At 71.4% G+C, this 40,569-nt stretch carries 41 protein-coding genes (1 of these 41 cut by a window edge); 24 read left to right on the forward strand and 17 right to left on the reverse strand.

Features of this window, described 5'->3' with window-relative positions; all coding sequences use genetic code 11:
• Nucleotides 1-709 carry the 5' portion of an arylamine N-acetyltransferase family protein gene (locus Aut01nite_RS16055; RefSeq protein WP_052164483.1) on the reverse strand. 164 nt of this gene lie to the left of the window's left edge, so 709 of the gene's 873 nt are visible here — the first part of the coding sequence; the start codon lies at nucleotides 707-709; its stop codon lies off the left edge, out of view.
• Between the two features lie 356 nt (nucleotides 710-1,065).
• Here Aut01nite_RS16055 and Aut01nite_RS16060 point away from each other — a divergent pair, with 356 nt between their 5' ends.
• The 3 genes from Aut01nite_RS16060 to Aut01nite_RS16070 are packed head-to-tail and all read left to right on the forward strand — an operon-like array spanning nucleotide 1,066 to nucleotide 3,240.
• Nucleotides 1,066-1,626 carry a suppressor of fused domain protein gene (locus Aut01nite_RS16060; protein ID WP_052164484.1) on the forward strand — a complete coding sequence of 187 codons (561 nt, stop codon included), beginning with the start codon at nucleotides 1,066-1,068 and terminating at the stop codon, nucleotides 1,624-1,626.
• A gap of 9 nt (nucleotides 1,627-1,635) precedes the next feature.
• The gene (locus tag Aut01nite_RS16065) at nucleotides 1,636-2,838 is read left to right on the forward strand and encodes an MFS transporter (RefSeq protein ID WP_236643126.1); all 1,203 of its coding nucleotides are present in this window, start codon (nucleotides 1,636-1,638) and stop codon (nucleotides 2,836-2,838) included.
• A gap of 9 nt (nucleotides 2,839-2,847) precedes the next feature.
• Nucleotides 2,848-3,240: a hypothetical protein gene (locus tag Aut01nite_RS16070; RefSeq protein WP_043532072.1), complete on the forward strand. Its 393-nt coding sequence runs from the start codon at nucleotides 2,848-2,850 to the stop codon at nucleotides 3,238-3,240.
• 249 nt (nucleotides 3,241-3,489) lie between these two features.
• On the opposite strand, the gene Aut01nite_RS16075 is transcribed toward Aut01nite_RS16070, so the two are convergent.
• From Aut01nite_RS16075 to Aut01nite_RS44305, 5 genes are all read right to left on the reverse strand, one after another.
• Nucleotides 3,490-4,587, reverse strand: coding sequence for an FAD-dependent oxidoreductase (locus Aut01nite_RS16075; RefSeq protein WP_043532074.1), 1,098 nt, complete (start codon nucleotides 4,585-4,587; stop codon nucleotides 3,490-3,492).
• A 174-nt stretch (nucleotides 4,588-4,761) separates the two neighbouring features.
• The gene (locus Aut01nite_RS16080; protein WP_043532076.1) at nucleotides 4,762-6,006 is read right to left on the reverse strand and encodes an endonuclease/exonuclease/phosphatase family protein; all 1,245 of its coding nucleotides are present in this window, start codon (nucleotides 6,004-6,006) and stop codon (nucleotides 4,762-4,764) included.
• A gap of 99 nt (nucleotides 6,007-6,105) precedes the next feature.
• Nucleotides 6,106-6,450 (reverse strand): DoxX family protein, encoded by a 345-nt coding sequence (locus tag Aut01nite_RS16085; RefSeq protein WP_043532078.1) that lies wholly within the window; start codon nucleotides 6,448-6,450, stop codon nucleotides 6,106-6,108.
• A 49-nt stretch (nucleotides 6,451-6,499) separates the two neighbouring features.
• Nucleotides 6,500-7,171, reverse strand: coding sequence for a TetR/AcrR family transcriptional regulator (locus Aut01nite_RS16090; RefSeq protein WP_236643127.1), 672 nt, complete (start codon nucleotides 7,169-7,171; stop codon nucleotides 6,500-6,502).
• A gap of 186 nt (nucleotides 7,172-7,357) precedes the next feature.
• Nucleotides 7,358-7,492, reverse strand: coding sequence for a hypothetical protein (locus Aut01nite_RS44305; RefSeq protein ID WP_268871744.1), 135 nt, complete (start codon nucleotides 7,490-7,492; stop codon nucleotides 7,358-7,360).
• 105 nt (nucleotides 7,493-7,597) lie between these two features.
• On the opposite strand from Aut01nite_RS44305, the gene Aut01nite_RS16095 reads away from it, so the two are divergent.
• The 4 genes from Aut01nite_RS16095 (at nucleotide 7,598) to Aut01nite_RS16110 (ending at nucleotide 10,774) form a co-directional block, all read left to right on the forward strand.
• A complete protein-coding gene (locus tag Aut01nite_RS16095) occupies nucleotides 7,598-8,230 on the forward strand; it encodes a hypothetical protein (RefSeq protein ID WP_043532082.1) in 633 nt (210 codons plus the stop codon).
• A gap of 60 nt (nucleotides 8,231-8,290) precedes the next feature.
• Nucleotides 8,291-8,734, forward strand: a complete 444-nt coding sequence (locus Aut01nite_RS16100) for a hypothetical protein (RefSeq protein WP_043532084.1) — start codon at nucleotides 8,291-8,293, stop codon at nucleotides 8,732-8,734.
• Nucleotides 8,731-9,015: a transcriptional regulator gene (locus Aut01nite_RS16105; RefSeq protein ID WP_043532086.1), complete on the forward strand. Its 285-nt coding sequence runs from the start codon at nucleotides 8,731-8,733 to the stop codon at nucleotides 9,013-9,015. Before Aut01nite_RS16100 ends, Aut01nite_RS16105 begins: the two co-directional genes overlap by 4 nt.
• Before the next feature lie 628 nt (nucleotides 9,016-9,643).
• Nucleotides 9,644-10,774 (forward strand): hypothetical protein, encoded by a 1,131-nt coding sequence (locus Aut01nite_RS16110; RefSeq protein WP_043532088.1) that lies wholly within the window; start codon nucleotides 9,644-9,646, stop codon nucleotides 10,772-10,774.
• On the opposite strand, the gene Aut01nite_RS16115 is transcribed toward Aut01nite_RS16110, so the two are convergent.
• Nucleotides 10,757-11,611: a CPBP family intramembrane glutamic endopeptidase gene (locus Aut01nite_RS16115; RefSeq protein ID WP_052164485.1), complete on the reverse strand. Its 855-nt coding sequence runs from the start codon at nucleotides 11,609-11,611 to the stop codon at nucleotides 10,757-10,759. The genes Aut01nite_RS16110 and Aut01nite_RS16115 overlap by 18 nt on opposite strands.
• 258 nt (nucleotides 11,612-11,869) lie before the next feature.
• On the opposite strand from Aut01nite_RS16115, the gene Aut01nite_RS16120 reads away from it, so the two are divergent.
• A complete protein-coding gene (locus tag Aut01nite_RS16120) occupies nucleotides 11,870-13,510 on the forward strand; it encodes a M28 family metallopeptidase (RefSeq protein ID WP_043532090.1) in 1,641 nt (546 codons plus the stop codon).
• A gap of 60 nt (nucleotides 13,511-13,570) precedes the next feature.
• On the opposite strand, the gene Aut01nite_RS16125 is transcribed toward Aut01nite_RS16120, so the two are convergent.
• The 4 genes from Aut01nite_RS16125 to Aut01nite_RS16140 all read right to left on the reverse strand — a co-directional run bounded on the left by Aut01nite_RS16125 (nucleotide 13,571) and on the right by Aut01nite_RS16140 (nucleotide 17,076).
• Nucleotides 13,571-14,275 (reverse strand): DivIVA domain-containing protein, encoded by a 705-nt coding sequence (locus tag Aut01nite_RS16125; protein ID WP_043532092.1) that lies wholly within the window; start codon nucleotides 14,273-14,275, stop codon nucleotides 13,571-13,573.
• Nucleotides 14,276-14,503: 228 nt separating this feature from the next.
• On the reverse strand, nucleotides 14,504-14,851 hold the full coding sequence (locus Aut01nite_RS16130; protein ID WP_043532093.1) for a hypothetical protein: 348 nt from the start codon (nucleotides 14,849-14,851) through the stop codon (nucleotides 14,504-14,506).
• A gap of 21 nt (nucleotides 14,852-14,872) precedes the next feature.
• Nucleotides 14,873-16,036 carry an MFS transporter gene (locus tag Aut01nite_RS16135; protein WP_043532224.1) on the reverse strand — a complete coding sequence of 388 codons (1,164 nt, stop codon included), beginning with the start codon at nucleotides 16,034-16,036 and terminating at the stop codon, nucleotides 14,873-14,875.
• A 158-nt stretch (nucleotides 16,037-16,194) separates the two neighbouring features.
• Nucleotides 16,195-17,076 carry a LysR family transcriptional regulator gene (locus tag Aut01nite_RS16140; RefSeq protein WP_239124602.1) on the reverse strand — a complete coding sequence of 294 codons (882 nt, stop codon included), beginning with the start codon at nucleotides 17,074-17,076 and terminating at the stop codon, nucleotides 16,195-16,197.
• A gap of 34 nt (nucleotides 17,077-17,110) precedes the next feature.
• Here Aut01nite_RS16140 and gabT point away from each other — a divergent pair, with 34 nt between their 5' ends.
• On the forward strand, nucleotides 17,111-18,469 hold the full coding sequence (gene gabT, locus Aut01nite_RS16145; protein WP_043532094.1) for a 4-aminobutyrate--2-oxoglutarate transaminase: 1,359 nt from the start codon (nucleotides 17,111-17,113) through the stop codon (nucleotides 18,467-18,469).
• Nucleotides 18,466-19,845, forward strand: a complete 1,380-nt coding sequence (locus Aut01nite_RS16150) for an NAD-dependent succinate-semialdehyde dehydrogenase (RefSeq protein ID WP_043532095.1) — start codon at nucleotides 18,466-18,468, stop codon at nucleotides 19,843-19,845. Before gabT ends, Aut01nite_RS16150 begins: the two co-directional genes overlap by 4 nt.
• A 5-nt stretch (nucleotides 19,846-19,850) precedes the next feature.
• On the opposite strand, the gene Aut01nite_RS16155 is transcribed toward Aut01nite_RS16150, so the two are convergent.
• A complete protein-coding gene (locus tag Aut01nite_RS16155) occupies nucleotides 19,851-20,111 on the reverse strand; it encodes a hypothetical protein (protein ID WP_043532096.1) in 261 nt (86 codons plus the stop codon).
• Complete coding sequence (locus tag Aut01nite_RS16160) at nucleotides 20,108-20,395, reverse strand: hypothetical protein (RefSeq protein ID WP_043532097.1); 288 nt, start codon at nucleotides 20,393-20,395, stop codon at nucleotides 20,108-20,110. Before Aut01nite_RS16160 ends, Aut01nite_RS16155 begins: the two co-directional genes overlap by 4 nt.
• Before the next feature lie 161 nt (nucleotides 20,396-20,556).
• Between Aut01nite_RS16160 and Aut01nite_RS16165 the strand changes: the two genes are divergently transcribed.
• On the forward strand, nucleotides 20,557-21,306 hold the full coding sequence (locus Aut01nite_RS16165; RefSeq protein WP_043532098.1) for an SGNH/GDSL hydrolase family protein: 750 nt from the start codon (nucleotides 20,557-20,559) through the stop codon (nucleotides 21,304-21,306).
• A 62-nt stretch (nucleotides 21,307-21,368) separates the two neighbouring features.
• Here the strand turns inward: Aut01nite_RS16165 and Aut01nite_RS16170 are convergent, their stop codons facing one another.
• On the reverse strand, nucleotides 21,369-22,757 hold the full coding sequence (locus tag Aut01nite_RS16170; RefSeq protein WP_043532100.1) for a hypothetical protein: 1,389 nt from the start codon (nucleotides 22,755-22,757) through the stop codon (nucleotides 21,369-21,371).
• A gap of 448 nt (nucleotides 22,758-23,205) precedes the next feature.
• Between Aut01nite_RS16170 and Aut01nite_RS16175 the strand changes: the two genes are divergently transcribed.
• The 5 genes from Aut01nite_RS16175 to Aut01nite_RS16195 all read left to right on the forward strand — a co-directional run bounded on the left by Aut01nite_RS16175 (nucleotide 23,206) and on the right by Aut01nite_RS16195 (nucleotide 27,810).
• Nucleotides 23,206-24,648, forward strand: a complete 1,443-nt coding sequence (locus Aut01nite_RS16175) for a glycoside hydrolase family 43 protein (protein WP_043532102.1) — start codon at nucleotides 23,206-23,208, stop codon at nucleotides 24,646-24,648.
• 74 nt (nucleotides 24,649-24,722) lie between these two features.
• Nucleotides 24,723-25,064, forward strand: coding sequence for a PadR family transcriptional regulator (locus Aut01nite_RS16180; protein WP_043532228.1), 342 nt, complete (start codon nucleotides 24,723-24,725; stop codon nucleotides 25,062-25,064).
• Nucleotides 25,061-25,546: an HAAS signaling domain-containing protein gene (locus tag Aut01nite_RS16185; protein WP_152629079.1), complete on the forward strand. Its 486-nt coding sequence runs from the start codon at nucleotides 25,061-25,063 to the stop codon at nucleotides 25,544-25,546. The genes Aut01nite_RS16180 and Aut01nite_RS16185 overlap by 4 nt, the downstream gene beginning before the upstream one ends.
• Nucleotides 25,547-25,671: 125 nt before the next feature.
• A complete protein-coding gene (locus Aut01nite_RS16190) occupies nucleotides 25,672-26,835 on the forward strand; it encodes a monooxygenase (protein ID WP_043532105.1) in 1,164 nt (387 codons plus the stop codon).
• An 18-nt stretch (nucleotides 26,836-26,853) separates the two neighbouring features.
• Nucleotides 26,854-27,810, forward strand: coding sequence for a TIGR03885 family FMN-dependent LLM class oxidoreductase (locus Aut01nite_RS16195; RefSeq protein ID WP_043532107.1), 957 nt, complete (start codon nucleotides 26,854-26,856; stop codon nucleotides 27,808-27,810).
• On the opposite strand, the gene Aut01nite_RS16200 is transcribed toward Aut01nite_RS16195, so the two are convergent.
• Both Aut01nite_RS16200 and Aut01nite_RS16205 read right to left on the reverse strand, forming a co-directional pair.
• Entirely contained in the window at nucleotides 27,697-29,232 is a 1,536-nt protein-coding gene (locus Aut01nite_RS16200; RefSeq protein WP_161790749.1) for a GGDEF domain-containing protein, read from the reverse strand. The two genes, Aut01nite_RS16195 and Aut01nite_RS16200, sit on opposite strands and share 114 nt — an antisense overlap.
• Nucleotides 29,233-29,368: 136 nt before the next feature.
• Nucleotides 29,369-30,022, reverse strand: a complete 654-nt coding sequence (locus Aut01nite_RS16205) for a GntR family transcriptional regulator (RefSeq protein ID WP_043532109.1) — start codon at nucleotides 30,020-30,022, stop codon at nucleotides 29,369-29,371.
• 161 nt (nucleotides 30,023-30,183) lie between these two features.
• Between Aut01nite_RS16205 and Aut01nite_RS16210 the strand changes: the two genes are divergently transcribed.
• The 7 genes from Aut01nite_RS16210 to Aut01nite_RS16240 all read left to right on the forward strand — a co-directional run bounded on the left by Aut01nite_RS16210 (nucleotide 30,184) and on the right by Aut01nite_RS16240 (nucleotide 36,897).
• On the forward strand, nucleotides 30,184-31,161 hold the full coding sequence (locus Aut01nite_RS16210) for an aldo/keto reductase (RefSeq protein ID WP_043532111.1): 978 nt from the start codon (nucleotides 30,184-30,186) through the stop codon (nucleotides 31,159-31,161).
• Nucleotides 31,158-31,979 carry an amidohydrolase family protein gene (locus Aut01nite_RS16215; protein ID WP_043532113.1) on the forward strand — a complete coding sequence of 274 codons (822 nt, stop codon included), beginning with the start codon at nucleotides 31,158-31,160 and terminating at the stop codon, nucleotides 31,977-31,979. The genes Aut01nite_RS16210 and Aut01nite_RS16215 overlap by 4 nt, the downstream gene beginning before the upstream one ends.
• Nucleotides 31,980-32,807: a fumarylacetoacetate hydrolase family protein gene (locus Aut01nite_RS16220; protein ID WP_043532115.1), complete on the forward strand. Its 828-nt coding sequence runs from the start codon at nucleotides 31,980-31,982 to the stop codon at nucleotides 32,805-32,807.
• On the forward strand, nucleotides 32,804-34,099 hold the full coding sequence (locus tag Aut01nite_RS16225) for an enolase C-terminal domain-like protein (RefSeq protein ID WP_204037551.1): 1,296 nt from the start codon (nucleotides 32,804-32,806) through the stop codon (nucleotides 34,097-34,099). Before Aut01nite_RS16220 ends, Aut01nite_RS16225 begins: the two co-directional genes overlap by 4 nt.
• The gene (locus Aut01nite_RS16230; protein ID WP_043521764.1) at nucleotides 34,090-34,821 is read left to right on the forward strand and encodes an SDR family NAD(P)-dependent oxidoreductase; all 732 of its coding nucleotides are present in this window, start codon (nucleotides 34,090-34,092) and stop codon (nucleotides 34,819-34,821) included. The genes Aut01nite_RS16225 and Aut01nite_RS16230 overlap by 10 nt, the downstream gene beginning before the upstream one ends.
• Nucleotides 34,822-35,011: 190 nt before the next feature.
• Nucleotides 35,012-36,226, forward strand: coding sequence for a sensor histidine kinase (locus Aut01nite_RS16235; protein WP_052163107.1), 1,215 nt, complete (start codon nucleotides 35,012-35,014; stop codon nucleotides 36,224-36,226).
• On the forward strand, nucleotides 36,226-36,897 hold the full coding sequence (locus Aut01nite_RS16240) for a response regulator (protein WP_043521763.1): 672 nt from the start codon (nucleotides 36,226-36,228) through the stop codon (nucleotides 36,895-36,897). Before Aut01nite_RS16235 ends, Aut01nite_RS16240 begins: the two co-directional genes overlap by 1 nt.
• A gap of 17 nt (nucleotides 36,898-36,914) precedes the next feature.
• On the opposite strand, the gene Aut01nite_RS16245 is transcribed toward Aut01nite_RS16240, so the two are convergent.
• Entirely contained in the window at nucleotides 36,915-39,353 is a 2,439-nt protein-coding gene (locus Aut01nite_RS16245) for a glycoside hydrolase family 94 protein (RefSeq protein WP_043521762.1), read from the reverse strand.
• Nucleotides 39,354-40,170: 817 nt separating this feature from the next.
• On the opposite strand from Aut01nite_RS16245, the gene Aut01nite_RS16250 reads away from it, so the two are divergent.
• Nucleotides 40,171-40,569: SAM-dependent methyltransferase (locus tag Aut01nite_RS16250; protein ID WP_204037554.1), on the forward strand; the 399-nt coding region annotated here is incomplete at its 3' end.

The raw sequence follows: 40,569 nt of genomic DNA on the forward strand, positions 1-40,569 counted from the left end.
CGGCGCCGACCCGCTTCAGGGTGCTGCCGCGCAGGATGTCGACGCCTGTCGCGTCCCGGCGCAGCACCGCCGGCACCCGCACGAACCCCGACTCCGGCGACGTGGACAGCTCCTCGTGCTTGGCGGCGAACTCCGACATCCGGGCCGGCTCGGACCGGAAGTCCATGCCGTGGAAGGTGCCGGACGGGTCGTGGTCGAACCGCCAGCCGCCCGGCTCCACGTCGGAGGGCCGCAGCGTGTACCGGAACGGCCCCTGCCGGTACTCCCCCGCGACCAGCGGCAACGGCCCGTGCAGCCCGTCGCCCATGCCCAGGTCGACGAGCCACTCCCCGTCGGGCGCCGCCGCCGACGGCAGGCCGGTGACCGTGAGGACGAGGTGGCTGGCGTTCGCCCCGGCCGGGTCCTCGGGCCGCCCCTGCACCCCGCCGACGTGGCGGGTGACGGTGTAACCCAGCGCCCGCAGCAGCGCCGAGAAGGCCCCGTTCAGGTGGAAGCAGTAGCCGCCGCGCCCGGCCACCACCCGCCGCAGCGACTCGGCCGGGCAGACCGTGGTGGGGCGGCCCAGCTGGATCTCCAGACATTCGTACGGCACGCGCTCGGCGTGCGCCCGGTGCAGCCTGTCCAGGGCTTCGGCGCTCGGCCGGTGACCGGCCAGCTCGGGCAGGCCGAGCCGGGTGAGATAACCGGGGACATCGATGGTGTCGGGCATGCCGACACGCTAACGCGGTGTCCACGAACGTTCGCCGGCTCTAGGCTTGCTTTGCGCCTAGCGTCGTCTATAAAGTGGTCGCATGCCTAGGCAGCGGGTGGAGGGTGCCGGTCCGGTGGTGCATCGCACCGCCCGGATCAGCCTGCGCCTCACGCGCGCAGCGGCAGCGATGTTTCGGTCTGCTGCGCTCCGCCGGTGACGTGTGGGCCTGCGTCCTGGAGATCAACGCTTGGCGGCGGCGGCGCGGTGACAAGCCGGTGGCCGGCTACCAGGACTTGTGCCGTCTGCTGTCCGAGTCCAACCCGGTGAACGTAGGTGGACACCGCACTAGCCAACGGGTACGACATGATCATTGGGTGGCGAAACTGATCGAACACCTGGAGTCGTACCTCGGAACCATCCAGGGCGGCTATTCCGGCGACGAGAGAACGCCGGAGGGCGTCGGGGTCGTCTCGTTCGGCCCGGACGTGCCGTTGCCCGGCGTTCTCACCCTGACGACCCTGGGTCTCTCCCGGCACCACCTGAGCCTGCCGGACGGCGGTCACGTACACCAGGAACTGCTGATGCACGTGACCGGCGAGGACGAGGCGTACATTCCCTCGGCGCTGTGGGCCATCGCGAGCCGGATGATCGAGCGCGGCTGGGCGCTGCCGCACGGCCAGGTGATCACGAGCGGTCCGGTGGTGCCGGGGGCGACGGTCACCGGGCTGCTGGCGATCAACCCGATGTTCCTGCCGAGCGGGTTCGCGGTCTGCGAGGGCATCGAGGAGGACACCGCGGCGGTCGTCGTCTGGCTGGCCCCGCTCACCGCCGAGGAGATCGCCTTCGCCAAGGAGCACGGCGGGGAGGCGCTGGTGGAGATCTTCACCGAGCACGAGACGAACCTCTCCGACCTGCGGCGCGACGGTGCCACTTAAGATCCGCGAGTGACGGTCAGTGACATCGCCCGGCGCCGGCCGGTCATCACCCTGCTGGTCGTGTGCCAGAGCAGCATCGGGCTGATCTTCGGCGGGATCGGGCTGTTCCTGCCGGTGATCCGCACCGACCTGGGGATCAGCTTCACCGAGGCGGGCACCCTGGCGGCGGCGAGCAACCTGACGTACGCGCTGATGCAGATCCCGTCGGGATATCTGGCCGACCGGTTCACGCCGCGCCGGCTGTTCCTGATCGGGATGCTGGGCATGAACGTCCTGGCGGCGCTGTTCGCGGTGCTCGACTCGTACCCCCTGTTGTTGATCGATCAGGCCTTGGCCGGGGTGTTCCGCGCCCTGGTGTTCATGCCCGGCATGCTGCTGATGACCGGTTTGTTCCCGCCGGGCCGGCGAGCCACCGCGATGGGCCTGTACGTGGTCGGCGGCTTCTCGTCGAACATCCTGCTCAGCCTGGTCGGCCCGCTGCTGGTCGGCCCGCTCGGCTGGCGCCTGCTGTTCGCGCTGTTCGCCGGGTTCGGCCTGCTCACCCTGGTCCTCTATCGGTTCCTGGCCGGACCCGCGGCGAGAGAGCCCGCACGGAGCCCGGCCCGGTTCAGCGAGCTTCCCGGCCTGCTCCGGCAGCGGATCGTGCAGTTGACCGCGGTCGTCCAGTTCACCCGGCTGGCCGTCGCGCAGGGTTTCACCTTCTGGCTGCCGACCTACCTCGTCGTCGACCGCGGTCAGTCGCTGGCCACCGCCGGTCTGGTCGCGGCGCTGGCCTCGGCGATCAGCGCGCCGGTCAACTACCTGGGCGGATACCTCTCCGACCGGATCGGCCGGCCGCTGCTGATCATCGGCGTCTCGCTGAGCGTGCTGACCGCCGGGCTGGCGCTGCTCACCTACGTGCCCGGCATGCTCGGGGTGCTCGGCGTGGTGGCGCTGATCTCGGTGTCGATCCAGGTGTACTTCGGGCCGCTGTTCGCGCTGCCGCTGCAGGTGCTCGGGGATCGCAACGCCGGCCTGATCAGCGGTCTCGGCAACTTCTGGGCCAATCTCGGCGGCTTCGCGTTCGTGTACGCGCTGGGCGCGGTCAAGGACGTCACCGACTCGTTCCGGGCCGGGTTCGTCAGCCTGGCCGTGCTCTGCGTGGTGGCGCTGGTCGCCGCCCGGCTGACCCGGCCGCTCCTCGCCGGTGCGCATGGGAGCGCTCCCCAGTAAGCTGCGCGGATGGCCCTGCTCCTCGACGCCGCGAACATCATCGGCGGCCTGCTGCTCGCGATCCCGCTGCTGGGACGCTTCCCCGCGATCGGCCGCGCGATCGGGCACATCACCCGGTGGCGCTGGCTGATCGGCATCGTCGCGCTGGTCGCCGGCGGCTACTACCTGATCGTGCACCTGATCTCCGGGCCGCACCTGTTCCACTTCGAGGTGGTCGGCATCGCGGTCGGCGTCATCCTGGCCTGGGAGCGGCTGACCAACAAGCGGCCGCTGGTCCCGGCCGGCGCCCCTGGTGCGCCGCAGCCCGCCCCGGCCGAGATCTCCGGAACCCCGCTGATCATCGCGATCTTCGGCATCATCGCGATCATCGTCGGCCTGCAGGGCCTGCTGACCCCGAACTAGACCGGGCCGACGCCGGCTTACGGCGGTTCGCCCGCTTCCGGTCCGCGGCGGTTCTCTCCCACCACGCTCCGGTACGGGCCACACAACGTCCCGTGCCTCGCGGCGACAACGGCAGGCATCCCCTCCCGGCCGCCCCTCGGGTGCGCGTCATGCATGCCCGTCCGGGTCACCCCCGGCTGGTTGTGGTTGCTGTCTCAGCTGCGCCGAGACAGCAGCCACAACCAGCCGGACAGAACCGGCACCGGCCTGCTACGGCGTGGGGAACGGGTGCCGCAGGGTCGCGTACGTCTCCCGGTAGGTCTTCGGGCCGATCACCGGCAGCACCAGGTCCCGCAGCCACACCGGCAGCGCCGCGGCCCGCGCGAACCGGTCCGTCGCCGCCCGCACGTGCGCCACCCGCTCCCGGCGCAGCCCTTCGTAGGCGGCGCCGACGGTATCCCAGTCCGCACCGGCGAGGAGGTCCGCCAGGACCAGGCCGTCCTCGACGGCGAGCGCCGCGCCCTGCGCCCACACCGGGGCGGTCGCGTGGGCGGCGTCCCCGACGAGCACGCAGCGTCCCGCCGACCAGGTCCCGGTGCGGACCTCTTCGATCGGCGAGTGGTAGAGGTCGGTCAGCCCGTCCAGGACCTCGCGGACCGGCCGTGGATAGGACCGGAACGTGTCGTGCAGCCAGGACACGTCCGAGCTGACCGCGCGGCCGCCGGTCGCGGACGCGTACCCGTACACCTGATCGTCGTCGACCGGGATCAACAGGATCGCGCCGCCCGAGCCGCTCCACACCGTCCAGCAGCCGACTCCCGGGTTCGGCGCCATGAACCGCCAGCTCGCCGCGCTGAGCAGCGACTCCCGGATGCCGTCGCCGCCGATCGCGCCGGTCCGGACCACCGAACGCACCCCGTCGGCGCCGGCCACGAACCCGAAGTGCTGCCGGGTGTCGTCGCCGAAGCTCACCTCGGCCCCACCGGCCACCGGGCGCACCGCGGTGACCTCGACCGGCCGCCGCACCGGCACGTCGAGCCCGTCGGCGAGAAGAGCGAGGAGATCCGAGCGGCGTACGCACCTGGGGCGTGCCTCCGGACCCCAGAACGCGTCCTCGTCGACGGCGAACAGCAGCCGGTCCTTCCTGGTCCGGTACTCCCGCCGGCCGGTCGGCCGCCCCAGCTTCTGCAGCCCGTCCGCGAGCCCGAGCGCCGCGAACGCCGCCACCGCGTTGCCCGGCAGGTTGATCGCCAGCCCGCCGCCGGCGGCGGGACTCCGCTCGGCCACGGTCACCGGCACGTCCCGCCGCCGCAGCGCCCGCGCCAGGGCGAGTCCCGCGATGCCACCGCCGACCACAAGTACGTCCATGACCCACCAGGCTGCCGTCAATCGACCGCTATCGGTGGCTGATGCCAAAAATCAGACAGTGTGGGTACGGATGCACGCCATGCCGGCCTGGCGCCGGCCGAGGTCATGACTCGCTGCCGGCACGGTCGTCCGGGATCCGAGCAGCCGGGCGGTCGGCGCCGCCCGGCCGTTCGATCAGCGGATGCTCAGGTCGGCCCAGACGAGACGGTGGTCGGAGGTGGGGTAACCGCCGACCGCCGACCAGGCCGGGCTGTACACGCCGGACAGCCGGGCCAGCGGGTCGGCCTGCACCGGCCAGAACACGCCCGCGTCCCGGATCCGCAGGTTCCTGCGCGGCAGCACGTAGTCGGCGCGCAGGTTGCCGGGCGCGGTGTCGGCGAAGTCGGCCGTGTCGTTCGCCGGGTCTCCGGTGTGGGTGAGGTTCGCCCCGCCCTGCAGGACCGCCGCCTCCGGCCCGCCCGCGCTGTCCGGGCTGACCCGGGTGTTGATCAGCGGGTGGGCGAGCAGCTGGTTGATCGCGCCGTCGTAGGAGTCGCCGTCGTACGGGTCGGCGTTCTGGTCGCCGGCGATCACGAACGGCTCACCGGCCCGCAGGCCACCGCGGCGACCCCGGTCGTCGTAGATGTACGACGAGGTCTTCCCGGGCGTCACGTAGTCGGCCCAGAAGCGGATCTCGTCGTGGTTGCGGCGCCCGTTGCGGTCCTCGGGCCCGTCGAAGGTGGGCGGGGTCGGGTGCGAGGTGAGGAAGTGGACCGTACGCTTGCCGATCCGGACCGGCACGTCCCAGTGGCTCTTCGACGACAGCCGCAGCACCGCCCGCTCCTGCGCCGAGTAGAAGCCGTCCGGGATCAGGTTGCCCGGCATGTCCTTCCACTTGAACAGCTGGAACGTACGGATCGCCCGGTGGTCGATCGGGTACTTCGAGTAGACGACCATGCCGTACTGGCCGGGGAAGAGACCGTAGCCGTACGCGTCGTCGGCGTACGAGGCGTCGCCCGGGGTGGTGTCGGTGACGCCGTTGCCGTTGAGGTCGAACCCGCTGGCGACGCCGGTGTTGACCGGGGCGGTCCACCGGTACGGGTACCGCTGGGCGCGCGCCCCGTTCTGCGGGACGGCCAGGAAGTTGTCGGCGAACAGCCGCGCCGCCTCCGGGTCGTGGTCGAACTCGTTGATCAGCACCACGTCCGGGGCGGCCCGCTGGATGACCTCGGCCACGTTCCTCGCCTGCCGGCGGTAGACGTCGTCCACGTCCGGGTTGGCCAGGTGTTCCCGCAGCTGCCCTTCGGCCGGCCGATTCAGGGACAGGTTGTATGTCGCGAACCGCACCTCGCGATCGCGATGGCCGCCGCCGGCGAGCGCGGGGGTGCCGCTGCCGATCAGTGCCGCGCCGAGGAGTGCGGTGAAGAGAAGACGCTTCATTCCTCAGGTGGGTACCGGAGTGTCCGGCCCGGGCGCAATGGCGTTCACCAATCGATCATCGAGTGTTCTCGGCCGGCGGTGACCGGACGGCCACGCCTCTCAGCCGGCGGTGGTGAGGTAACCCGCCGTCAGCGCGGCGATCACCAGTGGCAGGGCGACCCGCGCCGGGCCGTCCTGGCACACGTACCGCAGCCCGGCCACGATCACCATCGAGATGATCATTACGACCGAGGCGGCGATCCCGAGCGCCGGGACGACGAGGCCGGCCGCCATCCCGAGGCCACCGAGGATCAGCAGGGCGGAGAACTTGCGGTACTCCGACACCGAGACCCCGAAGTGGTACGCCGCCGCATGCTGCTCCTGATCGCTCGCGGCGAGGCGGGCGATCCCCTGAACACCGAAGAACACGACGACGATGCCGGCCAGCACGGTGTTCACGGTCATCCCCCGTTCAGGGCAAGCTGCACAGACACGTGCAGGCTAATTTTCCTGCTCACCCCTGTGCAACATTCTGTGACACGCTCCGCACCTCGCCATCGCCATCCGGCGGGACGTGGCGCACCTGGGACGCCCGCCGGGTCGCCGCCTCCGCCTCGGCGACCGGCAGACCCGCCGCCACCAGCACCGCGACCGCCGCGCGGGCCCCGCCCTCGGCCCACAGCCCGTCGTTGACCGCCTGCATCATCGCCAGGGTCATCGCCTGGAGGTTCGCGCTCAGCACCGGCAACGGCAGGTGGGTGGCGAACCGGCCACTCTCCCGGGCCCGTGCCAGCAGCGTGGAACTCTGCGCCGCGATCGGATGCAGCAGCTCCCGCAGCCCGGCCGTCCCGAGGTTGCTCTCGGCCAGGGAGATCAGCAGCCGGTACTGCTCGCCGGCCGCCCACACGGTCAGCGCGTAGTCGGCGAGCGCCACCTCCGGTTCGAGTCCATCCCGATCGGTACGCCCCAGCGCCGCGAGAAGGTCCGCCGCGCACCTGTCGGCCAGCCCGGCGAGCAACTCGTCCCGGTTCGGGAAGTGCGCGTACACCGTCCGCCGGACCACCCCGGCGGCCTGCGCCAGATCGTCCATGCTCGCCCCCGGCTGCCGTGCCAGCAGTGTCCGTGCCGCCCGCAGGATCCGGTCCCGGTTCTCCTCCGCGTCCCGCCGCCGCCTGCCGTCACTCACCGCCACCCCTCCCGCCATCTCCCGCCGACAGTCGCCAGACTCCCACCCACGGGTCACCGCCAGGAGCCCCATCCCCGACCCATCACCCGGGCGACTCCCCGGTAGCCCACCACGAGGCCCGTCCTCGTCGGCGAAGATCAGTGAGAATGGGTGCGCAGCTCCGCCGCGCCTGTCGCATCGACCGCGTCACCGGAGTCTCGCCTCATCACCGACGGCGGTCTGCACCTCCGGCTCCGGCTCCGGCTCCGGCTCCGGCTCCGGCTCCTCGACGATGATCCGCGGCCGCGGCGGCGAGCCGGCCGAATCACGGGTACACGGCATCGACGATGCACGATGCCGTGGGCCGGCCGGACGACGGTCGGGCGTTGCGAATCCGGTCACGAACGGCGCATAGCCAGGGTTCGAATGTGGACGTACCGTTGGTTAATGGCGCGCTGGGCCACCCCCAGCCTGCGGGATCTGCTGGAGACGGCCGGGCCTGACGGGCGGGCCGAGGCTCTCACCGAACTACGCGCCGCGCTCGCCGGACGAGACGTCCCGCTCGACACGGCCGGCCCGGCCCGGATCGCCGCGGCCCTGCTGGACGAGATCGCCGAGCCGTACCTGCTGCAGCGGCGATCGGTGGACCGGCCGGACGCCACCCGGCTCGCCAGCACCCCCACCGGACGGGATCTGCGCGACCGTCAGGTCCGTTTCGCCGAGCGGATGCGCCGTCGCGCCGTCGGCGTGCTGGGCGCCGAGCCGCCGGGCACCCCGGACGCCACCCACGTGCGGTACCTGTGCATCGCCACCGGGATGCTGCTGTTCGGTGACTGCTACGAGCTCATCGCGCTGATCGTGACGTTCCCGTTCGACGAGCGCGGCGATCCGCGGCGGCGTCAGGGTGCCCGGGACACCGGGATGGCGGTGCAGGCCGCAGCCGCCACCCGCACCCTTCTCGAGGTCGGGCTGGACACTCTGGACACCACCTACCTGACGGAGTGGGTCCGGATCATGGCCGACGCCCGCGAGATCGAACTGCGCCCCCTTCTCGTCCGATGGCGCCAGTGGGCGCCCTGACGCGACACCCCGGCTCCTCCACATTGACTTTCCAACTCGGAATGTGATTGAGTTGCCGTCATGGAAAACAATGCTGCCGAGCAGCTCACCGCCATTGCCGACGCCCGCTCCACCGTCGCCGGACGCCTGGTCACCCCGGGGTGGTACCACCCGGTCCTCGGCGCCGCCCTCGCCGGTTATGTGACCGCGCTGGGCTTCGGCGGCGATGCCGCCGGGCTCATCGCGGGCATGCTGTTCATCACGACCACCCTCCTGCTGATGAAGGCCTACCGGGAGCGGACCGGGGTCTGGGTGTCCGGCTTCCGCGGCGGCCGGACGGGCCGGTGGTCGTTCGCGATGGGCGGGCTCGTCGGCGCGGTGCTGCTGGGCACCTGGGCCACCACCGCCTACACCGACTCCCGCTGGCCGATCGGGGTGCTCGCCGTCCTCGCGTTCGCCGGGACGGTCCTGCTGGGCCGCGGTTTCGACGCCGCCCTCCGCGCCGAGCTCCGCTCCGCCGCATGACCAGCACGTTCGACGAGACCATCCACGCACCGCACCGGCTGCGGATCTGCGCCTCCCTGGACGCCACCGACAGCACCGAGTTCGGCGTGCTGCGCGACATGCTCGGCGTCGCCGACTCGGTGCTCAGCAAACATCTGAAGGTCCTGCAGGACGCCGGCCACGTCACCATCACCAAGCCGACCGGCCGCGGCCGGGTGAAGACCTGGGTGAGCCTGACCCCGTCCGGCCGGAAAGCCTACGCCGGTCACGTCGCCGCCCTTCGCGCCATGATCGACGGCTGACGTCCGCAAGATCTGGACAGCGCGCCGCCCGCCACTCCCCCGACCGCCCCCGGCGAGGCGGCGGGGACAGCCGCCACATCCCGGCAACGGACATCGAACTTCTTCGGCGCCGAGGCTGTGAGCGCCAACGCTCTGGCAACGCCCCCGTACGCGCCCATCGGCCGGGGACGGTGGGCGCCGTCCCCTCCGCTGGGAGAGACATGCAGATGAGCAGGCACCGCAGAGCACTGGTGTCAGCGCCCCTCACCACACTGGCCGTGATGGCCGGCCGCTGCCTCGGGGACGGTGAGACAGCGGTGACAGCCAGGGCCTAATCCTGCGGCCCGTGATGATGACATTGCAGATAGTGGCGACCATTTCGGGCTCGCGGTGAACGGCGTGCCGGTGCGCGGCTTCGATCCGGCGGCCACCTCCTACCGGGTGGCGGTGCGCGACCCGCACCGCGCCGAAGTGACCGCCACGACCACCGATCCGTACGCCACCGCCAGCACCTCCGGACGGAGCCGGGACGTCACCGTTCACAGTGAGGACGGCGCGGGAGACCGTCTACCGGATCGCCTTGATCCGCCGGGGCTGACCGTGCCGCGGGTGCCCTCTACGATCGTGGATCGATCGGAGGAGGGCACCCATGCCGGAGGAACTGGCGCCGACCGCGGGCCAGGCGACCGCTGTGATCGTCTGGATCGTCGCGGCGTTCGCCGGGTCGCTGGGGCTGCTCGCCGGGCTCGCCGTGCTGCACCGCGGCCGCGGCCCGGTGACCATGGTCGCGGTCCGGCGGCGGGCGAGCGGCCTGTGGTTCCTCACCGCCACCGGTCTCGGCCTGCTGATGCTCGGCGGACAGGTCTACTTCGTCCGATCGTCGTCAGGCGAGCAGGCCACCCTCTTCGAGGTCCACGGCACCGACCTGCCGGTCTACTGGCTGGCCTATTCGCTGGGCGCGGCCCTGCTGACCGTCCTCACGCTGGCCCTGCTGACGTTCCGCGACACCCTGCGCCTGGTGATCGGCATCCCCACGCTGCTGGCCGGGGCCCTGCTGCTCGGGCTGCTCCTGACTCTCTACGCCCGGATCGGTCAGCTCGACGACGAGGTGACCCGGCGTCTGCTCCCGGCCATCGCGCCCACCGGCGAGCTCAGCGTCGGCAACTTCGCCTGGGAACCCGGCGTCGGCTGGGGCATGGCCTTCGCCGGGACCTCCGTGCTGACCCTGGTCGCCGTCCTGGTCGTGGCCGGCCGCTACGAGCTGCTGGTCGCCGTCGCGCTCGCCGTCATCGTCTGCCTGGCCACCCTGCCCGCGCCGGCCGACCTCAACTCGTTCTGGGCCGTCCGTGACGGAGTCGTGGAGGAGCTGGAGTTCTCCTCGTTCGAGGTCGGCGGCCCGGCGCTGCTCTGGCCGCTCACGATGGCCCTGCTCGCTCTCCTCGTGGCGGCGATCCCCGTCCTGCCGGGCTGGTTCCGCGGCCTGGCGACGCTCCTGGCGGCAGCCGCACCGGTGTGGACGACCATCGCCAGTCTCGTTGCCGACGAGCACTACCGCCTGATGCTGCCGGAGATGCTGCGGGACGGCGGCTACACCGTCAGCAAGATCCGGGTGGAGGTGCTCGCCTACCTGGACATGCTCGCCGTGCTGGTGGCGGTTCCGGTGGCCGCCGTCCGGGCGTGGCGGGCGGCCCGCCGCGGCACCCCGCGCCCGTGGACGATCCCGGTTCCGATGCGGCCGGCCGGTCAGCGGACGGGTGCCGTCTCACCGTGGAATCGGTGACCGCAGCCTGATTCCGACCCCATCCCCTACCCCGGCCTCCGTCCCCACGTCGGCCGCCGCCTCCACCTCGATATCGGCCGAAGCCGGAGCGGAAGCCGGAGCTGCAGTCGAAGGCGCAGTCGAATCCGGAGGGACAGTCGAAGGCGAAGGCGGAACCGGTTGTTCGCGGACGGGCACGCGGACCAGGAGCAGCGCCACCAGGTCCCAGACGATGTGCATCAGGATCGGCAGCAGCAGGCTCGTCGAACTCAGGTACAGCATCGTGAGGAGGTAGCCGAGCAGGCCGATCGAGAACATGCCCCGCCAGCCCTGATAGGCGTGCCCCGCCGTGAAGATCACCAGCCCCGCGGCCGCCACCACCGCCGTCGGCAGGCCCAGCAGGTCGGTGCCGGCCGCCAGGAGGAGCCCTCGGTAGAGGATCTCCTCGCCGATCCCGAAGGCGAACGCCCCGGCGCCCGCGAGCCGGCGCTCCCCCGCGGTCCGGGGCAGCAGCGCCGTCGACGTCTCCGGCTGCGGGTTGCGGCGTGACTTGAGGAACAGCCCGGCCAGCAGGACCAGGATCCCGCCGGTGTAGAAGTAGTCGGTCCAGACGCCGTCCGGCCACGTCCAGCCCGCGCCGGCCATCGTCAGATCGGGGTTCAGCCCGACGATCAGCACCGCGAGCCCGGCGAGGACGACCATGTTGACGATGCCGTTGCGGTAGAAGGCCGCCCGCCGCGCCGCCAGCCCGGCCAGAAGCGTCCGCCGTCGCACGATCGCGTGCACGGTGCTTGCCAGCAGCAGCCCGTAGACCGTCACCAGCAGAACGTAGGAATACACCGTGGCGCCGTCGCTCATGAGTGATCATGATGATCGATCACTCATCGTAGCGATCATCGCGACGTTCGGCCCGCCGGTTCGCCCGCGGCTCCCGGCGCATCGCCGCGCCCGGCAGCGGCGCGGATTCAGCGGTAACGACCTTTTGAGACGGTTCACTCGCAGGGCGGGGCCATCGGTTGGTATCAGTTTCGCCGGTGAGATCCCTCAGCTATGGCCATCGACGGCCGCCGTCTTCTAAGTTGATGCGAGTTCCGCAAAGGACAGGGGGATTCGCAGATGAGTCACGAGGACGCGGCGCCAACCCGGCGCCGGTCACTTCGGGCGCTCGGAGCGGTGGCCATCGCCACCACGCTGACCGTCGTTCCGGCCACCGCCGCTTCGGCGGGTGGTCACGGCCACGGGCACGGCGGGAAGAGCGACCCGTGCGCCAGGCAGGCCAACGACACGTACGCCGAAGTGCTCAAGTGCGTGACGCTCGACGGCGTGCTGGATCACCTCAAGGTTCTCCAGAAGATCGCCGACAAGAACAACGACCCGTACTACCCGGGCACCCGGGCGGCCGGCACCAAGGGCTACGCGGACAGCGTCAAGTACGTCTCCGGGCTGCTCCGCAAGGCCGGTTACAAGGTGACTCTGGACCCGTTCGAGTTCACCTTCAACTTCCCGGCCGTGCTCGAGCAGATCACCCCGGCGGCGGCGGACTACGAGACCGCGGCCTTCACCGGCAGCCCCGCCGGTGACGTGACCGGCAGGGTCGTCCCGGTCGACATCAACCTGACCGGTGACCGGGCCAACACCAGCGGCTGCGAGGCGACCGACTTCGCCGGCCTGGACTTCTCCGGCCCGGCGGACATCGCGCTGGTCCAGCGTGGCACCTGCAACTTCGTGGTGAAGGCGCAGCTCGCGCAGGCGGCCGGCGCCGAGGCCGTGGTGATCTTCAACCAGGGCAACGACCCGACCCGTGAGGGTGTGGTCGTCGGCACGCTGGGCGAGGACCACGGGGTCACGGTCCCGGTGGTCGGCGCCAGCTTCGCCAACGGCGCATCCCTGGCCTCGGCCGGCTCGACCGCGCACGTGCAGGTCATCCCGTCGGAGACGCGGACCGACTACAACGTGATCGCCGAGCTGCCCGGCAAGAACCGGAACAACGTGGTGATGGCCGGTTCGCACCTGGACAGCGTCACCGAGGGCCCGGGCATCAACGACAACGGCTCCGGTTCGGCCGCGATCCTGGAGACCGCGCTGACCCTGGCGAAGAGCAAGCCGCAGAACACGCTGCGGTTCGCCTGGTGGGGCGCCGAGGAGGAGGGTCTGATCGGTTCGGCGGCGTACGTCGCGGAGCTCTCGCAGGCCGAGAAGGACAAGATCGCGCTGTACCTGAACTACGACATGGTCGGCTCGCCGAACTACATCTTCCAGGTGTACGACGCGGACCAGTCGTCGTTCCCGGCTCCGGTCGTGGTGCCGGAGGGTTCGACCGCGATCGAGGACCTCTTCGAGTCGTACTACACCTTGAAGAAGCAGCCGTACGACGACGCCGAGTTCTCCGGCCGCAGCGACTACCAGGCGTTCATCGAGGCGGGCATCCCGTCGGGTGGCCTCTTCACCGGCGCCGAGGTGGTCAAGACCGAGCAGCAGGCCACGATCTGGGGCGGCACCGCGGGCGCGTCCTTCGACCCGTGCTACCACCAGGCCTGCGACAACATCGGCAACCTGGACCGGAAGGCGCTGGAGATCAACAGCGACCTGATCGCGTTCGCCCAGCTCACCTACGCCTTCTCGACCGAGTCGGTGAACGGTGTGAAGGGCAGGCCGGTCCCCGGCAAGCCGATCAAGCTGCCGGCCCCGGCCGGCCCGCAGGGCACGTTCAACACCGGTGACGGTGGCGACGAGCACGAGCACCACCCGGAGTCCTGAGCGACGACGCTGAAGGCCGGTCCCCTGGCGGGGGCCGGCCTTCGTGGTGGCGGGGACGGATCAGATGTCGCGGCCGCCCGGCTCGGGCGCCGCGGTCAGGTCCATCAGCTGCTGCGTGACGTGGTTGGTCAGCGCCTCCTGGTAGCTGGTGGCGAGCTGACCGAGCCGGTCGATCTCGTCGAGTGCGGCGGCCCGCTTCTCCACCAGGCTGTCCATCGCCTCGGTGTGGTTGCGGCGGGCGTCCGCCTCGATGGTCGCGGCCTTGATCGAGGCTTCGCTGGTGAGCTGCTCGGCCTTGTCGCGTGCGCTGGAGATGACCGTCTCGGACTCGCGCTGCGCGTCACGCATGTGCTCGTCGGCGGTCCGCTGGGCCATCATCAGCACCCGGGAGTTGCGGTCGTCGTCGCCGGCGGTGAGGGCCGGCATGGCGCCGGACGGGGCCTGGGCGCGGGCCCGCTCCAGCTGGGCCTGCACGTTACGGGCGTTCTGCTCGGCCCGGGCGCGGGCCTCCTGAAGCCGCTCGAGCTGGGCCGCCAGGTCGGCGAACTCGTTGTTGAGAACCATCGTCGCGGCCGGGTTGCCGCCGCCCCCGCCGCCGCCGCGCTGGAGGGTGTCCTTCAGCGCGCCGTTCTCCTCCAGGAGGCGAGTGAGCTCGCCCTCCACCTCGTCCAGAAAGGCGTCGACCTCTTCCTCGTCGTACCCGCGCTTCCCGATCGGCGGCTTCTTGAAGGCCACGTTGTGAATGTCAGCTGGAGTGAGCGGCATCGTGCTCCTCGGTTCCCTCGGTTGGGTCGTGCGGCGAGAAATCCTACGCAACGCCCCTGTGCCCCTTGATCACTCGGGCCTCACTACCCGAGAGAATCCGGTCGAGACTACCGGGGCCGGCGAGGACACGCACGCTCCCGGTGCCCGCATCACACCTATGCGAAGGATGTTTCGTTCACCCGCACAGCGGACTCCGGGGCGCGCGTATATTAGGGGGATATCACCTGATCAGCGCCAGAAGACGGCGACGGCCGCGTTCACCACGGTCAGCGCGATGATGCCGATGAAGTGACCCTTGGCGACCGCGTCGCGCTTGCGCGGGATGAACACCATGATGAAGATCAGGACGGCGAGGAGCAGCTTGACGCCGAGCTTGATCGGGCTCGGCTCGTCGTCGCCGCCTCCGCGCAGCGGTGCCGACAGCGCGATGCCGCTGGCCAGCTGGATGATCGAGCCCCACAGGACGGCCGGGTTGATCCGGAACCTGCCGGAGACGAATTGGGTGACGGCGCCGCCGAGCAACAGGGCGAAACCGACCAGGTGAATGAAGAGAAGAATCAGCCGCAGTGCTTCCACGTGCGAAGTTTCCCAGGGCGATCACCTGCGGACGACCGCGGGGGTACGCCGTACCAGCAGCGGCTCGGCCAGGAACAGCACGAGCCCGGCCAGCGCGAGCAGCCCGCCGACCAGAGCGGTGGCCCGTACACCCGGCCCGTCGAACACCGCCGCGCCGATCAGCGAGCCGGCCGCGATGCCCACGTTGAACGCCACCGAGTTGCCCGCCGACGCCATGTCGGTGCTGCCCGGGGCCACCTCCAGGACCCGGTTCTGCAGCGCGGGGGTGAGCGCGCCGATCGCGAACGCGGTGGCGGCGAGAAGCACCGCGACGATCGGGCCGGAGCCGGCGGCGACGTACATCCCGAGCAGTGCCACGGCCAGGATCGCGGCCGACCCGGTGACGGCGCCGCGCTGCCACCGGTCGCTGGCGTAGCCGCCGGCGGCGACCCCGGCGAAGTCGGCGGCGCCCCGCACGAGCAGCAGCGGGGCCAGGGCGGCGGCCGTGAACCCGGTCGCCGACAGCAGGAACACCTCGGTGTACGTGAACGAGGTGTACAGCCCGGCCACGGCGAGGGTGGTGACGGCGACGAAGATCGCGTACCGGCGACGGTCCGGACGGGTGCCGGTGGCCGCGTGGGTGGCGGCGACCCGGACGTCCGGCATCCCGGCGACCAGAGCGCCGAAGGCGGCGAGCGCCAGCACGGTCAGGGCCACGAACGCGGCCCTCCAGCTGAACTGCTGGCCGAGCCAGGTCCCGGCGGGCACGCCCAGCATCGGCCCGAGCGAGGCCCCGGCGAAGACCACCGCGTTGACCCGCCCGCGCACCGACACGTCGAACATCGCCGCGACGACCGGCGCCACCACACCCCAGAAGATCGCCTGGGACGGCGCGGTCAGCAGCCGGGCGCCGAGCAGCAGCCAGTAGCCCGGCGCGAGCGCGGAGATCAGGTTGCCCAGCACCAGCACACCCAGCAGGATGATCATGAGACGGCGCCGGGGGACGTTGCGGGTCGCGTACGTCAACGGAATGGTGACCACCGCGACCACCACCGCGTACCCGGTCACGAGCAGCCCGACCGCCGGCTCCGGAACGCCCAGATCCCCCGCGACGAGCGTGAGGACGCCGATCGGCATCGTCTCGGTCGCCACATAGCAGAACGCGGCCGCGGCAAGCGCCAGCAGCGGCACCATCCGGTCGATCATCGGCACACCATATCGAAACATCTCAAAGCCGAAGACCGGTTTTCGGTACGCTCGTCACCGCCCTCCGCCGGACTCCCACCGCCCCCGAGAGTCCGCGCGAGGTCCGCCCGGGGCCACGGCCGCACCGCGGCCACCGGGCCGGAGCCTCCGGTCACCGGTCAGGTGGCGGGGGCGTCGTAGCGGTCGCGGATGAAGCGGCCGAGGCGGGCGGCGAAGCGGTCCAGGGTGGGGGCGGCGGGGTGCCGGGAGTCCCAGACGGCGCGCAAGCGGATGGAGAGGTGCCGGCCGCCCAGGTCGACGGCGAGCGGGACGAGGCCGAAGCGAGGGTCGTCGGAGGCGATCGCGATGCCGCGGCCGGCGGCGGCGAGCGCCTGGGCGACCGTGCCGTTGGCGGCTTCGATGACCGACCGGTACGGGATGTCGTCCCGGGTGGCGTCGAGCGCCTGCCGGGCGGTGAAGGTCGGCGGCAGCAGGATCAGCGGTTCACCGAGCAGTTCGCTCAACGGGACGGCCCGGCGCCCACTCCACGGGTGGCCGGCCGGGACGTAGGCCCAGACCGGCAGGACGGCCAGCGGGATCTCGTGGAACGGGGCCGCGGCCGCGACGGTGCCGACGGCCAGGTCCGCGCCGAGCCGGAGGGTCTGTGCCGGGGACAGACCGTCGGCGCCGAGCACGTCGGTCGTCGGGTCGTCCGGGGCCAGTGTCGCGATGAACGGGGCGACCACGTCGGTCAGGGTCACGGTCGGCGCACCGATGGTCAGCCGTTCCAGCCGGCCGGCCGCGTGGAAGGACGCCGCGAGCCGGAGCGCGTCGGCCCGCTGGAGCAGGTCCCGCGCCTGTGGGAGGAGCGAGCGGCCGGTCGCGGACAGTTCCAGTCGGCCGGCCGATCGGTCGAAGAGCGGGACGCCGAGGTCGCGTTCGAGCTGGCGGAGCTGACGGGACAGGCCGGGCTGGGTGAGGTGCAGCCGCAGCGCCGCGCCGCTGACGGTGCCCGCTTCGGCGGTCGCCACGAAGTATTGGATGTGCCGTAGCTCCATCATGCCTCCCCGGCATAGCGTGCCTGCCGGGATGGTAATGGACGGGCATGGTCGCGGACCCGAGACTGACGGCGTGAGCATTGATCAACAGCGGCGGCTGGTCACCGGACTCCCCGGCCCGCGATCCCAGGAACTGATGGCCCGCAAGGTCGCGGCGGTGGCCGGCGGGGTCGGCACCACCATGCCGGTCTTCGCGGCCGCGGCCGGTGGCGGCATCATCGTCGACGTCGACGGCAACCACCTGATCGACCTGGGCTCCGGCATTGCCGTGACCACGGTCGGCGCGGCCAACCCGCGGGTGGTGGCGGCGGTGACCGCGCAGGCGGCGGCGTTCACGCACACCTGCTTCATGGTGACGCCGTACGACGGTTATGTCGCCGTGGCCGAGGCGCTCAACCGGATCACCCCCGGCGACCACGAGAAGCGCAGCGCGCTGTTCAACTCGGGCGCCGAGGCGGTGGAGAACGCCGTGAAGATCGCCCGGGCGTACACCGGGCGGGACGCGGTGGTGGTGTTCGACCACGCCTACCACGGGCGGACCAACCTGACCCTGGCGATGACGGCGAAGAACAGGCCGTACAAGCACACCTTCGGGCCGTTCGCCCCAGAGGTGTACCGGGTCGGCGGGTCGTACCCGTACCGGGACGGCGGCGTGGACGGCGCCTCCGCGGCGGCGCGGGCGATCGACCAGATCGAGAAGCAGATCGGCGCGGAGAACCTGGCCGCCCTGGTCATCGAGCCGGTGCAGGGCGAGGGCGGGTTCATCGAGCCGGCCCCCGGGTTCCTTCCGGCGCTGGCGGCGTGGTGCCGGGCGACCGGTGTGGTGTTCGTGGCCGACGAGGTTCAGACCGGTTTCGCCCGTACCGGTGATCTCTTCGCCTGTGACCGTGAGGGTGTCGTCCCGGATCTGATCGTCACCGCCAAGGGCATCGCCGGTGGGCTGCCGCTGTCCGCGGTGACCGGGCGCGCCGAGATCATGGAGGGGCCGCACGAGGGTGGCCTGGGCGGCACCTACGGCGGCAACCCGATCGCGTGCGCCGCGGCCCTGGCGGCGATCGAGACGATCGAGGAGGACGGTCTCGTCGCCCGCGCGCGCGAGATCGAGACGCTGGTGTTCCGCCGGCTGACGGACGTCCAGGCCGCGGACGACCGGCTCGGTGACATCCGGGGCCGGGGCGCCATGCTGGCGGTGGAGCTGGTCCGCTCCGGAGGCGACGAGCCGGACCCGCGCCTGGCCCGGGAGGTGGCGAAGGCCGCGCACGCCCGCGGTGTGATCGTGCTGACCTGCGGCACCCATGGGAACGTGCTGCGCTTCCTGCCGCCGCTGACGATCAGCGACGCGCTGCTCGACGACGCCTTCGACGTGATCGCCGCGGCCCTGGAGGAGCTCCGATGACGTTCGAGGTGATCGACCCGGCGACCCTCGAGGTCGTCGCGACCGTCGACGATCAGGGCGTTCCGGACGCGGTCGAGGCCGTCGACGCGGCCACGGAGGCGTTCCCGGGCTGGCGGACGACCCCGCCCCGGCAGCGATCGGAGATCCTGCACCGGGCGTTCGCGCTGATGATCCGGGACCGGGACGAGCTGGCCCGCCTGATCAGCCGGGAGAACGGCAAGTCGCTGTCCGACGCGGCCGGCGAGGTCACGTACGCCGCCGAGTTCTTCCGCTGGTTCGCCGAGGAGGCCGTGCGTCCCGGCGGCGACTTCGGCGAGTCCCCGGCAGGCGGGACCCGTACCCTCGTCACGCACCGCCCCGTCGGTGTCGCCGCCCTGGTCACCCCGTGGAACTTCCCGGCCGCGATGATCACCCGCAAGATCGGCCCGGCGCTCGCCGCCGGCTGCACCGCCGTGGTCAAACCGGCCGCCGAGACGCCGCTCACCGCGCTCGCCATCGCCCGGCTGCTCACCGAGGCCGGCCTGCCGGACGGCGTGATCACCGTGGTCACCACCACCGACGCGTCCGGTGTCGTCGGCGCCTGGCTGGACGACGAGCGGGTCCGGAAGATCTCCTTCACCGGCAGCACCGCCGTCGGCCGGGTGCTGCTGCGGCACGCCGCCGACCGGGTCGTCAACTCGTCGATGGAGCTGGGCGGCAACGCCCCGTTCATCGTGACCGACGACGCCGACCTGGACGCGGCCGTGGCGGGCGCGATGATCGCCAAGTTCCGCAACGGCGGGCAGGCGTGCACCGCGGCGAACCGCTTCTACGTGCACGCGTCGGTCGCGGCGGCCTTCACCGCGCGGTTCGGCGCCGCCGTGGAGCGGCTGACCGTGGGCCCGGCCGCCGGCGGCGCCGCGATCGGGCCGCTGATCAGCGCGGCCGCGCTGCGGCGGGTGACGCAGCGCGTGGACGAGACGGTCGCGGCCGGGGCCCGGATCAGCCACCGGGCCGCGACGCCGGACGCGCCGGGCCACTTCTATCCGCCGACCGTGCTGGTGGACGTGCCGGCCGGCGCGGCCATCCTGCGGGAGGAGATCTTCGGGCCGGTCGCGGCGATCACCACCTGGACGTCCGAGGACGAGCTGCTGAAATCGGTCAACGACAGCGAGTACGGCCTGGCCGCGTACGTCTTCTCCGGCGACCTGATGCATGCGCTGCGGCTCGGCGAGGCGATCGACGCCGGGATGGTCGGTGTCAACCGGGGCCTGGTGTCGGATCCGTCCGCGCCGTTCGGCGGCGTGAAGCAGAGTGGCCTGGGCCGGGAGGGCGCACGGGACGGGCTGCGCGAGTTCCAGGAGACCCGGTACCTCAGCGTGGACTGGCCGGCGTAGGCGGCCTACCCCTTGCCGAGCCGCCGCCGCGCCGCGCCGATGTCGAGCTGTTCGTGCCGCACGCCCTGCCACAGGTGCGGCGCGAACAGCTGGACGGCCTGTTCCACCCGCAGCGCGACCTGCGGGTCGCTCGGCAGCGTGAGCCGGTAGCGGAGCGGCTCGTCCGGCGCCCGCGTCAACCGCCGGTAGTCCCGGCGCAGGTCGGCGCCGGCAACCGGGACGAGCTCCAGCGCGAAGCCGGGGCTCCGGCCGTCTCGCCGGATCACCCGGACCCCGGCCAGCTGATCCCACCGGATCGGGCCGATCCCGGGGTGGTCGATGGTGAGGGTGTGCCGGGGCAGCGTGCTCCATGCCAGGCGATCGAGAACACGAAAGCCGGCAGGATCACCACCGCGCAGATTCCCGAGATGATCCGCTCGGTGAGGCCCGGGGTGGTCAGGAAGCGCTCCGGGAACAGCGCCCCGGAAGCCGCCGCGAAGCCGAAGACACCGGTGACGGCCAGAGTGAGCAGGGCGGAGCCGCGGGAGCCCCGGTTCAGATCGATCCGCATCCGCCGATGTTAGTGACCGTGATGTACGACGCGGGAAGGGATATCCGACCGCTCGATCGTATAGTTTCGAGCCTGATCACCAGCAGGGCTCCACATGTGTGTGGAGTTCGGCCGCTCCGCGCGCCCGAAACCACACACATGAAGCAGCGGGAGAGAACGACATGACACGCTACGTAGCGATCGGCGACAGCTTCACCGAGGGCCTCGGCGACACCCTGCCCGACGGCGCCGAGCGCGGCTGGGCCGACCTGGTCGCGACCGGTCTCGCCGCCGACGGCGACCAGGTGGAGTACGCGAACCTCGCGATCCGCGGCCGCCTCCTCGAGCCGATCGTCAACGACCAGCTGGAAGCGGCTCTCGCCCTCGATCCGGCGCCGACCCTGCTGTCCTTCAACGGTGGCGGCAACGACATGCTCCGCAGCAGCGCCTCCCTGGACCGGCTGATCGAGCTGACCGAGCACGCGATCCGCCGCTGCACCGCGTCCGGCGTCCGGATGGTGGTGCTGAGCGGCGCCGACCCGTCGGATCACCTCCCGTTCGGCAGCACGTTCCGCCGCCGCGGCGAGATCCTCACCCAGGCCGTCGAGAAGCTGCTCCCCCGCTACGACGTCACCTTCGTCGACTGCTTCCGCGACGCCGAGCTGCGCCGCCACGCCTACTGGTCCGCCGACCGCCTGCACCTGAACACCAACGGTCACCGCCGGGTCGCGAGCCTGGTCCTGGCCGCCCTCGGCCACCCGGTCGCCGCCCACGTGCTCGACCCCACGCCGCCGCCGTCGTTCCGTCTGCTCTCCGAGGCCCGCTACTACGGCGAGCACGTCCTGCCCTGGGTCAACCGCCGTCTCCGCGGCCGTTCGTCCGGCGACGACCGCTCCCCCAAGTTCGCCACCTGGACCCCGATCCCCGCCTGACGGCCACCGCCGCGGCTCCCGGTCGGCGGGGCCGCACCGGAGTGCGGCGGCCGTGCGAGGTGTCAGACCTGGGGGAACACCCGCGCGATCTTGATCGTGGTGGTGCTGCCGCCGGTGGCGGGGTAGGCGGCGCTGCCGTCGGCGTAGGACTTGAAGGCCTGGTAGGAGTGGTCCTTGACGGCGAGGGTCAGCCGGCCGCCGACGGCCTTGCCGGTGCCGGCGTCGTAGACCTGCGCGGCCATTCCGGAACCGGACTGCCAGGAGAGCAGCATCCGGCCGGTGCCGTAGGAGACCAGGTGCGGGTGGGCCGAGGCGACGCCCGTCCGGACCGTGCTGGTGGACTTGCCGGTGGTGAAGCGTTCGAGGCGGACCTGGCCGCCCTGACTCCACGCGGTCCAGTAGCCCTTGCCCTCGGCCAGGACCAGATCGCCGCCGAAGAGGGTGCCGTCGCAGGTTCCGGCGGCGACGGTGCGGTACGGGTTCGGCTGCGCGATCCGGCATTCGTTGTCGGTGGCGCAGACCGCCGCGAATCGCCGGGTCCGTGGGTCCCAGACGATCCGGGAGTTCCACGCGTGGCTGCATCCGACCTCGGCCGCGTCCTCGTGGTTGGGGAGCAATTTGCCGTTAGCGCTCACAACCTGGATCCGGTCGCCCTGGTGGATGTCGACGCAGGAGCCGTTCTTGACGGTGATCGCCACGCCGAAGTACGCCGCCCAGTCCGACCCGTTCGTCGCGAGCCGCCCGTGGTGCTGGTACCACCAGATGAACCGGGCCCCGTCGTCGTAACCGGTGCGGCCGCCGGTGAGGTTGGTGACCTGCCGCTCCCAAACCAGCTTGCCGCTGTTGTCGAAACGGATCATGTGCATGGTGTTACAGGGGCTGGACGCGCCGCCGCAGAGCGACCCGCCGCCGCAGTCGCCCTTGCGGGTGAGCAGGAGGACCCCGCCGTCGGCGTCGGCCTGCACGTCCTGCAGGTCGATCCCGGTGAAGCTGACCGGGGCGCCGCTCAGCTCGTCGTCGCAGCCGAGCCGGCCCAGGTGGACCTTGCCGCCGGTGCCGAGCCAGGCCAGCCAGGAGCCGCCGTCGGGGCGGGCGGCGATGGCCATCGGCAGGTTCTCGGTGTCGCCCTCCGAGCCGTAACCGGCGACCTTGGCCGGCAGTCCGACCGTGGTGACCTTGGCGACCGGCTTGGCGGCGGCGGGCCGCGCACAGCCGCCGGCAGCCTTCGCACCCGGCGTGGCCGCGGCGGCCGGGGCGGACACCGATGCGGACGGCGCGGGCGCGGAGGCCGGCGTGGAGCCGGGAGCCGAGGCCGCCGGAGGCAGGGCCGGCGAGCCCGCCGCGACCTGCTGACCGGGCGCCGGAGCAGCGCTTTCCCCGGCAGGTGACGAGCACGCTCCCATGGCGACGACGGCAAGAGCGGCAACCGATGCCGCAAGCAGGGCTCGCATGTCCTTTTCCTCGATTGTTTCAAGTTCTTCTTAAGGGCGGCTTAAACGGCGCGTCATGATCGGCCGCATCGACAGACCTTACCGGTGACAGCCCTCTCATCGCACCGCCCCCCATCGCCTTCCGACCCCCGTTGAGCCATGCCCACCTGCGATGAATCAGGTCCATCAATGGCGACATGGCGAATGTGACAGCTCAGGAGCGCATCTCCGCATTCGACGGGAAAGCCATTACCGGACGCCGTTCTTGCACAGATCCCGGACCGCCGGCGAAATCATCCCTTCGACAGGTTCCCGTCAGCGCCGACGGCCGGCTGTGGACCGGGCCCGGCGTGGCAGCCGCAAGGACCGCACGACACCCGAGTCACGCCGGCTTCTTGACAGGAAAGTTACGGGCGTCAACACTTCGAAACATTCCCCCCGTGCGTTAACGCTAACAAACGGAGTCCCGATGACCCGCGCCCTCACTCGCGTCAGCGCGATCCTCACCCTCCTCGTCCTCTTCGTCACCGGCCTGGCCGCCCCCGCCAGCGCCCTCGACCCGTTCACCGGCTACCTGATGGTCCACTTCACCGGCGAGTCCAGCCGGGGCGAGCAGATTTATCTGGCGCACAGCAGAGACGGCCGTAACTGGACCGACCTGAACGCCGGCGGCCCGGTGCTGCTCTCCACCGTCGGCACCCAGGGCGTCCGCGACCCCGCGATCGTCCGTTCGCCCAACGGCGACAAGTACTGGATCATCGCCACCGACCTGCGGATCGCCGGCGGCACCTCGTGGGGCGACGCTTCCACCAAGGGCAGCAAGAGCCTCGTCGTGTGGGAGTCGTCCGACCTGGTCAACTGGTCGGTGCCGCGGCTGGTCAACGTGGCCGGCGGCATCTCCGGCGCCGGTGACGCCTGGGCGCCGGAGGCGATCTGGAACCCGGCCACCAACGACTACATCATCTACTGGGCCACCAACTCGGCCCTCAACGGCGTCACCAAGCACCGCATCTGGTACGTACGGACCAGCGACTTCCGTACCGTCTCCGCCCCGCAGCTCTACATCGATCGGGGCACCGGTCAGGGCATCATCGACACCCAGATCATCGAGGTGCCGAACAGCCTCGGCGGCTACCGCTACTACCGGGCGTCGGCCGACGGGCAGATCACCATCGAGGGCGGCAACTCGATCCTGGGCGCCTGGACCCGGATCGGCGACCTGCAGCGTCTCGGCCTCTCCAACGGCGCGACCGGCGGCAACGTGGTCGAGGGCCCGATGTGGGCGCAGACCAACGGTACGAACGAGTGGCACCTGTGGGTGGACCAGTACGCGACCGGCCGTGGTTACATGCCGGTCCGGTCCACCAACCTGGGCAGCACCGCCAACTTCGCGACCCGCACCGACTTCAGCCTCGGCGCCACCAAGAAGCGGCACGGCTCGATCCTGAACCTGACCGCCGCCGAGGAACGCCGGGTGCTCGCCAAGTGGGGCGCCTCGACGACGACCCTGAAGCGGATCCAGTCGTACAACAATCAGACCCGGTACGTGCGGCACTCCAACTTCGACGTCCGGATCGACGCGAACGTGAACCCGGCCCAGGACAGTCAGTTCCGGATCGTCCCCGGCCTGGCGAACGGCTCCGGGTACGTGTCGTTCGAGTCGGTCAACTACCCCGGCCACTACCTGCGGCACTACGGGTACGACGGGGTGCTCGCGCCGAACGACGGCACCTCGACGTTCGCGGCGGACGCGACGTTCAAGCAGGTCGCGGGGCTGGCGGACGGCTCCTGGTCGTCGTTCCAGTCGTACAACCACCCCAGCCGGTACCTGCGGCACTACGACTATCTGCTGCGCATCGACCCGATCAGCACCGCGACGGAGAGGGCGGACGCCACCTTCCGGGTGCAGTGACGGTGACAGGGGAAGAGGGCTCCGGCCCTCTTTTCTTGGTGGCGTTGCCTTGCAGTGCAAGGTACCTTGTGGAGGTGAGCGAAGACGCGGCACTGACCACGGCCCTGCGCCGGGGCACCATCGAGTACTGCGTGCTCGCGCTTCTCGACAAGCGCGAGCTCTACGGCGTCGAGCTGGTGCAGCAACTCAGCACCGGCCTCGGCATGACCACCAGCGAGGGCACGATGTATCCGCTGCTCTCCCGCCTGCGGCGTAACGGACGGATCGCGACCACCTGGCGCGAGGCACCGGCCGGCCCGCCGCGGCGCTATTACACCCTGACTCCGGACGGCGAGGCGGCTCTCACCCACTTCCGCACCGAGTGGGTCGCTTTTCGCAGCGGCGTCGACCGCATCCTGGGAACGGAGATTCGATGATGACCCAGACCGATGAGCTCGTGGCCGCCTATCTGGCCCGGGTGGAGCAGGCCGCGAGCCGCCTGCCGGCCGGGCGCCGCGAGGAGCTGCTCGGCGACCTGCGCGAGCACATCGAGATCGCGCGGGCCGAGTCGGAGACCGGGACCGAGGCCGAGGTCCGCACGATCCTCGATCGTCTCGGCGATCCGGAGAGCATCGTCGCGGCCGCCGACACCCAGACCGACATCCCCCGGGTGACCCCGCCGCCACCGTTCACGCCGCCACCGTTCACGCCGCCGCCGTTCACGCCCGCCAGCCCGCCCCGGCCGAACCTGAAGCCGCTCTGGGTGCTGCTCGGGCTCCTGGCCGTCGGCGCCGTGATCGTGCTCTGCCTCGGCCTGGCCTTCTTCGTGCCCTCCGACTCCGGCCCCGCGCCCTCGGTCGAGAACGCTCCGCCGGCGCCGGCCGCCACGGCGACGGCGACGGTCGAGCCGTCCGAATGACGACACCCTGATTCGACCCTGATGATCGGATGACGCTGCTCATCCGGGTTACCACGGATATGCCGGAGTGGCGGCGGTTGGCAGGATGGATGGCGTCTTCGCCGTCCGGTCCTGGGGAGGCCACCATGAGGTTCGCCCGTCCCGCCACCGCCGCCGCACTCACCACCCTGCTGTTCGTGGCCGCCTGCGGCTCGCCGTCCGAGCCACCGGCGGCCCCGCCGGCGCCGTCCAGCCCGCACGCCGGCCACACGGCCGGCTCCGCCCCGCCGCCGACCGCGCTGCGCACCGGTGAGCGGTTCGTCGACGTGGGCCTGAGCACGCCCTACACACCCGCCGCGCCGAACGGCGGCACCGACGAGTACCGGTGCTTCCTCGTCGACCCGCAGCTGACCGAGCCGGCCTTCCTGACCGGCAGCCGGTTCCGCCCGGAGAACGCGGCGATCGTGCACCACGCGATCTTCTACCGGTTGAGCCCCGAGCAGGCGAAAGCCGCCGAGAAGGTGGACGCCGACGCCGCCGGCGAGGGCTGGACGTGTTTCGGCGACAGTGGGGTGCAGGGTCAGACCGCCTGGGTGGCGCACTGGGCGCCGGGCGCCGGCGAGACCCTGATGCCCGACGGTTTCGGGTTCACCATGCCGCCGGGCTCCAAGCTCGTCATGCAGGTCCACTACAACCTGCTCGGCGCGGCCGCCGGCAGCCCCGGCTCGGACGCCTCCGGGATGACGATGCGGCTGTCCAGCGCCGCCACGCTCCAACCGCTGGAGACCGGCCTGGTGACGGCTCCGATCGAGCTGCCCTGCGAGCCGGGCGGCACCGGGCCGCTCTGCGACCGGGAGGCCGCGATCGCCGACGTCGGCAAGCGCTTCGGCGCCGAGTCGGCGGAGACGGTGCAGCAGCTCAACCAGTGGTGCAACAAGGGCGCGGCGCCGAAACCGGGGAACACGCAGAGCTGTGACCAGCCGATCGAGCAGGGCGGCACGGTGTACATGGCGGCCGGGCACATGCACCTGCTGGGCCGCTCGATCAAGGTCGAGCTGAACCCGGGCACGCCCAAGGCGCAGACGATCCTCGACGTGCCGCGGTACGACTTCGACAACCAGGCGCTGGTGCCACTGGCGAAACCGATCAAAATCGCCAAGGGCGACATGGTACGGGTCACCTGCACCCACGACGCGACGCTGCGCAAGCAGTTGCCGCAACTCCAGTCCCTGCCTTCGCGGTACGTGGTGTGGGGCGAGGGGACCAGCGACGAGATGTGCCTCGGAATCCTGGTCATCGGGCCCCGATAGTGGGTACGTAACCGTTCCATGACGGAGTACGGCATCCACGCCTCGCACGAGCAGATCCAGCCCGGCGCGCTCCTGGACGCGGTCATCGCGGCCGAGCGCGCCGGTTTCGACGCCGCCATGTGTTCCGACCATTTCTCGCCGTGGAGCAGCCGCCAGGGCCAGTCCGGTTTCGCCTGGGCCTGGCTCGGCGCCGCGCTGCAGGCGACGAACCTGTCCTTCGGCGTGGTCAACGCGCCCGGCCAGCGTTACCATCCGGCGATCATCGCGCAGGCGATCGGCACCCTGGGCAGCATGTACCCGGGCCGGTTCTGGGCGGCGCTGGGCAGCGGCGAGTTCAGCAACGAGCACATCACCGGGGGCAAGTGGCCGCGCAAGGAGGTCCGCAACGCTCGCCTGCGCGAGTCGGTGGACGTCATCCGGGACCTGTTGAACGGCGAGGAGGTGTCCCGGGACGGCCTGGTCACCGTCGACCGGGCCCGCCTGTGGACCCGCCCGGCGGTCATCCCGCCGCTGATCGGCGCGGCGGTCAGCGTGAAGACCGCCCGCTGGTGCGCGGAGTGGGCCGACGGACTGGTCACGGTCAACGCCCCGGAGCCGCGGCTGCGCGAGATGATCGCCGCCTACCGGGAGGCCGGCGGCCGCGGCCCGATCTGCCTCCAGGTGCACCTGAGCTGGGCGGACAGTCAGCACGAGGCCGAGTCGATCGCGCACGACCAGTGGCGCAGCAACATCTTCACGCCGCCGGTCTGCTGGGACCTGGCGACCGCCGAGGAGTTCGACGTGGTCTCCGAGAACGTGACGGTCGACCAGGTGGCGAAGGTCGTCAACATCTCCGCCGACACCGAACAGCATGTCGAATGGCTACGAGGCTATGCCGCGCTCGGCTTCGAGCGGATCTATCTGCATCATGTCGGCCAGGACCTGCTGCCGTTCATCGAGACGTTCGGCGCGAAGGTGCTGCCCGCGCTGCGCTGACGCGGCCCGGCGGCGTTTGTCGGCGTACATCCGGGCGTCGGCGGCGGCGAGCAGTTCGTCGGGGGCGACCAGGCGGCGTTCGGTCCAGGTCACCGCGCCGATGGCGGCGGTGACGCGAAGGCTCTGGTCACCCCAGGCGACGGGTTCGGCGATTCCGGCGGCGACGCGGTCACTGAGCAGATGTACGGCGTTCGCGTCCGCCCGCGTACAGAAGATCAGGAACTCGTCGCCGCCGATCCGCGCCACCACGTCACCGGGCCGGACCGCCGCGATGATGCGCCGGCTCGCCGCCCGCAGGATCGCGTCGCCGGCCTCGTGCCCGTGCTCGTCGTTGACCGGTTTGAACCCGTTCAGGTCGCAGTAGATCAGCGCCAGGTCGCCGGGCGCCCCGTCCGCGTGGGCGGCGATCGCCTTCTGCATCACGGTGAACAGGTGCCGCCGGTTGACCAGCCCGGTCAGCTCGTCGTGGGTGGCCTGGTAGACGAGGGCGTGCTTGAGCCGGCTGATCCGGACCAGGACGAGCGGGATGCTGAGCACCGGCGCGAGGGTCAGCAGCAGCCCGTCGGCGGGCTGGCCGAACAGTTGGCCGAGCCCGCCGCACAACGGGATCATCAGCAGCGCGGCGCCGAGCCGGCCGAGCCGGAGTTGCGGGGCGGGCAGCCCGAACTGCTGGACCGGCTCGCTGAGCTGTTTCACGCTCGGGTGCAGGCCGGCCGCGCCGAGCGCAAGGTAACCGATGGCGAAGCAGAGTGCCGGCAGCGACGCGTTCGCCCCGTCGGCCGGACCGATGTTGACCAGGGCGGTGCCGAGGATCGTGCAGCCCAGGGCCCCGAACAGGTAGATCAGGCAGGCTCGGGCGGCACGGCTGCCCCGGGCCACCCGCAGTTGCGAGCCGCAGATGCCGAGCAGCACCAGCAACTGGGTCAGCACCAGGAACAGGGTGAAACCGTCCGCCCCGGCGGCCAGCATGTGCGGCCGGAACAGGAACTCCCACAGCGGCGCGGCCAGCGCGATGCCCCAGACCCCGGCGTCGATCGTGCCACTGGCGTCGCGCGGGGCGTGCCGCAGCACGATCATCAGGCTGGCGGCCAGCAGGAGCACGTAACCGGCGAGCTGCGGCGGGACGACCAGCGGACTCGGTGGCGGGGTGCTGTCGCCGTACTTCAGCGCGGCCAGGAACCAGGCCACGTTCGAGACGGTGAGAAACCCCAGCGCGACGATCACCAGCAGCCACGGGCGCTGGTCGGCCACCCGGTGCAGCCGCATACCGGCCGCGATCGCGCTCGCGGCCACCAGACAGGAGAGCAGCATCAGGCCGGTACGGACCTGCACGCCACCGGCCAGGTAGCCGAACGCGAAGGCGGCGGCCACCCCGGCGAAACCGAGGCAGACCAGCCAGGACGTATCTCCGCGGCGGCGCATACCGGACAGCATCGGCTCCACCGGCCCGGTTCTGAGGGTCTCCCCGAATCCGCTGTGCCGATTCCGGGCGCACCGTCTCGCCCGGATCACCACAGCGGATGCGGAAAGCGGCCGCCCGCACGGTCGGCCGTGATCGTCAGTCGAAGGCGCGGAGATGACGATCGCGGGAGGCGGCGAGGTGGGCCAGCATCGCCGCCTCGGCCCGGTCCGGATCGGCGGCCGTGATCGCGTCGGCGACCCGGCGGTGCTCGCCGAGGGTGGCGTGGGTCTCCGCGTACGGGAAGTACAGCCGGTGGATGTGCAGGTGGGCATGCAACCGGGTGATGGCCTCGCGCAGCAGTGGGTTGCCCGCGCCGGCCGCGACGAGATCGTGGAACCGGGCGTCCATCGCGGTGAACAGCGCGTGCGACCGGCGCCCGTCCGGCTCCGCCTCGACCACCGGGAACGGGGTCGCGGCCTCGTCGGCGAGCGCCGCCCGGGCGGCCCCGGAGGCGCGCGAGGCGGACCAGCGGGCGGCCGGGCCCTCCAGGATCATCCGCATGTCGAACATGTGGTTGAACTCGTCCCGGGTGAGCAACGGGCTGACCGTGTAACCGGCGAGCGGCCGCTTGCGGACCAGGCCCTCGGACTCCAGCCGGGCCAGTGCCTCCCGGACCGGGGTCGGTGAGACGTCGAGCTCACGGGCGAGCGCGTCGATGTTGAGCCGGTCCTCGGGAGCGAGCCGGTGTTCCAGGATGAGCGACTTCAGCGACTCGTGGACGTGGTCGCTGAGGACTGAGCGGCGGATCATCTCTCCTTCTCGACGGCTCGACCGGATCGACGGCTCGACCAGCCCCGAGAGCCCGACAGGCCCTCGGCCCGGCGGCTCGACGAGCTCCACGGGTTGACTCAGGCATCGACAACCATTAAACAGTTTCGTAGATCCTATAGGATCTACGAAAGGACCCGGTCGTGGATCCATTCGCACGGGTGCCGCTGGGCGGCACCGATGTCACCGTGACCCGGCTCGGCATGGGGCTGGCGCCGATCGGGGGACTCTATTCGGCGGTCGGCGACCGCACCGCGGCGGCCGCCGTCGACGAGGCGTGGCGCCGCGGGGTGCGGTTCTTCGACACCGCCCCGCTGTACGGCTCGGGCCTGTCCGAGCGGCGCGCCGGGGAGACCCTGCGCGGGCGGTCCGGGTTCACGCTCGCCACCAAGGTCGGCCGCCGCCTGGCTTCCGGCGGCCACCCGGTCCCCGGGGAGGGCATCTGGGCGGAGAGCGCGCCGGCCACCCCGATCTGGGACTTCTCCGCCGAGGGTGTCTTCGCCTCGCACCGCGAGAGTCTCGAACGGCTCGGTCTGGACCGGGTCGACATCCTGCATCTCCACGACCCCGACGACCATTTCCGCCAGGCCCTCGACGAGGCGCTCCCGGCCCTGGTCACCTTGCGGAGACAGGGCGCCGTCAAGGCCGTCTCCGCCGGCATGAACCAGTCCGCGATGCTCGCCGAGTTCGCCCGGACCGGACAGTTCGACTGCTTCCTGCTGGCCGGCCGGTATTCGCTGCTGGATCAGTCCGGGCTCGCCGACCTGCTGCCCGAGTGCGAGCGACGGGGGATCTCCGTCATCGTCGGCGGGGTCTACAACTCCGGCGTCCTGGCCGCCCCGGTCGCCGGCGCCACCTACGACTACCATGCCGCCCCGCCGAACATCCTGGCCCGCGCCCAGGCCATGGAACGGATCTGCGACCGCTACGACGTACCGCTGCGGGCCGCCGCCCTCCAGTTCCCCCTCGGCCATCCCGCCGTCGCCTCGGTCCTGGTCGGCATGCGGTCGGCGGAGGAGGCCGCGGACGCCGTCGCGATGGCCTCGGTGAAGATCCCCGGCAGCCTGTGGCGGGACCTGACGGCCGCCTGGCTGCTCGACCCCGGGGTGCCCGTCCCGTGATCGTCGACGCCCACCAGCATTTCTGGACCGCCGACTGTCCGTGGCTCGCCGAACCCGGCCTGGAGCCGCTGCGCCGCGATTTCACCGTCGAGGATCTGCGCCCGCACCTGGCCGCGGCCGGTGTGCACCGGACGGTCCTGGTCGAGGCGGGCCGCTGCGATCTCGCCGAGACCATCGCGTTCCTGGCGCTGGCCGCCGCCACACCGGAGATCGCGGCGGTCGTCGGCTGGGCGTCACTGTCCGACCCGGATCTGGCGACCACCCTGGCCGGGCTCCGCCGGCAGCCCGGCGGAACGCTGCTGGCCGGGATCCGCGATCAGGTGCAGGCCGGTCCGGACGACCTGTTGGACCAGCCGGGGGTACGGTCCGGGCTGTCCACCGTCGCCGCCGCCGGCCTGGTCAACGAGCTGGTGGTACGCGCCGCCCAGCTGCCCTCGGCCGCCCGCGCGGCGGCCGCGCTGCCCGAGGCCACGTTCGTGCTCGACCATCTCGGCAAGCCGCCGATCGCCTCCGGCGACACGAAGCGCTGGCGGGATCTGATCGCCCCGGTCGCCGAGCTGCCGAACGTCACCGCGAAGCTCTCCGGGCTGGTCACCGAGGCCGGGCCGGGCTGGTCCGCCGCCGATCTGCGGCCCTATGTCGAGACCGCTCTGGAGCTGTTCGGCCCGGACCGCCTGATCTTCGGGTCGGACTGGCCGGTGTGCACCGCGGTCGCCACCTATCAGCAGGTGGTCGACGTGCTGACAAGCGTCCTGGGCGGCCGTCCCGCCGGGATCTTCGGGCGCAACGCCGCCCGTGTCTATCGATGGGAGCTTTAGTTGAGATACCTGCGGGTGGGTGCGCCCGGCGCCGAACGTCCGGTCCTGTACGCCGAGGGCGCCCTCTACGACCTGTCCCCGGTGACCGCCGACATCGACGGGGCGTTCCTGGCGGCGGGCGGATACCAGGGTGATCCGGCCGCACTGCCGCCCGCGGACGTGGACGGCGGGCGGGTGGGGCCGCCGATCACCCGGCCCGGCGTGATCCTCTGCGTGGGGCAGAACTACGCGGCGCACGCGGCCGAGTCGGGCGCCGCTCCCCCGGCCGAGCCGATCGTCTTCTACAAGGCCCCGAACACGATCGTGGGCCCGGAGGACGACATCCTGCTGCCGCGCGGGTCCGGGCGGACCGACTGGGAGGTGGAGCTGGGCGTGGTGATCGGCCGGACCGCCCGCTATCTGTCGTCGCCGGCCGAGGCGCTCGACCACGTGGCCGGGTACGTGCTGGTGAACGACGTGTCGGAGCGGGAGTTCCAGCTGGACCGGTCGGGCGGGCAGTGGTCCAAGGGCAAGTCGTGCGAGACGTTCAATCCGCTGGGGCCGTGGCTGGTCACCCCGGACGAGCTGACCTTCCCGCTGCGGCTGCGCTCGTGGGTGAACGGCGAGCCGCGGCAGGACTCCAGCACGGCCGACATGATCTTCGACGTGGGGTTCCTGATCTGGCATCTCTCCCAGTTCACCGTTCTGGAGCCGGGCGATCTGATCAACACCGGGACGCCGGAGGGGGTGGCGCTGTCCGGGCGGTTCCCCTATCTCAAGCCGGGTGACGTGGTGGAGATGGAGATCGACGGGCTGGGACGGCAGCGCAGCGGCGTGGTCAAGGGATGAGGGTCGCCTCCCTGTCGTCGTACGACATCAGGTTTCCGACCTCCCGGGAACTGGACGGCTCCGATGCGATGAACCCCGATCCGGACTATTCCGCGGCCTATGTGGTCCTGCGGGCCGACGACGGCTCCGAGGGGCACGGTTTCACCTTCACCATCGGCCGGGGCAACGAGGTGTGCCGCGCCGCCGTCGACGCCCTCGCGCCCCTGATCATCGGCGGTGACCTGTCGGACCTGGGCGGGCTCTCCCGGCGCCTGACGCATGACTCGCAGCTGCGGTGGCTCGGCCCGGAGAAGGGCGTCATGCATCTCGCCACCGCCGCCGTGATCAACGCGGCGTGGGATCTGGTGGCGACGGCGGCCCGGAAACCGCTGTGGGCTTTCCTGTCCGACATGCCCCCCGACGAGCTCGTGGATCTCGTCGACTGGCGCTATCTCACCGACGCCCTCACCCCGGGCGCCGCCCGTGACCTCCTCGTCGACGCGGCGCCGGGCCGGGCGTCCCGGGCCGAGCACATCCGGGAGGTCGGATATCCCGCTTACACGACGTCGGCCGGCTGGCTGGGATACCCCGACGAGAAGATCAGACACCTGGCCCATCAGGCGGTCGCCGACGGCTTCCGGCAGATCAAACTCAAGGTCGGCGCGGATCAGGCCGATGACGTACGCCGATTCGCGCTGGCCCGCGCCGCAGTGGGACCCGGCATCCGGATCGCGGTCGACGCCAACCAGCGCTGGGACGTCCCCGCCGCGATCGGCTGGATGACCGCCCTCGCCCCCTACGACCCGTGGTGGATCGAGGAGCCGACCAGCCCGGACGACATCCTCGGCCACGCCGCGATCCGGCGCGCCCTGGCCAAGTCGGGCCCGGACGGCGGCCCGATCCGGGTCGCGACCGGCGAGCACGTCGCCAACCGGGTCGTCTTCAAGCAGTTGCTGCAGGCCGACGCGATCGACTTCGTGCAGCTGGACGCCTGCCGGGTCGCCGGGGTCAACGAGAACATCGCGATCCTGCTGCTGGCCGCCGCGTACGGCAAACCGGTCTGCCCGCACGCCGGCGGGGTGGGCCTGTGCGAGGCGGTGCAGCACCTGTCGTTCTTCGACTACGTCGCGGTGTCCGGCCGTCTCGACGACCGGGTCATCGAGTACGTGGACCACCTGCACGAGCATTTCATCGACCCGGTCGTGATCGAACGCGGCGCCTACCGGGCTCCGTCGGCGCCCGGTTTCTCCACCCGGATGCGGCCCGAGTCGCTGGTCCGGTACGCATACCCGGAGGGGGCGGCATGGAGCTGAACAATTTCGTCGCGGCGATCACCGGCGGCGGCTCGGGCATCGGGGCGGCCTGCGCGCGACGGCTGTCACAGGCCGGCGCGAAGGTCGGCGTCCTCGACCTGCAGCCGGGGGCCGGTCATGCCATCAAGTGCGACGTGTCCGACTCCGCATCGCTCGACGCGGCGATGGCGGAGCTGGCGGAGGCGTACGGCGGCATCGATTTTCTGATCAACAGCGCCGGGGTCAGCTCGGTCGGCACCGTCGAGGACAACGACGACGCCGAGTGGGCGCGGGTCCTGGACGTGAACGTCACCGGGATCGCGCGGGCCAGCCGGGCCGCCCTGCCCTATCTGCGGCGCAGCCGGAGCCCGGTGATCGTGAACCTGTCGTCGATCGCGGCCACGGCCGGGCTGGTGCAGCGGGCGCTGTACTCGGCGTCGAAGGGCGCGGTGCACGCGCTGACCCTGGCGATGGCGGCGGACCTGGTCGCTGACGGGATCCGGGTGTGCTGCGTGGCGCCGGGCACGGTGGACACCCCGTGGGTGGGGCGGCTGCTGGCCCGTACCGATGATCCGGCGGGTGAGAAGGCGCGGCTCGCCGCGCGGCAGCCGACCGGGCGGCTGGTCAGCGCCGACGAGGTGGCCGCGGCCATCCAGTACCTGGTGAGCCCGGCGGCCGGCGCGACCACCGGGATGTCCCTGGCGGTGGACGGCGGCATGTCCGGGCTACGGCTGCCGCGCTGAGCCGGCGTGGGCCACCATCCGTCCGGCGCCGGGTTCCCGGGCCGTCCAGAGATCAGTCGTGCATCGACGTTGATCGTCGCGTCCGGCCGTGCCCTCGGCCCCCCACCGGAATGCCGGGTGAACCTCTGCGGTAGACGATGTCCTCCCGCAGCCTGACGAACTCCGCCGATCAGCGCGTTATCGTGCGTCGATGCAGGTATTGTGGCGAGCCCTGGCGGGCCGCTACCAGATCGCCGCCGACGCCGCGGCCGCCGCCGCGCTGATCTTCATCAGCCTGTTGCTGGGGCGGGAGACGCCGACCGCCCAGTGGAAGTCGTTCGACGTGTGGGCGGTCCTGCTGATCGCCGGGATCTGCCTGCCGCTCGCGTTCCGCCGCCGGGCCCCGGCCACGACGATGCTCATCGGCTGCCTGATCTGGGTCCTCTACATCTCCCTCGGATACTGGCCGGTCGTGGGGGCCTACCCGATGCTGCTCGCGTTCTACACCGCCGCCGCGATCGGCCCGCTGTGGTCCGCCCCGGCCGGGGTGGCGGTCGGCGCCCTCGTCTGGATCTACGCCGGGCTGGTCAGCCCTGGATCGTCGATGGCGAGCGTGCTGGCCCAGGCCGTCGCGATCCCCCTGGTGGTCTGGCGGGTCGGGCACGGCGCCCGGCAGTTGGCGGAGAGCAACGCCCGCCTCGCCCGGACCGCCGAGGAGCTGCGCCGCGGCCGCGCCGAACTGGCCCGCCGGGTCCTGGTCGACGAGCGGGTCCGGATCGCGCGGGAGCTGCACGACGTGGTCGCCCATCACATGTCGGTGATCTCGGTGCAGGCCGGCCTGGCACGGTACGTGCTGCGGTCCGACCCGCGGACCGCCGGCGACGCCCTCGACGCCGTCCTGGACACCAGCACCGAGGCGCTCGACGAGATGCGCCGCATGCTGGGGCTGCTGCGGCTCGGCCGGGAACCGGACGACGCCGACGAGTCGGACACCCGGCGCCCACTGCCCGGCCTGGAGGGCCTGCCGGACCTGATCAGCCGGGTGGAGAGCGCGGGACTGCCGGTCACCCTCACCGTCGAGGGCCGGCGGGGAGGGCTGCCGCACGGGGTCGCGCTCACCGCCTACCGGATCGTCCAGGAGTCGCTGACCAACGTGCTCAAGCACGCCGGCCCGGCGCGGGCCGCGGTGACCGTCCGGGTGGCTCCGGAGGCGGTGCACCTGACCGTCACCGACGACGGGACCGGCAGCCCGGGGCCCGGTACCGGGCACGGTCTGGTCGGGCTGCGGGAACGCGCCGCCCTCTACGGCGGGACCCTCACCGCCGGTCCGCGTGTCCCCCACGGTTTCGAGGTCTCGGCTACGCTTCCGTACCCGAGCTCCACGGCGGGCCACCCGGCGGCGGAGGATGATCCGGAAAGGCCGTAATGACGCGCGTGCTCGTCGTCGACGACCAGGACCTGATCCGCGCCGGACTGGTCGCCCTGATCCGGGCGGCGCCCGGCCTGGAGGTCGCCGGCGAGGCCACCGACGGCGTCTCGGCCGTCACGCTCGCCGCCGAGTTGCGGCCCGACGTGGTGCTGATGGACATCCGGATGCCCGGCCTGGACGGTGTCGCCGCCACCGGGCGGATCCTGTCCGCCGCGCCGAAGGAACCGCCCGGCATCCTCATCCTGACCACTTTCGACCTCGACGAGTACGTGTACGCCGCGCTCCGCAACGGCGCCAGCGGCTTCCTGCTCAAGGACATCAAACCGGAGCGGCTGCTCGCGGCCATCCACACCACCGCCGCCGGCGACCGGATCTTCGCGCCGAGCGTGACCCGGCGACTGATCGAGGCGTACACCCGCGCCGGCACGCAGGGCTGCACGCCGCAGAGGCTGTCCGCGCTCACCGGCCGGGAGCTGGAGGTGCTGCGCCTGGTCGCCACCGGCCGGTCGAACGCGGAGATCGCCACCGATCTCACCCTCGGCGAGGCGACCGTGAAGACCCACCTGAACCGGGTGATGACCAAGCTGGGGCTGTCCAGCCGGGCCCAGGCGGTGGTGATCGCGTACGAGTCCGGGCTGGTCGTCCCGGGCTCACCGCCCGAGATCTGACCAGCCCGGATCCACTGTCAGGCGAGGATCGCCTCGACCCGCACGACGCTGCCGGGCGCGGCCGGCGGGATCAGGTCGCCGTCGACGCGTGTGCCGTCGACGAGCAGGTGGTCGATCCGGCCGCTGCCCCGCACGCTGATCTCGTACGTGGCGCCACGGAACCGCCGGACCGCCTCGAACCCTTCCCACCCGGACGGCAGGACCGGGTCGATCCGCAGGCCCGCGAAGTCCGGCCGGATGCCCAGGATCCACTGGGTGATCGCGACGTAGTTCCAGGCGGCGGTGCCGGACAGCCACGAGTTCTTCGCCTCGCCGTGGGTCGGCGCGTCCCGGCCGGCGATCATCTGGGCGTAGACGTACGGCTCACAGCGGTGCGTCTCGCTGATCTCCTCCCGCGCCGACGGGTTGAGCCGCTTGTAGTAGTCGAACGCCCGGTCCCCGTTGCCGACCATGGTCTCGGCGATCATGATCCACGGGTTGGTGTGGCAGAAGATGCCGGCGTTCTCCTTGTAACCGGGCGGGTACGACGAGATCTCGCCCAACTCGATCCGGTAGCTGGAGTACGCCGGCTGCTGCAGCACGATCCCGTGCGGGGTGGCCAGCCGTTCCGCCACGCTGTCCAGCGCCCGCGCGGCCAAGCCGTCGTCCAGGCCGACCCCGCCGAGCACGCACATGCCCTGCGGCTCGATGAAGATCTGGCCCTCGTCGTTCTCGCCCGAGCCGATCACGTTGCCGTGGAAGTCGTACGCCCGCCGGAACCAGGCGCCGTCCCACCCGTGCTCGCTGATCGTCCCGGACATCTTCTCCGCCGCCGCCCGGTAGACGGCCTCCTCGCCGTCCTGCCCGCGCAGCCCGGCGATCACCGCCAGCTCCTTGGCGGCGAGCACGAACAGACCGGCGATGAACACCGACTCGGCGACCCCGCCGCTGGCGTTCTCGGTGGTCTGGAACGGCTCGCCCGGAGTGTCGGAGAAGCAGTTCAGGTTCAGGCAGTCGTTCCAGTCGGCCCGGCCGATCAGCGGCAGCCCGTGCGGGCCGAGCCGGTCCAGGGTGTACTTCAGCGACCGCCGCAGGTGCTCGTAGAGCGGGACCTCGCTGCCGGGCACGTTGTCGAACGGGACCTGCTCGTCGAGGAACGTGTGGTCGCCGGTCTCCTTCAGATAGGCCGCGACGCCGAGGATCAGCCACAGCGGATCGTCGTTGAAACCGTCGCCGATGTCGTTGTTGCCGCGCTTGGTGAGCGGCTGGTACTGGTGGTACGCCCCGCCGTCGGCCTTCTGGGTGGCGGCGATGTCCAGGATCCGCTCGCGGGCCCGCTCCGGCACCATGTGCACGAAACCGAGCAGGTCCTGGTTGGAGTCGCGGAAACCCATGCCGCGGCCGATGCCGGACTCGTAGAACGAGGTGGACCGGCTCATGTTGAAGGTGACCAGGTTCTGGTACGCGTTCCAGACGTTAACCATCCGGTCGGTGTCGCCGTCCGGAGTCCGCACGTTCAACCCGCCGAGCAGGTCGTCCCAGTAGGCGCGCAGGTCCTCGTACCCCATCTGCACCTGCTCCGACCGCAACCACCGCTCGATCAGAGGCCGGACGCGGGTCTTGTTGAGGGTCTGCGAACCCGGCGGGTCGAACTTGTCGTCCTTGGGGTTCTCCGCGTAGCCGAGCACGAAGATGACCTCGCGGGTGGCGCCCGGCGCGAGCGACAGTCGCACGTGGTGGCTGCCGATCGGCTGCCAGCCGTGCGCGATCGAGTTCGTCGCGGCGCCGTTCTCCACGGCGGCCGGGCGGTCCCATCCGCGGTACGGCCCGAGGAACGCCTCGCGCTGCGTGTCGAACCCGCTGAGCGGTTCCGAGCAGGCGAAATAGGCGAAGTGGTCGCGGCGCTCGCGGTACTCGGTCTTGTGGTAGATCACGCCGTCGGCCACCTCCACCTGGCCGGTCGAGAAGTTGCGCTGATAGTTGGTGGCGTCGTCCTGCGCGTCCCACAGGCAGAACTCGATCGACGAGAACAGGGACAGCTCCGCGCTCGTCTCCCGCTCGTTCGTCACCCGCACCCGCCAGACCTCGAGAGTCTCGCCGAGCGGCGCGTAGTAGAGGGTCTCCGCGCGGATGCCGCCGCGCGCCGAACCGATCCTGGTGTACGACAGGCCGTGCCGGCACTCGTAGTCGTCGAGTTCCCGCTCGGGTGTCGGCTGCCAGGACGGCGACCAGTAGTCGCCGGTGGCGTCGTCCCGCACATAGACGTAACGGCCGCCCAGATCGAGCGGCGCGTTGTTGTAGCGGTAACGGGTCAGCCGCCGCAGCCGGGCGTCACGGTAGAACGAATAGCCACCCGCCGTGTTGGACACGATCCCGTAATAGGCGTCCGTGCCGAGGTAATTGATCCACGGCAATGGTGTGTCCGGCCGATCGATGACGTACTCGCGCTGCTCATCGTCGAAATGCCCGTAGCGCAACAGGTCCTCCCCCGTCGCCGTCGGTCCCGGCCGGTGGGGCGCCGGCCGGCGTGGGAGCCGTTGTGGGAGCGCTCCCATAGCCGCACATTTTACCGCTTCGACACGCTCTTGGGACCAGTCCGAAAAGGTGTGGTCGCCGGTGATTCGCCCCGCCGCCGGCGGACTGCGCCATCCAGTCGCCTCGATGCCTGAACCGGTGGACGTTTCACGCCGGAGCCACGCCACCCGGGCCGCCACCCGGGGCACTGCTCGGCGGCGCTCGACCCGGGCCGCCACCCGGGGCACTGCTCGGCGGCGCTCGACCCGGGCCGCCGCACCGGCCCGGCCGTCTCGTCCGGTATCTCGGCGCCGGTCGCCGCCGTCGTCGTGACCTTCTCCCCGGTTGCGGAGCAGGCCGCCAGTCCCAGGCCCGCCACGCCGACGCCGAGAGCCCGCAGGATCTGCCGCCGGCCCGTCAGAGTGCCCAGATCGAACCCCAGCCCCTAACCTCGCCGGGATGAGGCAGCGGACGCCCCCGATAGTGCTTCACTGTTCCTCCGACATGCCGCTCGGTGGTGGTCACGGGGCCATGCAAACACCGAAGGCCATGGATGCCCCGTGATGAGCTACCGGCCAGGCACGACGCCGCTCACCCAGGCGATCACGTAGGCGTGCCCGTTCGCCGCCTGCGTAAGAAGCGACCTCCCGGAATCGGATCGCTTCGATGGCATGAAGCAACTTCAGGGGTACGTGTAACAGCGGCGCAACACGATCTTCGTGGCGGATCTGCGGTAGGGTCGGGATCGCCTTGCATCGATTCAGATCGGGAGGGGTGAGCATGGCGGCGCAGACAGCCCCGGAGAGCCGGTCGTTCCTCCAGCGTGCCGTCCGCTTCCTGGCCGAGGAGGCGCGTGTCGACCAGTTCCTCGACATCGGCGCCGGCCTACCCACCGCCGGCAGCACCCACGAGATCGCCCAGCGGCGCGTCCCGCACGCCCGGGTCCTCTACGTCGACAACGATCCGGCGCTCGGGCGGCGCGCGCGGGCCCTGCTCGCCGGGCCGCCACCCCGCCGCCCACGCCACGGCGACATCCCCTTCAGCCGCCCTCGCCCCGGCGACCCCCCACCCAGCAGCATCCACCTCGGCGACACCCCGCCCGGCAGCGCCCCGACCGGCGACACCCTGCCCGGCAGCGCCCCGACCGGCGACACCCTGCCCGGCAGCGCCCCGACCGGC

This window comes from Actinoplanes utahensis, from assembly GCF_016862455.1.
GTDB lineage: Bacteria > Actinomycetota > Actinomycetes > Mycobacteriales > Micromonosporaceae > Actinoplanes > Actinoplanes utahensis.

Bases quoted from the DNA above. Each gene is read 5' to 3' on its own strand.
- Aut01nite_RS44305 (WP_268871744.1), bottom strand. From the start codon at position 7,492: ATGCCGTGTACCCGTGATTCGGCCGGCTCGCCGCCGCGGCCGCGGATC.
- Aut01nite_RS16070 (WP_043532072.1), top strand. From the start codon at position 2,848: ATGGCCCTGCTCCTCGACGCCGCGAACATCATCGGCGGCCTGCTGCTC.
- Aut01nite_RS16205 (WP_043532109.1), bottom strand. From the start codon at position 30,022: ATGATCCGCCGCTCAGTCCTCAGCGACCACGTCCACGAGTCGCTGAAG.
- Aut01nite_RS16225 (WP_204037551.1), top strand. From the start codon at position 32,804: ATGAGGGTCGCCTCCCTGTCGTCGTACGACATCAGGTTTCCGACCTCC.
- Aut01nite_RS16185 (WP_152629079.1), top strand. From the start codon at position 25,061: ATGATGACCCAGACCGATGAGCTCGTGGCCGCCTATCTGGCCCGGGTG.
- Aut01nite_RS16075 (WP_043532074.1), bottom strand. From the start codon at position 4,587: ATGGACGTACTTGTGGTCGGCGGTGGCATCGCGGGACTCGCCCTGGCG.
- Aut01nite_RS16165 (WP_043532098.1), top strand. From the start codon at position 20,557: ATGACACGCTACGTAGCGATCGGCGACAGCTTCACCGAGGGCCTCGGC.
- gabT (WP_043532094.1), top strand. From the start codon at position 17,111: ATGGACGGGCATGGTCGCGGACCCGAGACTGACGGCGTGAGCATTGAT.
- Aut01nite_RS16095 (WP_043532082.1), top strand. From the start codon at position 7,598: ATGGCGCGCTGGGCCACCCCCAGCCTGCGGGATCTGCTGGAGACGGCC.
- Aut01nite_RS16230 (WP_043521764.1), top strand. From the start codon at position 34,090: ATGGAGCTGAACAATTTCGTCGCGGCGATCACCGGCGGCGGCTCGGGC.
- Aut01nite_RS16160 (WP_043532097.1), bottom strand. From the start codon at position 20,395: ATGCGGATCGATCTGAACCGGGGCTCCCGCGGCTCCGCCCTGCTCACT.
- Aut01nite_RS16100 (WP_043532084.1), top strand. From the start codon at position 8,291: ATGGAAAACAATGCTGCCGAGCAGCTCACCGCCATTGCCGACGCCCGC.
- Aut01nite_RS16140 (WP_239124602.1), bottom strand. From the start codon at position 17,076: ATGATGGAGCTACGGCACATCCAATACTTCGTGGCGACCGCCGAAGCG.
- Aut01nite_RS16115 (WP_052164485.1), bottom strand. From the start codon at position 11,611: ATGAGCGACGGCGCCACGGTGTATTCCTACGTTCTGCTGGTGACGGTC.
- Aut01nite_RS16235 (WP_052163107.1), top strand. From the start codon at position 35,012: ATGCAGGTATTGTGGCGAGCCCTGGCGGGCCGCTACCAGATCGCCGCC.
- Aut01nite_RS16080 (WP_043532076.1), bottom strand. From the start codon at position 6,006: ATGAAGCGTCTTCTCTTCACCGCACTCCTCGGCGCGGCACTGATCGGC.
- Aut01nite_RS16150 (WP_043532095.1), top strand. From the start codon at position 18,466: ATGACGTTCGAGGTGATCGACCCGGCGACCCTCGAGGTCGTCGCGACC.
- Aut01nite_RS16120 (WP_043532090.1), top strand. From the start codon at position 11,870: ATGAGTCACGAGGACGCGGCGCCAACCCGGCGCCGGTCACTTCGGGCG.
- Aut01nite_RS16240 (WP_043521763.1), top strand. From the start codon at position 36,226: ATGACGCGCGTGCTCGTCGTCGACGACCAGGACCTGATCCGCGCCGGA.
- Aut01nite_RS16085 (WP_043532078.1), bottom strand. From the start codon at position 6,450: ATGACCGTGAACACCGTGCTGGCCGGCATCGTCGTCGTGTTCTTCGGT.
- Aut01nite_RS16125 (WP_043532092.1), bottom strand. From the start codon at position 14,275: ATGCCGCTCACTCCAGCTGACATTCACAACGTGGCCTTCAAGAAGCCG.
- Aut01nite_RS16170 (WP_043532100.1), bottom strand. From the start codon at position 22,757: ATGCGAGCCCTGCTTGCGGCATCGGTTGCCGCTCTTGCCGTCGTCGCC.
- Aut01nite_RS16200 (WP_161790749.1), bottom strand. From the start codon at position 29,232: ATGCGCCGCCGCGGAGATACGTCCTGGCTGGTCTGCCTCGGTTTCGCC.
- Aut01nite_RS16110 (WP_043532088.1), top strand. From the start codon at position 9,644: ATGCCGGAGGAACTGGCGCCGACCGCGGGCCAGGCGACCGCTGTGATC.
- Aut01nite_RS16175 (WP_043532102.1), top strand. From the start codon at position 23,206: ATGACCCGCGCCCTCACTCGCGTCAGCGCGATCCTCACCCTCCTCGTC.
- Aut01nite_RS16195 (WP_043532107.1), top strand. From the start codon at position 26,854: ATGACGGAGTACGGCATCCACGCCTCGCACGAGCAGATCCAGCCCGGC.
- Aut01nite_RS16135 (WP_043532224.1), bottom strand. From the start codon at position 16,036: ATGATCGACCGGATGGTGCCGCTGCTGGCGCTTGCCGCGGCCGCGTTC.
- Aut01nite_RS16105 (WP_043532086.1), top strand. From the start codon at position 8,731: ATGACCAGCACGTTCGACGAGACCATCCACGCACCGCACCGGCTGCGG.
- Aut01nite_RS16190 (WP_043532105.1), top strand. From the start codon at position 25,672: ATGAGGTTCGCCCGTCCCGCCACCGCCGCCGCACTCACCACCCTGCTG.